Origin of the sequence: Erwinia sp. S43 (assembly GCF_016624745.1) — a bacterium.
Taxonomy (GTDB): domain Bacteria; phylum Pseudomonadota; class Gammaproteobacteria; order Enterobacterales; family Enterobacteriaceae; genus Erwinia; species Erwinia coffeiphila.
In genome coordinates this window covers 1-57,671 of the sequence record NZ_JACVTX010000011.1, presented here as the reverse complement: position 1 = coordinate 57,671, position 57,671 = coordinate 1, and the positions used below count along the sequence as shown (strand labels likewise).

The 57,671-nt window shown below is 54.6% G+C and carries 49 protein-coding genes and 1 riboswitch (1 of these 50 running past the window's edge); of the genes, 24 read left to right on the top strand and 25 right to left on the bottom strand.

Going from position 1 to position 57,671, the window contains the following annotated elements:
• The 6 genes in view from hisB to IBT47_RS14710 are tightly spaced (at most 59 nt apart) and all read left to right on the top strand, a layout consistent with a single transcriptional unit that may run on beyond the window.
• Nucleotides 1-907, top strand: partial view of a bifunctional histidinol-phosphatase/imidazoleglycerol-phosphate dehydratase HisB gene (gene hisB / locus IBT47_RS14735; RefSeq protein ID WP_105591427.1) — the 3' portion only. Its footprint begins 161 nt before the window's first position; 907 of the gene's 1,068 nt are visible here — the last part of the coding sequence; its start codon lies beyond the left edge, outside the window; its stop codon occupies nucleotides 905-907.
• Nucleotides 907-1,497 carry an imidazole glycerol phosphate synthase subunit HisH gene (gene hisH / locus IBT47_RS14730; RefSeq protein WP_105591426.1) on the top strand — a complete coding sequence of 197 codons (591 nt, stop codon included), beginning with the start codon at nucleotides 907-909 and terminating at the stop codon, nucleotides 1,495-1,497. Before hisB ends, hisH begins: the two co-directional genes overlap by 1 nt.
• A 5-nt stretch (nucleotides 1,498-1,502) precedes the next feature.
• Nucleotides 1,503-2,240 carry a 1-(5-phosphoribosyl)-5-[(5-phosphoribosylamino)methylideneamino]imidazole-4-carboxamide isomerase gene (gene hisA / locus IBT47_RS14725; protein WP_200561047.1) on the top strand — a complete coding sequence of 246 codons (738 nt, stop codon included), beginning with the start codon at nucleotides 1,503-1,505 and terminating at the stop codon, nucleotides 2,238-2,240.
• Entirely contained in the window at nucleotides 2,222-2,998 is a 777-nt protein-coding gene (hisF, locus tag IBT47_RS14720; RefSeq protein WP_123334916.1) for an imidazole glycerol phosphate synthase subunit HisF, read from the top strand. The genes hisA and hisF overlap by 19 nt, the downstream gene beginning before the upstream one ends.
• Complete coding sequence (hisIE, locus tag IBT47_RS14715) at nucleotides 2,992-3,603, top strand: bifunctional phosphoribosyl-AMP cyclohydrolase/phosphoribosyl-ATP diphosphatase HisIE (RefSeq protein ID WP_200561045.1); 612 nt, start codon at nucleotides 2,992-2,994, stop codon at nucleotides 3,601-3,603. Before hisF ends, hisIE begins: the two co-directional genes overlap by 7 nt.
• A gap of 59 nt (nucleotides 3,604-3,662) precedes the next feature.
• Nucleotides 3,663-4,148 (top strand): YbaK/prolyl-tRNA synthetase associated domain-containing protein, encoded by a 486-nt coding sequence (locus IBT47_RS14710; RefSeq protein ID WP_200561043.1) that lies wholly within the window; start codon nucleotides 3,663-3,665, stop codon nucleotides 4,146-4,148.
• 86 nt (nucleotides 4,149-4,234) lie between these two features.
• On the opposite strand, the gene wzzB is transcribed toward IBT47_RS14710, so the two are convergent.
• The 14 genes from wzzB to galF form a co-directional block, all read right to left on the bottom strand.
• On the bottom strand, nucleotides 4,235-5,251 hold the full coding sequence (wzzB, locus tag IBT47_RS14705; protein WP_200561040.1) for an LPS O-antigen chain length determinant protein WzzB: 1,017 nt from the start codon (nucleotides 5,249-5,251) through the stop codon (nucleotides 4,235-4,237).
• 163 nt (nucleotides 5,252-5,414) lie between these two features.
• Nucleotides 5,415-6,821 carry an NADP-dependent phosphogluconate dehydrogenase gene (gndA, locus tag IBT47_RS14700; protein ID WP_105591420.1) on the bottom strand — a complete coding sequence of 469 codons (1,407 nt, stop codon included), beginning with the start codon at nucleotides 6,819-6,821 and terminating at the stop codon, nucleotides 5,415-5,417.
• 191 nt (nucleotides 6,822-7,012) lie between these two features.
• A complete protein-coding gene (locus IBT47_RS14695) occupies nucleotides 7,013-8,104 on the bottom strand; it encodes a glycosyltransferase family 4 protein (protein ID WP_200561038.1) in 1,092 nt (363 codons plus the stop codon).
• A gap of 39 nt (nucleotides 8,105-8,143) precedes the next feature.
• Nucleotides 8,144-9,127 (bottom strand): EpsG family protein, encoded by a 984-nt coding sequence (locus tag IBT47_RS14690; protein WP_200561036.1) that lies wholly within the window; start codon nucleotides 9,125-9,127, stop codon nucleotides 8,144-8,146.
• 63 nt (nucleotides 9,128-9,190) lie between these two features.
• The gene (locus tag IBT47_RS14685; protein ID WP_200561034.1) at nucleotides 9,191-10,294 is read right to left on the bottom strand and encodes a glycosyltransferase family 4 protein; all 1,104 of its coding nucleotides are present in this window, start codon (nucleotides 10,292-10,294) and stop codon (nucleotides 9,191-9,193) included.
• Between the two features lie 24 nt (nucleotides 10,295-10,318).
• Nucleotides 10,319-11,206 carry a glycosyltransferase family 2 protein gene (locus IBT47_RS14680; RefSeq protein WP_200561032.1) on the bottom strand — a complete coding sequence of 296 codons (888 nt, stop codon included), beginning with the start codon at nucleotides 11,204-11,206 and terminating at the stop codon, nucleotides 10,319-10,321.
• A gap of 68 nt (nucleotides 11,207-11,274) precedes the next feature.
• Entirely contained in the window at nucleotides 11,275-12,519 is a 1,245-nt protein-coding gene (locus IBT47_RS14675; protein ID WP_200561030.1) for a flippase, read from the bottom strand.
• Between the two features lie 13 nt (nucleotides 12,520-12,532).
• Nucleotides 12,533-13,069, bottom strand: coding sequence for a dTDP-4-dehydrorhamnose 3,5-epimerase (gene rfbC, locus IBT47_RS14670; protein WP_200561028.1), 537 nt, complete (start codon nucleotides 13,067-13,069; stop codon nucleotides 12,533-12,535).
• Between the two features lies 1 nt (nucleotide 13,070).
• A complete protein-coding gene (gene rfbA / locus IBT47_RS14665; protein ID WP_200561026.1) occupies nucleotides 13,071-13,949 on the bottom strand; it encodes a glucose-1-phosphate thymidylyltransferase RfbA in 879 nt (292 codons plus the stop codon).
• A gap of 33 nt (nucleotides 13,950-13,982) precedes the next feature.
• Complete coding sequence (rfbD, locus tag IBT47_RS14660) at nucleotides 13,983-14,885, bottom strand: dTDP-4-dehydrorhamnose reductase (RefSeq protein WP_200561024.1); 903 nt, start codon at nucleotides 14,883-14,885, stop codon at nucleotides 13,983-13,985.
• The gene (gene rfbB / locus IBT47_RS14655) at nucleotides 14,882-15,973 is read right to left on the bottom strand and encodes a dTDP-glucose 4,6-dehydratase (RefSeq protein ID WP_200561022.1); all 1,092 of its coding nucleotides are present in this window, start codon (nucleotides 15,971-15,973) and stop codon (nucleotides 14,882-14,884) included. The genes rfbD and rfbB overlap by 4 nt, the downstream gene beginning before the upstream one ends.
• A 79-nt stretch (nucleotides 15,974-16,052) precedes the next feature.
• Nucleotides 16,053-17,099, bottom strand: coding sequence for a UDP-N-acetylglucosamine--undecaprenyl-phosphate N-acetylglucosaminephosphotransferase (gene wecA, locus IBT47_RS14650; protein WP_200545996.1), 1,047 nt, complete (start codon nucleotides 17,097-17,099; stop codon nucleotides 16,053-16,055).
• Between the two features lie 453 nt (nucleotides 17,100-17,552).
• Nucleotides 17,553-18,566, bottom strand: a complete 1,014-nt coding sequence (gene galE, locus IBT47_RS14645) for a UDP-glucose 4-epimerase GalE (protein WP_200561020.1) — start codon at nucleotides 18,564-18,566, stop codon at nucleotides 17,553-17,555.
• A gap of 46 nt (nucleotides 18,567-18,612) precedes the next feature.
• Complete coding sequence (gene galF / locus IBT47_RS14640; RefSeq protein ID WP_105591408.1) at nucleotides 18,613-19,509, bottom strand: UTP--glucose-1-phosphate uridylyltransferase GalF; 897 nt, start codon at nucleotides 19,507-19,509, stop codon at nucleotides 18,613-18,615.
• 356 nt (nucleotides 19,510-19,865) lie between these two features.
• Between galF and IBT47_RS14635 the strand changes: the two genes are divergently transcribed.
• On the top strand, nucleotides 19,866-21,434 hold the full coding sequence (locus IBT47_RS14635) for a TerC family protein (RefSeq protein ID WP_200561017.1): 1,569 nt from the start codon (nucleotides 19,866-19,868) through the stop codon (nucleotides 21,432-21,434).
• Between the two features lie 160 nt (nucleotides 21,435-21,594).
• Here IBT47_RS14635 and asmA read toward each other — a convergent pair whose 3' ends face one another.
• The 3 genes from asmA to udk form a co-directional block, all read right to left on the bottom strand.
• Nucleotides 21,595-23,439: an outer membrane assembly protein AsmA gene (asmA, locus tag IBT47_RS14630; RefSeq protein ID WP_200561015.1), complete on the bottom strand. Its 1,845-nt coding sequence runs from the start codon at nucleotides 23,437-23,439 to the stop codon at nucleotides 21,595-21,597.
• A gap of 13 nt (nucleotides 23,440-23,452) precedes the next feature.
• Nucleotides 23,453-24,034, bottom strand: coding sequence for a dCTP deaminase (dcd, locus tag IBT47_RS14625; protein WP_200545991.1), 582 nt, complete (start codon nucleotides 24,032-24,034; stop codon nucleotides 23,453-23,455).
• Nucleotides 24,035-24,141: 107 nt separating this feature from the next.
• The gene (udk, locus tag IBT47_RS14620; protein WP_123334955.1) at nucleotides 24,142-24,783 is read right to left on the bottom strand and encodes a uridine kinase; all 642 of its coding nucleotides are present in this window, start codon (nucleotides 24,781-24,783) and stop codon (nucleotides 24,142-24,144) included.
• Between the two features lie 219 nt (nucleotides 24,784-25,002).
• On the opposite strand from udk, the gene IBT47_RS14615 reads away from it, so the two are divergent.
• The 3 genes from IBT47_RS14615 (at nucleotide 25,003) to yegD (ending at nucleotide 29,779) form a co-directional block, all read left to right on the top strand.
• Entirely contained in the window at nucleotides 25,003-25,617 is a 615-nt protein-coding gene (locus IBT47_RS14615) for a phosphatase PAP2 family protein (protein WP_200561182.1), read from the top strand.
• A 129-nt stretch (nucleotides 25,618-25,746) separates the two neighbouring features.
• Nucleotides 25,747-28,344, top strand: a complete 2,598-nt coding sequence (locus IBT47_RS14610; RefSeq protein ID WP_200561013.1) for a diguanylate cyclase — start codon at nucleotides 25,747-25,749, stop codon at nucleotides 28,342-28,344.
• An 82-nt stretch (nucleotides 28,345-28,426) separates the two neighbouring features.
• Nucleotides 28,427-29,779, top strand: coding sequence for a molecular chaperone (gene yegD, locus IBT47_RS14605; RefSeq protein ID WP_200561180.1), 1,353 nt, complete (start codon nucleotides 28,427-28,429; stop codon nucleotides 29,777-29,779).
• 82 nt (nucleotides 29,780-29,861) lie between these two features.
• Here yegD and IBT47_RS14600 read toward each other — a convergent pair whose 3' ends face one another.
• From IBT47_RS14600 to IBT47_RS14595, 3 genes are all read right to left on the bottom strand, one after another.
• Nucleotides 29,862-30,119, bottom strand: coding sequence for a hypothetical protein (locus tag IBT47_RS14600; RefSeq protein ID WP_200561011.1), 258 nt, complete (start codon nucleotides 30,117-30,119; stop codon nucleotides 29,862-29,864).
• Between the two features lie 246 nt (nucleotides 30,120-30,365).
• Nucleotides 30,366-30,497: a hypothetical protein gene (locus IBT47_RS27255; protein ID WP_255569909.1), complete on the bottom strand. Its 132-nt coding sequence runs from the start codon at nucleotides 30,495-30,497 to the stop codon at nucleotides 30,366-30,368.
• 436 nt (nucleotides 30,498-30,933) lie between these two features.
• Entirely contained in the window at nucleotides 30,934-31,896 is a 963-nt protein-coding gene (locus IBT47_RS14595; RefSeq protein WP_200561009.1) for an aldo/keto reductase, read from the bottom strand.
• Nucleotides 31,897-32,127: 231 nt separating this feature from the next.
• Here IBT47_RS14595 and IBT47_RS14590 point away from each other — a divergent pair, with 231 nt between their 5' ends.
• From IBT47_RS14590 to IBT47_RS14525, 14 genes are all read left to right on the top strand, one after another.
• Entirely contained in the window at nucleotides 32,128-33,390 is a 1,263-nt protein-coding gene (locus IBT47_RS14590) for an MdtA/MuxA family multidrug efflux RND transporter periplasmic adaptor subunit (RefSeq protein ID WP_200561007.1), read from the top strand.
• Nucleotides 33,390-36,509 (top strand): MdtB/MuxB family multidrug efflux RND transporter permease subunit, encoded by a 3,120-nt coding sequence (locus tag IBT47_RS14585; protein ID WP_200561005.1) that lies wholly within the window; start codon nucleotides 33,390-33,392, stop codon nucleotides 36,507-36,509. Before IBT47_RS14590 ends, IBT47_RS14585 begins: the two co-directional genes overlap by 1 nt.
• The gene (gene mdtC, locus IBT47_RS14580) at nucleotides 36,506-39,580 is read left to right on the top strand and encodes a multidrug efflux RND transporter permease subunit MdtC (RefSeq protein ID WP_200561003.1); all 3,075 of its coding nucleotides are present in this window, start codon (nucleotides 36,506-36,508) and stop codon (nucleotides 39,578-39,580) included. The genes IBT47_RS14585 and mdtC overlap by 4 nt, the downstream gene beginning before the upstream one ends.
• Before the next feature lie 4 nt (nucleotides 39,581-39,584).
• A complete protein-coding gene (gene mdtD, locus IBT47_RS14575) occupies nucleotides 39,585-40,991 on the top strand; it encodes a multidrug transporter subunit MdtD (protein ID WP_200561178.1) in 1,407 nt (468 codons plus the stop codon).
• Complete coding sequence (gene baeS / locus IBT47_RS14570) at nucleotides 40,991-42,376, top strand: two-component system sensor histidine kinase BaeS (protein WP_200561176.1); 1,386 nt, start codon at nucleotides 40,991-40,993, stop codon at nucleotides 42,374-42,376. The genes mdtD and baeS overlap by 1 nt, the downstream gene beginning before the upstream one ends.
• A 23-nt stretch (nucleotides 42,377-42,399) precedes the next feature.
• A complete protein-coding gene (gene baeR / locus IBT47_RS14565; protein WP_105591395.1) occupies nucleotides 42,400-43,107 on the top strand; it encodes a two-component system response regulator BaeR in 708 nt (235 codons plus the stop codon).
• Nucleotides 43,108-43,227: 120 nt separating this feature from the next.
• Nucleotides 43,228-44,610: a tRNA 5-hydroxyuridine modification protein YegQ gene (yegQ, locus tag IBT47_RS14560; RefSeq protein WP_200561001.1), complete on the top strand. Its 1,383-nt coding sequence runs from the start codon at nucleotides 43,228-43,230 to the stop codon at nucleotides 44,608-44,610.
• Between the two features lie 282 nt (nucleotides 44,611-44,892).
• The gene (gene yegS, locus IBT47_RS14555) at nucleotides 44,893-45,792 is read left to right on the top strand and encodes a lipid kinase YegS (protein ID WP_200560999.1); all 900 of its coding nucleotides are present in this window, start codon (nucleotides 44,893-44,895) and stop codon (nucleotides 45,790-45,792) included.
• A gap of 674 nt (nucleotides 45,793-46,466) precedes the next feature.
• A complete protein-coding gene (gene manD, locus IBT47_RS14550) occupies nucleotides 46,467-47,681 on the top strand; it encodes a D-mannonate dehydratase ManD (RefSeq protein WP_105591391.1) in 1,215 nt (404 codons plus the stop codon).
• A 10-nt stretch (nucleotides 47,682-47,691) separates the two neighbouring features.
• Nucleotides 47,692-48,702 (top strand): Zn-dependent oxidoreductase, encoded by a 1,011-nt coding sequence (locus IBT47_RS14545; RefSeq protein ID WP_200561174.1) that lies wholly within the window; start codon nucleotides 47,692-47,694, stop codon nucleotides 48,700-48,702.
• 96 nt (nucleotides 48,703-48,798) lie between these two features.
• Entirely contained in the window at nucleotides 48,799-50,082 is a 1,284-nt protein-coding gene (locus IBT47_RS14540) for an MFS transporter (RefSeq protein ID WP_200561172.1), read from the top strand.
• 46 nt (nucleotides 50,083-50,128) lie between these two features.
• Nucleotides 50,129-51,595 (top strand): mannitol dehydrogenase family protein, encoded by a 1,467-nt coding sequence (locus tag IBT47_RS14535; RefSeq protein ID WP_200560997.1) that lies wholly within the window; start codon nucleotides 50,129-50,131, stop codon nucleotides 51,593-51,595.
• Between the two features lie 131 nt (nucleotides 51,596-51,726).
• Nucleotides 51,727-52,413 (top strand): GntR family transcriptional regulator, encoded by a 687-nt coding sequence (locus IBT47_RS14530; RefSeq protein ID WP_200560995.1) that lies wholly within the window; start codon nucleotides 51,727-51,729, stop codon nucleotides 52,411-52,413.
• 283 nt (nucleotides 52,414-52,696) lie between these two features.
• Nucleotides 52,697-53,320, top strand: coding sequence for a LuxR C-terminal-related transcriptional regulator (locus IBT47_RS14525; protein WP_200560993.1), 624 nt, complete (start codon nucleotides 52,697-52,699; stop codon nucleotides 53,318-53,320).
• 98 nt (nucleotides 53,321-53,418) lie between these two features.
• On the opposite strand, the gene fbaB is transcribed toward IBT47_RS14525, so the two are convergent.
• From fbaB to IBT47_RS27245, 5 genes are all read right to left on the bottom strand, one after another.
• Nucleotides 53,419-54,471: a class I fructose-bisphosphate aldolase gene (gene fbaB, locus IBT47_RS14520; RefSeq protein WP_105591385.1), complete on the bottom strand. Its 1,053-nt coding sequence runs from the start codon at nucleotides 54,469-54,471 to the stop codon at nucleotides 53,419-53,421.
• A 177-nt stretch (nucleotides 54,472-54,648) separates the two neighbouring features.
• On the bottom strand, nucleotides 54,649-55,449 hold the full coding sequence (gene thiD, locus IBT47_RS14515) for a bifunctional hydroxymethylpyrimidine kinase/phosphomethylpyrimidine kinase (protein WP_200560991.1): 801 nt from the start codon (nucleotides 55,447-55,449) through the stop codon (nucleotides 54,649-54,651).
• Nucleotides 55,446-56,237, bottom strand: a complete 792-nt coding sequence (gene thiM, locus IBT47_RS14510) for a hydroxyethylthiazole kinase (protein WP_200560989.1) — start codon at nucleotides 56,235-56,237, stop codon at nucleotides 55,446-55,448. The genes thiD and thiM overlap by 4 nt, the downstream gene beginning before the upstream one ends.
• Nucleotides 56,238-56,273: 36 nt before the next feature.
• Nucleotides 56,274-56,379: riboswitch (TPP riboswitch) on the bottom strand.
• 75 nt (nucleotides 56,380-56,454) lie between these two features.
• The gene (locus IBT47_RS27250; protein ID WP_255569908.1) at nucleotides 56,455-57,234 is read right to left on the bottom strand and encodes an acyltransferase; all 780 of its coding nucleotides are present in this window, start codon (nucleotides 57,232-57,234) and stop codon (nucleotides 56,455-56,457) included.
• On the bottom strand, nucleotides 57,234-57,500 hold the full coding sequence (locus IBT47_RS27245) for an acyltransferase (RefSeq protein ID WP_255569907.1): 267 nt from the start codon (nucleotides 57,498-57,500) through the stop codon (nucleotides 57,234-57,236). The genes IBT47_RS27250 and IBT47_RS27245 overlap by 1 nt, the downstream gene beginning before the upstream one ends.
• Nucleotides 57,501-57,671 lie beyond the last annotated feature (171 nt).

The window sequence follows — 57,671 nt, the reverse complement described above, 5'->3', positions numbered from 1 at the left end:
CAATCAGGACGGACTGGGCACCAGCAGCTTCCCGCAGGCGGACTTCGACGGCCCACACAATCTGATGATGCAGATCCTCACCTCTCAGGGCGTGAAGTTTGACGATATCCTGATCTGCCCGCACAAGCCGGAAGATAACTGCGACTGCCGCAAGCCGAAAACCAAAATGGTCACCCAGTGGCTGGCGGAAGGCGCGCTGGATACCGCCAACAGCTATGTGATCGGTGACCGCGCTACCGACGTTCAGCTGGCACAGAATATGGGCATCACCGGCCTGTTGTACGGCAAAAACGGCCTGAGCTGGTCACAGATTGAAGAACAGCTGACCAAACGCGATCGCTACGCGCTGGTCAACCGCAGCACCAAAGAGACGCAGATCAAGGTTGAAGTGTGGCTGGACCGCGAAGGCGACAGCAAAATCAGCACCGGCGTCGGCTTCTTCGACCATATGCTCGATCAGATCTCCACCCACGGCGGTTTCCGCATGAATATCGACGTGAAGGGCGATCTGTACATTGACGATCACCACACCGTGGAAGATACCGGCCTGGCGCTGGGTGAAGCGTTGCTGAAGGCGCTGGGCGATAAGCGCGGCATTGGTCGCTTTGGCTTCGTGCTGCCGATGGATGAATGCCTGGCACGCTGCGCGCTGGATATCTCCGGCCGCCCGCACCTGGAATACAAAGCCGAGTTCAGCTATCAGCGCGTGGGCGATCTGAGCACCGAGATGGTGGAACACTTCTTTCGCTCGCTCTCCTACACCATGGCCAGCACCCTGCACCTGCGCACCAAAGGCAAAAACGATCACCATCGCGTGGAAAGCCTGTTTAAAGTCTTCGGCCGCACCCTGCGCCAGGCGATCCGCGTAGAGGGCAACACGCTGCCAAGCTCGAAAGGAGTACTGTAATGGACGTGGTGATCCTGGATACCGGCTGCGCCAACCTCTCCTCGGTAAAGTGGGCCATACAGCGCCTGGGCTATAACCCGCAGGTCAGCCGTGAAGCCGATATCGTACTGAACGCCGACAAGCTGTTTCTGCCGGGCGTCGGCACCGCGCAGGCGGCGATGGACCAACTGCGCGAACGTGAACTGATCGAGCTGATCAAAGCCTGTACGCAGCCGGTGCTGGGCATCTGCCTGGGTATGCAGCTGCTCGGATCGCACAGCGATGAAAACGGCGGCATTCCGACGCTGGATGTGATCGAATATCCGGTTGAGCGGATGCAGGATGTTGGCCTGCCGCTGCCACATATGGGCTGGAACCAGATTACTTCGCAGGCCGGTAATCATCTGTTCCGCGGCATTGAAGACGGTTCGTACTTCTATTTCGTTCACGGCTACGCCATGCCAGTTAACCCGTACACCATTGCCCAGTGCAACTACGGGTCACCGTTTACCGCTGCGGTGCAGAAAGATAACTTCTACGGCGTGCAGTTCCACCCCGAGCGTTCCGGTGCCGCTGGCGCGCAGCTGCTGAAAAATTTCCTGGAGATGTAACCGGTATGATTATCCCGGCGTTAGATTTAATTGATGGCAAAGTGGTGCGCCTGCACCAGGGCGACTACGGCCAGCAGCGCGACTACGGCAGCGATCCTCTGCCGCGCCTGCAGGATTATCAGGCTCAGGGCGCGACCGTGCTGCATCTGGTCGATCTGACCGGCGCGAAAGATCCGGCGGCACGCCAGATCCCCCTGCTGACCAAACTGCTGGCGGGCGTCAGCGTGCCGGTGCAGGTTGGCGGCGGCATCCGCACCAAAGACGACGTTGAGGCGCTGCTGAGCGCTGGCGCAACTCGCGTGGTGGTCGGTTCTACGGCGATTAAGCAGCCGGAAGAGGTTCAGCAGTGGTTTAAGCAGTACGGCGCGGAAGCGATTGTACTGGCGCTGGACGTGCGCATTGATGCCAACAACCGTAAAGAAGTGGCGATCAGCGGCTGGCAGGAAGCCAGCGGGATCACGCTGGAAGAGGTCATCGACCAGTTCCTGCCGTTTGGCCTGAAGCACGTGCTTTGCACCGATATCTCCCGCGACGGCACGCTCAGTGGCTCAAACGTTGAGCTGTATCGCGAAGTCTCCGCGCGCTATCCGCAAATTGCCTTCCAGTCCTCCGGCGGCATCGGCTCGCTGGACGACATTGCCGCCCTGCGCGGCAGCGGTGCGCAGGGCGTGATCGTCGGTCGCGCGCTGTTGGAAGGTAAATTCAACGTATCGGAGGCAATTTCATGCTGGCAAAACGGATAATTCCCTGCCTCGACGTGCGCGACGGCCAGGTCGTCAAAGGCGTGCAGTTCCGTAACCACGAAATCATCGGCGACATCGTGCCGCTGGCGCAGCGCTATGCCCAGGAAGGTGCCGACGAGCTGGTGTTTTATGATATCACCGCATCAAGCGATGGCCGCGTGGTAGATAAAAGCTGGATCTCACGCGTGGCGGAAGTGATCGATATTCCCTTCTGCGTGGCGGGGGGCATTAAGTCTGTGGAAGACGCGGCGCTGCTGCTCTCCTTCGGTGCCGACAAGATTTCGATTAACTCCCCGGCGCTGGCCGATCCTGAGCTGATCACCCGCCTGGCCGATCGCTTCGGCGTGCAGTGCATCGTGGTCGGGATTGATACCTGGTACGACAGCGAAAGCGGCAAGTATCACGTTAATCAGTACACCGGCGACGAAAGCCGCACCCGCGTTACAAAGTGGGAAACCCTCGACTGGGTACAGGAAGTGCAGAAGCGCGGTGCCGGTGAAATCGTGCTGAATATGATGAACCAGGACGGCGTGCGCAACGGCTACGATCTGGTACAGCTGCAGAAAGTGCGTGAAGTGTGTAAGGTGCCGCTGATCGCCTCCGGCGGCGCGGGCACCATGGAACACTTCCATCAGGCATTCCGCGATGCCGACGTCGACGGTGCGCTGGCCGCGTCCGTCTTCCATAAGCAGATTATTAATATTGGGGAACTGAAAGCGTTCCTGGTAGAAAAAGGTGTGGAGATCCGCGCATGTTAACTGAACAACAGCTGGCTAAGCTGGACTGGGTAAAAACTGACGGGATGATGCCCGCCGTCGTGCAGCACGCCGTTTCCGGCGAAGTTCTGATGCACGGTTATATGAATCAGGAAGCCCTGGATAAAACCCTGGCCACAGGCAAGGTGACCTTCTGGTCGCGGACCAGGCAGCGCCTGTGGACCAAAGGGGAAACCTCCGAGCACTACCTTAACGTGGTCAGCATCACCCCGGACTGCGATAACGATACGCTGCTGGTGCTGGTCAATCCGGTTGGCCCAACCTGCCACCTTGGCACTTCCAGCTGCTTCTCTCCGGCCGCACCGGACTGGACCTTCCTCTATCAGCTGGAACAGCTGCTGGCCGAACGCAAGCATGCCGATCCGAAAAGCTCATACACCGCCAGCCTTTATGCCAGCGGCACCAAGCGCATCGCGCAGAAAGTGGGTGAAGAAGGCGTGGAAACCGCGCTGGCCGCAACGGTTAACGACCGCTTCGAACTGACCAACGAGGCCTCCGATCTGGTTTATCATCTGCTGGTGCTGTTACAGGATCAGGAGCTGAACCTGTCGGCGGTGATTGAAAATCTGCGCCAGCGGCACAAGTAATCGTTCACTATGCTAAAGGGGCCGGTTATCCGGCCCTTATTTTTTTACAGGGAGCAATCATGAGTACCTTTGATCAACTTACCGCCCTGCTCGACGGACAGCAGGCGCGTTATCGGGTGATGGAACACGCGGCGATGGGGAAATGTGAAGATGTGGCTGCACTGCGCGGCACCGCACTCGGCCAGGGAGCCAAAGCGCTGGTGTGCCACGTGAAGGGTAACGGTGTGAAGCAGCACGTGCTGGCGGTGCTGCCTGCCGACAAGCAGGCCGACCTCTCCAGACTGGCGTCGGCGCTGGGCGGCCTGCGCGCCTCACTGGCCAGTCCGGCGGAGGTGGATAAATTAACCGGATGCGTATTTGGCGCAATCCCACCTTTCAGCTTTCACCCGGATTTGTTGCTGGTTGCCGATCCCAGCCTGCTGACACGCTATGACGAGCTGGCGTTTAACGCCGGGCTGCTGGAGAAATCCATGGTGCTGAATACGGCAGACTATCAGCGCATTGCGGCACCGACCATTTTGAGTTTTTTGCGGGAAGAGGAATAAGCGCGGTGGCCTGGAGTGTAATATGATGGCAACAGGCTTCCGCCTGGTGCATAGCGGCCGGAGCGTGCCGGCCGCTGCGTTAACGTTTAAGACTGTTTGCGCTGGCGATACTGCTGACTGACCACACGACCAATTACGATGCCGGAGCCGATAATACCACCAAGGATAATCGACAGCAGGACCGTAAGTGCGCGCTTGGGACTGTCACGACGCACAGGCAGATCGCCCGGTGCGATATAGCGGAAGGATTGCAGGTTCTCCACCTGAATTTTCAGATGGGTCATCGCTAACAGTGAACGCTGCGTTTCATAATATCGCCCGTCAAATGCCAGAGGCTTAGTGGCTTCATTCGCGATCATCGCCTGCAGCGATACGGTCCCCAGCAGATAAAGCGTATCGTCAGAAAGTGATTCTGCCTGGTTGAGCTGTGAGTGAGTAATGTTCGAGGCTTCAGCGATTTTCAACGACTGCTTGATCACATCGATACGTTGTTGTTTACGATCCAGCAGCACCTGCTTTTGCGTATCAAGTGAATCGTTCAGTTCGCGGGTTTTGACACTGAGGCTACGGCGGATATCCGCACCATAATCATCAACCACCTCATCATTCACTTTCTGGATATAACGTCCCAATTCCTTTTGCGCTTCCTGTGCACTTTCAGCTGTAAAGGTGATGCGTAGCGGCTCCCGACTACCTTTAATCACTTGCTGTACTTTCAGTTCAAGAGGCTCTTCAAGATTATCTAATTCCGCAGATAGCGCACTGATCGAACCGCTGAAACGACTAAAGAGTTGCTGCTGAAGGTCGCCAATTGCAGGTTTATCCTGCGGGCTTTGTGCATAGAGGACGCTCAGCGCCGCGTTATAGTTCGCAACCTGTCCTGCAGCGGGCAGTGTCACAATCGCTTTGGAAGTCCACTTCTGTTTGGCAAACAATACATAGGCCAGTGCCAATAGCACGGTGATTGCCACGGCGATCATGATAGTTTTTTTCCCCTTCCATAACTGAACAATAATCTCTAATAAATCAAGTTCATTATCTCGGGAATAGAAACCGTTAGTTGAAGGATGCTGCTCAGAATTGGAATGGCTGTCGCGACTCATAATTTTCAATTTACTCAAACAAAGAAAGCTAACGCAAAGGAAGTCAGTATAGGTAAAAATAGTTGAAGAGTCAGCGAGGTGCGATGGGGAATTTCTTAAAATAGTCGAGAAAGACTATTTTGGATGAAACAACCTCCCGCTTAGCGGGAGGTTGCAGACTGAATTAATCCAGCCATTCGGTGTGGAACACACCGTCTTTATCAGTACGTTTGTAAGTATGCGCACCGAAGTAGTCACGCTGAGCCTGAATCAGGTTCGCCGGCAGTACCGCTGAACGGTAGCTGTCGTAGTAAGCGATCGCAGCAGAGAAGGTTGGCGTTGGGATACCGTTCTGCACGGCATAAGCCACAACGTCACGCAGCGCCTGTTGGTATTCGTCAGCGATGTTTTTGAAGTACGGAGCCAACAGCAGGTTAGCGATGTCAGCGTTATCGGCATAGGCATCGGTAATTTTCTGCAGGAACTGAGCGCGAATGATACAGCCAGCGCGGAAGATTTTCGCGATTTCGCCGTAGTGCAGATCCCAGTTGTTCTCGGTAGAAGCAGCCTTCAGCTGAGAGAAGCCCTGTGCATAGGAAACGATTTTGCCCAGGTACAGCGCGCGGCGTACTTTCTCAACGAACTCGGCTTTGTCGCCTGATACAGCCTGTACGGTTGGACCAGTCAGCACTTTAGATGCCGCTACGCGCTGAGTTTTCAGCGAGGAGAGGTAACGGGCAAACACGGATTCGGTGATCAGTGACAGCGGCTCGCCGAGATCCAGGGAGCTCTGGCTGGTCCACTTACCGGTACCTTTGTTCGCAGCTTCATCCAGAATCACATCAACCAGGTAGTTACCTTCTTCATCTTTCTTAGTGAAGATATCTTTGGTGATGTCGATCAGATAGCTGCTCAGCTCGCCTTCGTTCCACTCGCTGAAGGTTTTCGCCAGCTCGTCATTGCTCAGATTCAGCGCGCCTTTCAGCAGAGAGTAGGCTTCTGCGATCAGCTGCATGTCGCCGTATTCAATGCCGTTGTGCACCATTTTAACATAGTGACCCGCACCGTCCGGACCCATGTAAGCCACGCAGGCTTCGCCTTCTGCACGTGCTGCAATCTCAGCCAGGATAGGAGCAACCAGCTCGTAAGCTTCTTTCTGGCCGCCAGGCATGATAGATGGGCCTTTCAGTGCGCCCTCTTCGCCACCGGAAACACCGGTACCGATAAAGTTGAAGCCCTGCTCAGACAGTTCGCGGTTACGGCGAATGGTGTCTTTGTAGAAGGTGTTACCGCCATCGATAAGGATGTCGCCTTTATCCAGATGTGGAGTCAGGGATGCGATAGTTTTATCGGTCGCTTCACCGGCTTGCACCATCAGAAGGATACGACGAGGTTTTTCCAGTGAGTCAACAAACTCTTCGACGGTGTAGTGCGGAACCAGGTTTTTACCTGGGTTCTCTGCGACCACTTCATCGGTTTTCTCACGAGAGCGGTTGAAGATAGAAACTGAATAGCCGCGGCTCTCAATGTTGAGTGCCAGATTGCGGCCCATAACAGCCATACCCACAACGCCGATCTGTTGCTTGGACATACCTACTCCTGTCTACGTGATTTTTCCTGCAGCAATGTGACTGCGGTCAATGTTCCAGACATGTTAACTCAGGTTTAGGTGCGTAGGATAGTGATTGGTGCGATTGATCTTTTGCTAATTTCCGAAAAAAGCTCAAAACATTAACCCACTAAAAATTATGGTTTTAATGTAAAAAAACCGGAAAATAACGTTTATTCACCCGCACACACCTGCTCAATCGTTTGAAGATAGATGATCGATGCAGCTTCAAGAGAATATCTCTCGATGAAATTCTTGCGGCTGTTTTTCCCCATTTCAGCTCTGAGCGTCTCGTCAAGGAAAATTTGACGGATTCGACTGTACCAGTCGTCACTGTCTCGACAGGTGAAACCATTCACGCCGTTTGTGACGATTTGCACGTTAACCCCAACCGGTGAGGCTAAAATCGGTAACCCTACAGCCATATACTGGATGAGTTTAAACCCGCATTTCCCTTTTTCAAATGGACGATCGGGTAAGGGCATAATGCCGAGGTGAGCGGTGGCTAACTCACTCACTTCAGTATCAGCATTCCAACTGACTACCGTATGCCTGAAGGCCAAACGATGACTCATTTTTTCATCGAAACCGATCAGTCTGACATTAATATCAAACTCCTGAGTAATCCTGCTCAATGCATCGTTAAGTTCAACCAGATAGGGGCTGGTTGAAGGGGAACCTATCCAGACCAATGTAAACGGCTCACTCTTAGGCATATCCAGATAGGCAACGTGATATTTTTTTTGTGAAATGACTGTTGGAATAGTGACGACATGCCTGGCACCTGCCCGGTCAGCGTAATCACAGAGATAATCGTTCCCGCCAATGAAAAAATCTGAAGTACGAATAATTTTCTTTAATTTATTTCCCAGTAAAAACCGGACGAGCCCGCGCCTGTGGGAATCATAGTTGTGCCATATCGCATCATCGTAATCCAGAATGTACCTGGCCCCAACGGCCTTAATCAGGTATTCAAATTTCACAGGCAGATAGGGAAAAAGCTCTTTTTCGATGATAAAAACACGGCCTTTTCTGACATCGCAAACCAGGTTGAAAAAACGTTTCAAATAACAAGTCATGGCGACAAGTAAATGCTTACGGTTTTTCGAGTATTTAAGCTTGAGGTACTCATCGGAAAACAGATAGCGATGAACAACAGTAAACCCCTGCTGTTGCAGATAATCAAAATATTGAATGCTACGATATCGTGATGAAGCACCCTGCCCCTGGTGCTTGGTATAAATATAAACAGTATTTTTTAACATAGTGACCAAAAAAGTCTCTTAATAGGTTTATCAGCGGTATCATGCCAGATTGAATATCGGGGAAATGAAGACATTTCGCATAAACAAATAAACGCAAATGAACATGAAAAAAGCATAAGACAACATTCTGTAATTTCTAATTCCTGGCAGCCAGAAAAAGTACCCCACAAAGGAAAGCTCATAAAGACGACTGGCTAAAGTGGGAATAATGGCGGTGGCAGGCGTTAACAGCAAGCCAACAAATGATAATATGTAGCAGCGTTTTTCAAACGAACTAAAGTTCCGGTATGAAAGAAAACCAAAAACTAGTATAGGCAATACGGCAACGACTCTGACTGAAAAGAAATTAAATGACTCAACATCAGCCCGCTCAGCATACAATCTTAGCATAGGGATGATTTGAGCCAGGATGCTAACGGTGGTGCTCAATGCAAGTGATGCCAGCAAACCAAAAATGATCAGTCTCTTGTCTGAAAGAATCCCTTTTTCAATCCAGCGATCGGGAATAAAGAAAATGATTGCCAAAAAAAACATAGAGTAGTGAGACAAACAGGCGATAAAGAACAATACTGATGCGGAGGCGAACTGTTTTTTGGCACGTAAATATATAGCAGTAAATGCAAAAGCAATCGCCAGTGCTGCACGTATTTGTGTCATTTCGTGCAAAAGCGCCATGCTGAGCAAGTACATCAGAGCGATGAAATAAAAGTCTTTATTTTTGCGGAATAATTGAAATTTGATAAGCAAAGAAGAAAAGGCAATAAAAAAAAGAAATACTGTAAAACTGGAGTGAAAGATATACTTAAATAACTCCGCAAAGAGAACAAAAACAATTTCGAAACGACTCTCACTATCTGAAAATCCGGGAGCCATATTATCCCAAAAATACAAATAGTTCTGATAGTCATTATCCTGGCCGAAGATACGAATAGCGATCAGTGTTGAACAAATCAGGATAATAAAAAAAACCAGAAGATTATTCAGGATTTCATTAATCTTCTTCCTGATCAAATACTCATCCACAGAGAACCCTCGCAAATAAATTATTCATTATTGATTTCTCACCGTTAACGAACTCCAATAGCACTATATATTGTTTTTTATACAGGAGAGATACTCATCAAGTATATTTTTTTCATCACAAAATTCTTCAGCAAATTTTCGGGAATTATTCCCAAGCTCATCTCTCTCTTGCGGACTTAAGAATATATATTTTTCCAAAGCAGATTGTAATGAGGAAAGACTGTTGGGCTGGCAAATAAAACCGTTATATCCATCAATCACCACATCACGACATCCAACACTATCCGTAGTAATAATCGACAGGCCTGAAGCGGCACCCTCAAGCAGTGCTTTTGGTACCCCTTCTCTGTACCACGAAGGCAGAACGATGGCGTCATAGTCTCTGATAACTGATTCTACGCTATCGCTTTTACCCAGAAAATTAACGGTACCCTCATCAACATATTTTTTTATCAACTCAGGTGTAACCTCTTTTTCTTTAGGGTCAAACACCCCTAAAATTGAAAAGGTTAAGTTCGGATGCTGCGTTTTAAGTATTCTGGCTACATTAAGATAGTGTAGTGTACCCTTGGGCTTCAGGAGTCTTGCTACAAATATGAATTTTATTTGCGAATGAGTTTTAACCCCCGGATAAAAACGGGAGAGATCAACACCTGAACCAAAAATTCGCGAACTCATCTCTGGTTTTACACATCCCGCATCAATTAACAATTTTCTGTCGTCTTCATTTTGGAAAAAGACATGCACATTGGATGAGAAAGAAAGTTTATAAAGTTTCAACACCAACTGTGATATAAAACTCTTTTTGTTGAATACCCCACCCAACCCTGAAACATTGCTGATCACTTTTGTTCCTGACAGACGGGAAACCAGAGAGGCATAAATATTAGATTTTGGTGTAAAACTCAATATAACATCAGGTTTTATACGATTAATTGCTTTCCAGTAAGAAAAGATAGAGGTCATTTCTTTAACTATATTTTTTGATTTTTGTTCCATGAATATAGTTTCAAACTCAGCCCCAAGACTAATAATCTGTTTTTTATACAGATCATCAGCAGTTAGCACGACCACTTTAAATCCGGCATCAACCAAAGCAAAAATTGTACTTGCCCTGAAATTGAAAATATACCAGCTTGTATTAGCCGTAATGACGATTTTTTTCATTTAACTGCCTGAATATTTGATTAGCTATTTATATTCGCCAACGCGGCCAAGCAGGCCGTCCTTTATCCCTTTAAATATATATTTAATTCGTTCCCGCCGAGAGTTTGCCATGGAATAAATAATTATTCGGCAAGGCATAAACACCAGTTTTTTCAATTTGTATCGAAGCGGGAACGACGGTTCTCGCATAGCCAGTAACCAATTTCGATAGACATAATAAAGCCGAATTGGACTGGCGAGGGAGAGCGTTTTTCCCGGCAATTTGATGTCAGACTGGCCAAGGTTATGCTCGAGCCTGACATTCGTGCTAGTGAATATTTTCCAACCGAGATGGCGAGCACGATAGCACCACTCAATATCGATTAAATCGATAAACCACTCTGATTTATTCAAGCCTACATAGGTCAATGCTTCGATAGTGTAAACAGCACCAGAAGAGATAATACTTTCAACAGAGTATAATCCTTGCAGCGATTCCTGACCTGAATTGACTTCCCGATTATATGATTCATTATTTCTCGAATTAATAATCAGCGGACCTACCGCAGCAACGCGTTCTTCTTCGCTAGTGATTTTATCAAGCTCAACCAACATATTAGCGATATAGTTATCATCCACTGAACTATCTTGATCAAAAGTGAAGAAAACATTATTTCCGTCGGCAATGGATTTTACAAAACCAACATTTTGAGCAAACGCAATCCCTTTATTTTCACCCAGTGGAATATAGTTTACTTTTGGTTGATAGTGAAATCTCTCATCTAACTTTTCAATGCCAGGGGTATTATCTATCAGATAGATAGAATCACAATCATTAAGTCGTTTAATAAGTCTCAACACACTATCGGCATTTGAGTGATACAAAACGATAATCGCTGAAACTTTTTTTAATCGAATTCCTGAGGAAAGCATAAAAATCCCTTATCACTCCTGAATGGATATCATAAAACGAGCAGTTAAAGCATTCAGGCTCATACAAATCATTTGACCAGCTTATTATTAATCAGGATAAGAGCCAGACAATCAACACTTACTCGCAGGGTCCAGGCGCAGGCAACACCTATCACCCCCCACAAATTAATAAAATAATAGAGTATGGCGAGGTAAGGTAGCAATTCACAGAGGTGAATCATTGCGGTGACTTTAGAAAAACCAGCCCCCTGAATACTGGCAAATGGAATCTGTGCAACCGAACCCAATACAAAACCAACAAGCAGGATCTTAAATACCTCAGCAGGTAACCCCGCATAAGCCGGACCCAGCCACGTCGTTATAATGAATTCGGAGAAAATGATCCCCACAACCGCAACCGGAACAATGGTCAATAACATCAGACTATAAGCCAGGTTACGCTGTTTTTTCTTCTCATCAAGTCCGTACCGCCCGCTCAGTTTAGGGAAGACGGCTCTCGCCAGTGCGCCAGGTAAGATGGTGAGTCGCTGAACACCTTCAGCGGGTGCCGTGTAGAAGGCCACATGAGATGCCCCCATAACGTGCGAAACGATAAAACGGTCGAAGTAGGACATCAACGGGCTGATGATATTACTGACCGTAATCCAGCCACCGTATCGCATCAGACGTGCCATCGTAGCTGTCTCGATGGTAAACCGCCCAGAAACAATATGTTCTCGGCAGCGATAAAAAGTGATGAGTAATGAAAGCACTCGCGCTGCGAGAAGACCTAGCACAGCCCATGTCAGAGAAGAATGGATCATCGCCGCCAGCGCTGGCAGGCCGGCAATCAGTGAACTGTTAACAGACTTGATCAGATTAGATTTCTTAAATTCTTCCCTACCCTCTAAAATCGACAGCCATGCCTGATTAAGAAGAAAAAAAGGAAGAGAAAGCGATACAAGCGAGATTGCCTGCAAAGTTTCCGCGTAGTATCCGCTTTTTACATTCAGCACATTAACGATAGCCGGACCGGAGAAGTAAATAATTGCCCCCCCGGTTATCCCTAATACCGTGAGAATTAGCGACGAATTGGCAACAATTTTACCGCATTCAATATTATCATCTCTAAATAGCGAGATTTCGCGGACTATTGCCCGCGTTAATCCTGCATCAAAGATGCTGGCATAACCGATGATAGCCAGCGCAAGCGAAAATAAACCAAATCGTTCAGGCCCGAGGTCACGAGCCAGAAAGCCTAATGCGGGAATGGCTACCAGAGTGGGTACCGCATAGCCGCTAAGATTCCAAATAGTATTTTTGATTAAACTCACGGTAAATACGGCCTCACACCATTTCCAGTGACATTCCCTGCCTGTCTTTTTCAGACAGTGTCAGCTCACCGGCATCTGGCCAGGTAATATTTAACGTTTTGTCATCCCACATCAAACAGCGTTCGCTTGGTGGATGATAGAACTGCGTGGTTTTATATAAAAATTCAGCCGAGTCGCTCAACGTAACAAAGCCATGGGCGAACCCTTCAGGTATCCATAACTGGCGTTTATTTTCTGCCGAAAGCGTTACGCCAACCCACTGACCAAAGGTAGATGAGCCGTGGCGAATATCTACTGCCACATCGAACACCTCACCGGCAGTACAGCGTACCAGTTTGCCCTGGGCGTGTGGCCCAAGTTGGTAATGCAAACCACGAAGCACACCTTTGGTAGACTTTGAATGATTATCCTGCACAAAACTGACACTGTGGCCAACTGCGTTTTCAAAGCTACTTTGATTAAAGCTTTCAAAGAAAAAACCGCGCTCATCGCCAAAAACTTTAGGTTCAAAAATCAATACGTCCGGGATCGCCGTGTGAATTACCTTCATGTCAGAACTGACCTTTAATCATTTTTAATAAATATTTGCCGTAATCATTTTTCGCGAGCGGCTCCGCCAGCTTTTTCACCTGCGCCGCATCGATAAAGCCCTTACGGTAGGCAATCTCTTCCGGGCAGGAAACCTTCAGCCCCTGGCGGTCTTCAATGGTTTTAATAAAATTACTGGCTTCAATCAGGCTGTGGTGCGTACCGGTATCCAGCCACGCATAGCCCCGGCCCATCATCGCCACTTTCAGCGCGCCGCGCTCCATGTACAAACGGTTAATGTCGGTGATTTCCAGCTCGCCGCGCGGCGACGGCTTCAGGCTTTTGGCCATCTCAACAACGCTGTTATCGTAGAAATAAAGACCGGTTACCGCGTAGTTGCTTTTCGGCTCCAGCGGTTTTTCTTCCAGCGAAACGGCAATGCCCTGTTTATCGAACTCAACGACGCCGTAGCGCTCCGGATCGTTGACGTGATAGGCAAATACCGTTGCTCCGGAAGGCTGACTGACGGCTTCTTCCAGTTCTTTCGGCAAATCGTGGCCGTAGAAAATATTATCGCCAAGCACCAGCGCGCAGTTATCTTCACCGATAAACTCTTCACCGATGATAAAGGCCTGCGCCAGCCCGTCCGGACTGTCCTGCACTTTATACTGCAGATTCAATCCCCACTGACTCCCGTCGCCCAGCAGCTGCTCAAAGCGCGGCGTATCCTGTGGGGTACTGATAATCAGAATATCGCGTATCCCCGCCAGCATCAGCGTGCTGATAGGGTAGTAGATCATCGGTTTATCGTAGATTGGCAGCAGCTGTTTACTTACCGCCATAGTGACCGGATAGAGGCGGGTTCCGGAACCGCCAGCGAGAATAATGCCTTTACGCTTCATAGTTTTCTCTTTTTTTAATTCTATCGCAGAGATTTAACGCGGGATCTGCGAATCGTTGAGTTCCTGCAGCATCCGCCGCACGCCGACCTGCCACTCAGGCAGCGAAAGTCCAAATGTCGTGCAGAACTTATCGGTCGCCAGTCGGGAATTCAGCGGGCGGCGTGCTGGGGTCGGATAACTGCTTGTCGGCACCGCATGCAGATTTTTTAACGCAAGCTCGACACCATTTTTTCTAGCTTCGGCAAAAACGAATTGGGCATAGTCGAACCAGCTTGTCGTGCCGGATGCCACCAGATGATATAGCCCTGCCGCATCAGGTCTGTGCTGAACCGCGCGAATAGCGTGTGCGGTACAGTCCGCAATTAAATCAGCTCCCGTTGGTGCACCAAACTGATCGTTAATCACCGACAGCTCTTCACGCTCGGCAGCAAGACGCAGCATGGTTTTGGTAAAGTTATTTCCCCGGCTGGCATATACCCAACTGGTGCGGAAAATCAGGTGATTTTCACAGAAACGTTGGATTGCCCGCTCACCCGCCAGCTTGCTGGCACCGTAAACGTTTTGCGGACCTGTGGCATCACTCTCCTGCCACGGGCAATCGCCCTCCCCCGGGAAGACATAATCGGTGGAGTAATGTACCAGCAGCGCGCCCAGCTGATGGGCTTCCTTTGCCAGGACCTCAACGGTTGCGGCATTGACCTGATGCGCCTGCTCAGCTTCCGACTCGGCTTTGTCTACCGCTGTCCAGGCAGCAGCATTGACAATCGCATCGGGGCGCAGCTGACGAACGGTATTGGCGAGATCCTGCGGACGCGTGAAATCACCGCAATAGTCAGTTGAATCAGAGGCCAACGCGGTCAGTTGTCCAAGTGGAGCAAGCGCACGCTGTAGTTCCCAGCCCACCTGACCGTTTTTTCCCAACAGTAGAATTTTCACGGCAGACGCTCGCTGTAGTTTTGCGTAATCCACGTCTGATAAGCACCGCTTTTCACGTTGCTGACCCAGCTGGAGTTATCCAGATACCACTGTACGGTTTTACGAATGCCGCTTTCAAAGGTTTCCAGCGGCTGCCAACCCAACTCACGGCCGATCTTTCCGGCATCGATCGCATAGCGGCGATCGTGGCCCGGACGGTCAGCGACATAGCTGATTTGCTGGCGATAGCTCTGCCCTTTCGGCACCATCTCGTCCAGCAGATCGCAAATCGTTTCCACCACCTGCAAATTCTGTTTCTCGTTGTGGCCGCCGATATTATACGTTTCGCCCACGGTTCCATTGGTCACCACGGTGTACAGCGCCCGGGCGTGGTCTTCGACATACAGCCAGTCGCGGATCTGATCGCCTTTGCCGTAAATGGGCAAGTTTTTGCCTTCCAGCGCGTTAAGAATAACCAGCGGGATTAACTTTTCCGGGAAGTGATAAGGCCCATAATTGTTGGAGCAGTTGGTCACCACCGTTGGCAGACCGTAGGTACGCAGCCAGGCGCGAACCAGATGGTCGCTGGAGGCTTTAGAAGCCGAATAGGGGCTACTGGGCGCGTAGGAGGTGGTTTCGGTGAACAGCGGCAGGTTATTTTGCCCATCGCTAACTTCATCGGGGTGGGGAAGATCGCCATACACTTCATCGGTCGAAATATGATGGAAACGGAAAGCCTTCTTGCGCGAGGCATCCAGCTCGCTCCAGTACTGACGCGCCGCTTCCAGTAAGACGTAGGTTCCGACGATATTGGTCTCAATAAAATCAGCGGGTCCGCTGATCGAGCGATCGACGTGGCTCTCAGCCGCCAGATGCATAACCGCATCAGGCTGATGGCGAGCAAAGATAGCGGCCATCGCGCTTTTATCGCAGATATCTGCCTGTTCAAAGGCATAACGGGGATCTGAACTCACCGTTGCAACAGATTCAAGGTTACCTGCGTAGGTGAGTTTATCAACATTGACGACGCTGTCCGCGGTTTCACTGATGATATGGCGTACGACGGCAGAGCCGATAAATCCGGCTCCGCCGGTCACTAAAATTTTCACACGGTCTCTCTCTTATAATAATGCCTGGCAAATCGCGCCGGGACAGATAGGGCCCCGGCGCCTGCACTTTCCAGTTAGCCTATTTTACGGCCAGGAAGCGCCCAAAAGTCACTTTGAGTCTTTCCAACGATTTCATGGCATACAGCAGTGAAATAAAGCTGCCGACAAACAGGGCGAGCTGCCAGTTATCAGGCACGCGGCAGCCTTCAAGGATAATGCCGATCATGCCACTGAATACCTGCGCAGAAGTCATGATCACCAACGTCCAGCGCCCACTAAGACCCGCACGCATCAGGATATGGTGCATGTGCTCGCGGTCGGGGCGGAACGGGCTACTGCCACGGCGAATACGCGCAATCATCACACGCATCATGTCCATAAGCGGCACCGCAATCAGCCATAGCGCGGTTACCGGGCTCATAATCGCATCCTGCCCCTGAGAGGCGACAATCAGCAGCCAGATCACCGTAAAACCAATGAGCATGCTGCCCGCATCACCCATAAAGACCTTGAACTTTCTGCCCCATGGAATACCAAGGTTAAGCAAAATGTAAGGCAGGCAGGCCGCCATCAGGCACATGCACCACATGGCCATATCATCATTGCCGCCCATGATAAACACGATACCCAGCGAGCCAAAGGTGACGCAGGAGAGTGCGCCTAACAATCCGTCAATGCCGTCAACCATGTTGAAAGCGTTAATGGCTGCAATAACCGCGAACAGGGTAATCACATAACCAAAGGTTCCCAAAATCAGCTGGTAACCAAACAGGATATTACCCAGTGAGGATAAATAGAGCCCGTTGTACATCATAATGCCCGCTACCGCCGCCTGCAGACCCATACGCGGCATCACCGGCAGGTCAAACCTGTCATCAAGCACCCCCACCAGCAGCAACAGCGTGGCGCAAATCATATAAATATCGAAATCAGGCAGCCACGCAGGCTGCAGCGCATAAAGAATCCACAAGGAAAAGTAGACAGAAACGCCGCCGACCAAAGGGATATGCCCGCTATGGTGCTTACGCGCGTTTGGCTTGTCCACCAGCCCTACTTTGCGAGCTATTTTCCTCGCAATAAACAACAGCGCTAAAGCCCCCAGAAAGATGAGAACGATCTCTTGCATATGTGCACCAATGCTCACTTAGCTTTTTGCATTTCGCTCAATGAAACCACGCTACCGCCCCTGGCACAGCAATCCAGTCCACTAAACGCGATTTCCCCTACTCAAGCATAGTCAGACTATCCCGCCTGGCTAAATTTTTTCTTCAGATAACTCCTGGAAACAAAATCTCATCAAGGATTACCAAAAGAATCACTAATTCTCCCGCCTCGGCATGAGGCATACAAGTTTAATTTGAAAATTTTTATGAAGAGTAGGGATAATTGCTTTATGTGCGCAATTAAACAGCAGGCGAGCTGTTTTTTTTGGCCTGCTAACGTTAAAAATTCGTTATTGGGAATTTTCCCATATAATTCAGGATATATGAGCAATTCGCAAAATTTTTCATTTTACAGCGAGCAAAAAAAAAACTCCCACTGAGGGAGCTTTCGATGTAGTAACAAGTGAAATTGATTACTAACGATAACCATTTGGGTTATTTGACTGCCAGTTCCACGTATCGCGCATCATCTCATCAATGCCGCGTGAAACCCGCCAGTCGAGTTCGCTATCAGCCAGAGACGCATCAGCCCAGAAAGCGGCCAGGTCGCCATCACGACGCGGAGAAACCTGATAGGGTACCGGCCGACCGGAAACTTTCTCGAAAGCCTTAACCATTTCCAGTACCGAATATCCCTTACCCGCGCCCAGATTATAAGCTTTATAACCGCTAATCGCAGGCAGATGGTCCAGCGCTTTAAGATGCCCCTCCGCCAGATCCATCACGTGAATATAATCACGCACGCCGGTACCGTCTTTCGTTGGATAATCATCACCAAAGATGCCCAATTTTTCCAGGCGACCGATTGCCACTTGTGCAATATAAGGCAGCAGGTTATTAGGGATTCCGTTAGGATCTTCACCAATCAACCCGGATTCATGTGCACCGACCGGATTGAAATAGCGCAGAGCAATCGTTTTAAACTCGGGGTTGGCTTTGGCATAGTCGCGCAGGATCTGCTCAACCATCAGTTTAGACGTGCCGTAAGGACTGGTGGTGCCGCCAATCGGGGTTGTTTCCACATAGGGAACCGGCGCATCGGCACCGTAAACGGTGGCCGAAGAACTGAAGATAAACTGGTTAACGCCCGCACTGCGCATCTCTTCCAGCAGCACCAGCGTGCCGGTAACGTTGTTCTGATAGTACTCCAGCGGCTTACGCGTAGATTCCCCTACTGCTTTCAGCCCGGCAAAGTGGATCACCGCGCTGATATTGTGGCTGGCGAAAATATCCCGCAGACAGGCACGATCGAGAATATCGCCTTCGCGGAAGGTGGCGGTTTTACCCGTCAGCTTTTCAACACGATTCACCGATTCTTTCGAGGCGTTGCTCAAATTATCCAACACCACCACATCATCACCGCGGGTCAGCAGCGACAGTACAGTATGGGAACCGATATAGCCTGCTCCACCCGTTACTAAAATAGCCATTCAGACTCCTTCACGCAGCGGGCAGACCCGCGGCACCCTCAGATTGTTATTTTGCCAGAATTTTTTTCACTGCATCGCGGAAATCACGTCCCTGGGCGTTATTACGCAGCCCCCAGGTCACGAAAGCCTGCATGTAACCCAGCTTGCGTCCGCAGTCGAAGCTTTGCCCCGTCAGCAGATGCGCATCAACCGGACGTTTTTTACTCAAATTAGCGATGGCGTCGGTTAACTGATAACGTCCCCACGCGCCGGGTTCCAGATTTTCCAGTTCGGACCAGATATCGGCAGAAAGCACATAGCGACCAACGGCAGAGAGGTCAGAATCCAGCGCCTGCGGCTGCTCTGGTTTTTCAACATAATCGACAATCTGACTAACGCGGCCAGGAATGGTCAGCGGATCTTTGGTGGTGATAACCGAGTATTCAGAAAGGTCGGCATCCGGCATGCGGTTAACCAGCACCTGACTACGGCCGGTTTCTTCAAAACGGGCCACCATCGCGGCCAGGTTATAACGCAGCGGGTCCGCGGAAGCATCATCCAGCAGGACATCCGGCAGCAGCACAACAAAGGCTTCATCGTGGAGCATTGGACGTGCACACAGCAGGGAGTTCGCCAGTCCCAGAGGCTGCGGCTGACGCACGTTCATAATGGTTACGCCCGGCGGACATATGGACTGAACTTCGCTGAGCAGCTGGCGCTTAACGCGAGCCTCAAGCAGCGCTTCCAGTTCGTAAGAGGTATCAAAATGGTTTTCTACTGCATTTTTAGAAGCGTGGGTGACCAGTACAATTTCCTTAATGCCCGCTGCTACGCACTCGTCGACGATATACTGAATCATCGGCTTATCAACGATCGGCAACATCTCTTTAGGAATCGCTTTTGTAGCAGGGAGCATATGCATACCGAGACCCGCGACCGGGATAACTGCTTTAAGCTTGGTCATAATTTTTCCATATAAATGAAGTAATAAGCGTTCGCTGATTATGCATTATCGGTGCGATCCTTAAGTATAATCTTAATCTGAAAATTGTTCAGCGGTCAGTGCCAATTAAAACTCAAGAAACCGGCGAAATCGCTCTTTAATATGCAGTTAGTACGGCTCAATAATATGCTACGCCACCGGCAATAAAACCAGCTTAAACGGGATAATTTTAGGCTTTATGGTCAATAAATAGTTCATTCCGCATAAGTCAATAAATGATAATAAGCGGCAATGCTTTCAGTAGGGGGTTATCAGTTGAAATCACGGGGATTCACACTCATCATTACGCAACAACTTTTGGTTAACAGGTAAAAACAATGTTCGAATGGATCGCCGACCCGTCAATCTGGGCCGGACTGGTCACCCTGGTGGTGCTGGAATTAGTGCTGGGCATTGATAACCTGGTGTTTATCGCCATCCTGGCGGAGAAACTTCCCCCTGCCCTGCGCGACCGCGCTCGCGTTACCGGCTTGCTGCTGGCGCTGTTGATGCGCCTGATGCTGCTGGCCTCTATATCCTGGCTCTCTTCCCTCACGGCTCCGCTGTTTACGATTGCCGGGCATGCTTTTAGTGCGCGCGATGCGATTATGCTGACGGGGGGTGTCTTCCTGCTGTTTAAAGCCACCGTTGAGCTGAATGAACGGCTGGAAGGTAAAGATGAAGAGCAAAATCCGCAAAAACGCGGAGCGCGATTCTGGCCGGTAGTGGCACAAATCGTGGTACTGGATGCGGTATTTTCCCTCGATTCGGTGATCACCGCCGTGGGTATGGTGGACCACCTGGCGGTGATGATGGCTGCGGTGATCATCTCGATCATGCTAATGCTGCTGGCCAGTAAACCGCTGACCCGTTTCGTGAACGGCCACCCGACGATTATTATTCTCTGTCTGAGCTTCCTGCTGATGATCGGTTTCAGCCTGGTCGCCGACGGTTTTGGCTATCACATTCCTAAAGGCTACCTCTACGCCGCCATCGGATTCTCGGTGATGATCGAGGCGCTGAATCAGCTTTCCCAGTTCAACCGCCGTCGGTTCCTGTCAGCTAAAGCCCCGCTGCGCAAGCGTACCGCTGAAGCGGTTTTACGTCTGCTGCGCGGCAGCCATGAACCGGCTGAACTTGACGCGGAAACCGCCTCTCTGGTGGCCAGTAACGCCGCGCCAAAAGCGATTTTTAATAAGCAGGAGCGGATGATGATTGCGCGGGTGCTGGCAATGGGCCAACGCAGCGTCAGCAGCATCATGACCTCGCGCCATGATATCCAGCACATTGACCTTGCCGAATCGCCGGAAGAGATTATGTCCCGCCTGGACAATAATCAGCACACGCGCCTGATCATTACTGAAAATAGCGAAGAGCCGCTTGGCGTGGTTCATGTGATTGAACTGCTGAAACAGGCGCTACACGGCAACAGCCTCGATCTGCGGGCCTTAATCCGTCAGCCGCTGGTGTTCCCTGAACAGCTACCGCTGCTGCCCGCACTGGAGCAGTTCCGCAATGCACGCACCCACTTTGCCTTCGTGGTGGATGAGTTTGGTTCGGTGGAAGGTGTGGTCACGTTGAGTGACGTGATGGAAACGATTGCCGGTAATCTGCCAAACGAGGGTGAACGGCTGGACCCTCGTTACGATATTCAGCAAAACGCCGACGCCAGCTGGACGGTTAACGGACATATGCCGCTGGACGATTTGACGATGTACCTGCCGCTGCCGCTGGATGAAAAGCGTGAATACAATACGCTCGCGGGACTACTGATGGAACATTTACAGCACGTCCCTCAGCAAGGAGAAGTGGTACAGATCGGCGATTATCTGATCCGCACCCTGCAGGTAGAAAACCATCGGGTACAAAAAGTGCAGATCGTACCGCCACCGGCGGAAGAGGAATAGAAGTAAAGCATATTGCGCAGGCTCTGTATTTTTCGCCAGCCTGCGCAGGATAACGCCACGTTACTTCCCACCAGGGGTTGTAAGAAAACGCGGTGAAATGGCACAACGCGCGGCAGATGACATAAAACGTGACGGTATGAGATTAAGAGCTGCTACCGGCTTACATATCCTTCAGCAGCTTTTTCACATCGTTACGCTTTTCATTGTCCGGGTTGCGCCCCATCCACTCTTTCAAGCGCTGTTTCGCTTCATCACGCAACTGCTGGCGCAGCACCTGATCGACTTTCAGGCTGTAGTTAATCGTCGACCACGGGCCGTAAATCCGCAGCGGCACCGGTGTTTGCTGCAAACGCCTGACCAGCGTGTCATCGCCCCGCCAGCCGCGCATCACCGTTACGCCAAAGTTAATATCCAGCTCCCTTTTTGCCAGATCGACATTACCGCTGCCGGTATAGTTCAGAATGGTCGACTGCGCATTCAGCTCAGGGAAGGTAACCAGGCCGTTATTCAGCGTGGCGTGGCCGCTAATCTGCTGCAGGATCGGCTGGTCATTACGCTCGCCGCTCACTTTGTCGCTGTTCCCTTCCACAGCACGCTGAATCAGCTGCTGGAAGTTAAGCCCGGCAAACTGGGCGTTATCCAGCTTGAGATCCGCACTGCCCCGCCACTGATGATTAAATTCAGCCACGGCTAAGCCATTGCCGCTGAAATCACCGTCCAGCGACAGCTCACCGCTAATGGTATCCGGCAGGTTAAATGCTTTTAACAGGGGACCGATACCAACGCGCTGAAATGAAGGCTTAAGTGCGACACGGGTCTGTGAGCTACGGACGTCAATACTTCCCGGCAGGGAGAACGTACCGCCGTCAGCCTGGCCCTGCAGCCTGACCAGACTGAGCAAGCCCTGCTGATTCGTCGCCTCCAGATCCACCGCATCCATATCGATGCCGCGCCAGCGAAGTTTAGCCATTTTCAAACCGATTTTACCGTCGATGGCATTCAACGGTGAGTCCGCATTGTTGACAGGCGCTGATTCAGCGATCACCGGTGCACGCCCGGTACGCTGACTCTGCTGCGCCACATCGGCGTTAGTGGTTTCTGGAATACCCAACAGCGAATCCATATTCAGCGATGCCGAACTAAGATCCGCCACAACCTGCGGCCGGTTACCGAGACTGCCGGTAATTTTCCCGCTCAGTTGACTGTCATTGGCACTGAGCTGAATGTCGCTAAGGCTGAAGCGCTGATTAGCATTATCCCAACTGGCTGCCATAGCCGCCTGGCCTTTAATCCCGGTTTGCGGCAGATCGGCACCCTGCAGCTGATAGTCGAGCTGTTTAATGGCGGCGTTTATCTGGCGGGGATAGTGGGTGATATCAAGTTCGCTGCTGAACTGAAGGCGCAGATCGCGCTGATCGCGGCTAATTCGACTGCTGAACTCAAGATTAACCAATCGCGGCTGGGTCTGATCGAGCCGAAGATTAAAATCGCGAACGTTAAGCTGCTCGCCGTTATCCTGCTGCCAGACCAGCAAACTATCGACAATCCGCAGGTGAGAAATATCGAACCGCCAGCCGCGTGTCACATCTTCGATCACCGACGGCGGCGAACTGCCTTCAGGACCGATGGGGGCGTCGGCAGGCCGCTGGCGCTCACTTTCCGGGATCAGCCGCACAACGGCATTTTTAAGCATGACCTGTTTAACGGAAAGCTGGTGGGAGAGAAGAGGCAGAAGATTGACATCCAGACGCATGTTTTCCGCGCTGACCACGGGCTGAGAAGCCCCCTGAGCGGTCAGCGTGACCGGCCCGGAAAGAATACTCAGCTGCGGCCAGACGTGCCAGCGCAACTCGCCTTTCAACGCAAGCTGATAGCCGCTGCGCTGCTCAACCTGCTGGGCCATATAGGCGCGAAAATCATTGGGATTGACCAGCAGAACGAGTGCGGTCATTCCGGCCACCATCACCACCAGTAGAATGGCCAGTGTGGTTATCAATCTTTTCATGCCTTTGCCACCTTTAGTCTTTGTCGATTCGACTGGCAACCGCGCCCTGCTGACCTTTATATTTCGCATCCTGGCGGCTGTTGTACGGGCGTGCTGCCGGGCCCGATAGCGGTTCAAAGCTCAGTGCGCCGATCAGCATACCGGGGCGAAGAGCCAGCGGAAGTTTACCGGAATTGTAGAACTCCAGCACAATACGCCCCTGCCAGCCGGGATCGATACGATGCGCGGTCACATGTACCATCAAGCCCAGTCTGGCGAGCGATGAACGCCCGTCAAGCCAGCCGACCAGATCGTCAGGCAGCGTCACCGACTCAAAGGTTACCGCCAGCGCCAGCTCCCCCGGATGCAGAAAGAACGCTTCGCCTTCCGGCAGAACGATTTCATCGCTCATCACTCGATCCAGCGCAGCGCTGACTTCATGCTTTGGTCCGCTCAAATCAATAAACGGAGCCGTGTGGCCGCGAAACGTGCGGAACTGGTTGCCAAGGCGAACGTCAACCGTGGCACCACTGATGCGTTCCACCGGCGGGCGCGGGGTAATGCCCAGTTTGCCATTATCGAGCCAGGCTTCAATATCGCGGTCACATAATCTCATAACGGGAACTCCAACCTATTCAGAAATGCTTAAAAGCGGCGACGAGAACAACGGGAAAGCGCACCGTTCGACCTCCGTAGCCTGCCCGCCAGGCGGGCCTGCAAGGGTTACTCAAAGAACTGATTAATCTTCGCCTTGAGGATATCAATAGCGATGCGGTTTTTCCCGCCGCGCGGCACGATAATATCCGCATACTGCTTTGATGGTTCAATAAACTGCAGGAACATCGGGCGAACCGTCTTCTGATATTGAGCCATCACCGAATCCATTGAGCGGCCACGCTCATTTACATCACGTTTCATGCGGCGCATCAAACAGATATCGAGCGGAGTGTCGACGAAGATCGAGAAATTCATCTCCTGACGCAGGCGTGCGTCGGTCAGCAGCAGGATGCCTTCGAGGATAATGACCTTCTTCGGCTTCAGCGTGATGGTTTTTTTCTCACGCGTATGCTCAACATAGCTGTAGACCGGCAGTTCAATCGACTGCCCCGCTTTCAGCATTTGCAGATGCTGAAGCAGCAGCGTGTGATCCATGGCACTCGGGTGGTCGTAGTTAGTTTTAACCCGTTCTTCCATCGTTAAATGGCTTTGGTCTTTGTAATAGGCATCCTCCGGGATCACGCCAATATTTTCATCACCCACGCGATCGCGCACTTCACGATACAGCGTACTGGCGATAAGACTTTTCCCCGAGGCTGAAGCGCCTGCGATACCTACGATGACGCACTGATGCGACTTGTCAGCCATAAATTAACGACCTGATTCCGAGACAAAATGAAAGGATAAATAGCCAGCTTCCTGAAATATGAAGGGCATAGCGCGCGCAATTATAGGGAGTTCACCCATCTGATGCCAGAAAAAAGCATCCCCGGCCTTTTCAGATTATACCGTTAGATAATATGCTGGCGTGCGGTTAAAGTACGACAAGCAAAAAAGCCTTAAGGAAACAGCGTGCCAGATCACATAATGCATCTTTTGACCTATTTCGGTGACAGCATGCTGTTACTGCCGACGGCGGTCATCATCGCCTTCCTGTTGCGCTGGAAAAACGACGACAAACGTGCCGTCTGGTTCTGGCTGCTGGCGTTCGGCTGTGCGGGGCTGGTGGTCAGCCTGTCAAAAATCGCCTTCCTCGGCTTTGGGATTGGCAGCGTACGCTTTAACTTCACCGGCTTCAGCGGCCACAGTGCCATGTCCGCCACCCTGTGGCCAGTGATGTTCTGGCTGTTAAGCGGCCGTCTCTCCTCCCTGTGGCGGCGCGTTCTGCTGATCGCGGGTTATCTTATCCCGGTTATCGTTGGGATATCGCGCCTTGAACTTAACGCTCATTCAGTGAGCGAGGTGATTGCCGGCCTGGTTCTGGGCTTTACGCTTAGCACCGCCTTTTTGCTCAGCCAGCGTACCGTTCGGCCAAGGGGTTTTTCACTGGCGCAGCTGTGCATCGCGCTGCTGGTGCCCGTCCTTCTTTTCAGCAACGGACGTGTTGCCACTACTCAGCAGTTTCTGCAAAAGCTGTCTGCACAAATTGCCGGCATCGAACACCCGTGGACGCGCGCGGATCTTTTAAAAATCAAGCAATAAACTAGACTTAATCTGGGGCATTTCTCGCAGGTTTTTTGTGCCATCCACTTCAAGCTGGTTTTCTTGTGCTAGCATGGCTTTAGAGATAAAGATTGCGCCGCTGCCTGGCGCCGTGCTGGATAAGTGTGGATGGCCTCAGAAACGTTAGCCAATGTACAACATAGCCGGACGCAGTGGCTGAACAGCCTGCTGCTGGGTTTACTGAGCCTGGCATCCACCCTTTACTGCCTTGAGTTGATTAAAATCAGCGGCCAGATCTCACCGCTGTGGTTTTCCACCGCGCTGATGACCATCGTGGTATTTCGCAATCCTGTACGTCACCTGCCGCTGCTGTTAAGCGGCTGCATGATAGGGGTGATCTGCGCGAATGCCATTATCCTCGGTCCCGGCTTGTCCAACCTGAAATTTCCATTGATTAATCTGGCCCAGGCACTGATGGGGGGCGTAATGCTTCGGCTGCTGTTGGATCATCATGCTCCGCTGAATACGCTGTACAGCTGGGCCAGAATGATGCTGGCAGTTGGCCTGTTTACCCCGCTTCTGGGCGCGATGCTGGCCAGCGCGCTGCTGAATATCCCCGCCGCTTCACTGACGCAGTTTTTCTCAACATGGGTTGCTTCAGAGGTCATCGGTATGCTGGCACTCGGTCCGGTAGCACTGCTGTGGCAGCGCGATTCGCTGATGAAGCATCGGGTGCTGATCGAGACGGTACTCACCCTGCTGGTCACCCTTACTCTTAGCTGGCTGGCCCTGCGCTTTCTGCCGTGGTCGTTTGCCTTCGTGATTGTCATTCTGTTTTACAGCGCCGTGCGTTTGCCGCGGCTGGCCGCGTTTATCGTTTATCTTGTGACGGTATCGATGATCTCATTGATGCTGGCGCTGAGCCTTATCCCGCAGGACTTTATCAGCGCGCCGTTGCTGGTCTCGGTTCCCTGGCTACCCTTCCTGCTGGCGCTGGTGCCCAGCCATTTAATGACCCTGGTGATGCACTCATTCCGCGAAGAGCGTAAGCATATCTCGGAGAGTGAAACCCGCTTTCGCCATGCGATGGAATATTCGGCGATCGGCATGGCGCTGGTGGCACCCGGCGGTCAGTGGCTGCAGGTCAATAAATCGCTGTGCCGCCTGCTTGGCTATCGCCAGGATGAGCTTGAAGGAATGACCTTCCAGCAGCTTAGTCACCCCGACGATCTGAATGCCGATTTAATACAGATGAATGCCCTGCTGGCCGGAGATATCGCCAGCTACAGTATGGAAAAGCGCTATCTTCGCAGCGACGGCCAAACCGTCTGGGCGCTGCTGGCCGTTTCTCTGGTGCGCGATAGCGAACAGCAGCCACTCTATTTCATATCGCAAATAGAGGATATAACCGGGCTTAAGCAAACCGAGAAGGTCAATCAGCAGCTCATGGAGCGCATTACCCTGGCGAATGACGCTGCCGGAATCGGCGTATGGGAGTGGAATCCGATCACCGGAGAAATGACCTGGGACAGGCGCATGTTCCAGCTCTACCATCTGCCGGAAAACGCAATAATTACCCAGCAAAGCTGGATGAACTGTCTGCTGCCCGCCGATCGAAAAAAGGTGATGGCTTTACTTGATGACGCGGTGAAAAACACCTCGTCGGTTGACGTTGAGTACCGTATTGAAACCAGCTCGGGTATTCGCTACATCCGCTGCCAGGGAAATATGGTAGCGGACGAACCCGGCCAGTCTTCGCGTATGTTAGGGATCAATCAGGATGTCACCGCATTTCGCCAGCTGACCGATGCCCTCGATCAGGAAAGGGAGCGTATGCACATCACGCTGGATGCCATTGATGAAGCGGTGATCAGCACCGATGAAGAGATGCAGGTGATCTTTATGAATCCGGTGGCGGAAAAAATGACCGGCTGGCCTCAGCACCACGCGGTGGGCAAGCCTATCGCTGAAATCTTGCAGATCACCCACGGCGGGGAAGGGCCAGAACAGGAGATCGTCCTCAGCTGCGCCCTGCCGAAAAATACCAAACCCGCTGACTCCCCGGACCAGGATCTCGTCCTGCACAATCGCGCCGGCGAGGTGTTTGCCATCAACTACAGCCTTTCGCCGCTGAGCACCCAGGAAGGCGACAATATCGGTAGCGTCATGGTTATCCAGGACGTCAGCGAGTCGCGGGAAATATTTAAACGCCTGCGCTACAGCGCCTCTCACGATATGCTTACCCGCCTGCCGAACCGTGCCAGTTTTGAGCAGCGTTTGAAAGTGTTGCTGATGCCGCAGGAGAATCAGCGCATACATCACGTGCTGGCCTTCGTCGACCTGGACCGCTTTAAGGCGGTAAATGACAGCGCCGGCCACGCCGCCGGGGATGCACTGCTGCGTGAGCTGTCAACGCTGATGATGCGCCAGCTGCGCGGCAGCGACTTCCTCGCCCGTCTTGGCGGCGATGAATTTGGCATGCTGCTGCCGGAATGTTCGCTGGAGGACGCCAGCGAGATCGCCAGTCGCCTGGTCGCCACCATCAGTCAATACCAATTCCTTTGGAAAGGTCACGAGTTCTCTGTTGGAGCCAGCGCCGGGCTGACCATTTTTGATAGCAACAGTAACGCAATTGAAGTGATGGCACAGGCCGATATCGCCTGCTATCAGGCCAAAAACAGCGGTCGGGGCAAGATTGCGGTTTACGGCGAAGCAACGGATAACGACCTGCCTCCGGCACCTGGTATCTCCCCCCTCCCCCGTTAATAAAACCACTATACCCCCTTGCTCTGCCGACACGGCCAGGCTAAAGTCGCCCCCTTTTTTTCCCCACTCAGCGGAGAGAATGATGTTTATCGGTTTCGACTACGGTACGGCCAACTGCTCGGTCGCCATCATGGACCAGGGCCAGCCAAAAATGCTGCCACTAGAGCAGGGTTCCCCCTATTTACCCTCAATGCTGTGTGCGCCAACCCGTGAAGCCGTCAGTGAATGGCTGTTCCGCCATCATCAGGTCCCTACGCCGCACGCTGAGAGCCAGGCGCTGCTGCGCCGCTCCGTCGCTTTCAACCGCGAAGAAGATATTGAAGTCACACCAGCCAGTGTGAAGTTCGGTCTGGCCTCGCTGGCACAGTATATGGACGATCCGGAAGAGGTGTGGTTTGTAAAATCACCGAAATCGTTCCTTGGTGCCAGCGGCCTGAAGCCGCAGCAGGTCGCACTGTTTGAGGACCTGGTCTGCGCAATGATGCTGCATATTCGTCAGTCGGCGGAAAGCTCACTGAACGACAGCGTGACCCAGGCGGTGATTGGTCGCCCGGTCAACTTCCAGGGGCTGGGCGGCGAAGACGCCAACCAGCAGGCGGAAGGCATTCTGGCCCGCGCGGCCAGCCGTGCCGGTTTTAGCGATGTGATTTTCCAGTTCGAGCCGGTAGCTGCCGGTCTGGACTTTGAAGCCACGCTGAGCAAGGAAAGCCGCGTTCTGGTCGTAGACATCGGCGGCGGAACCACCGACTGCTCGATGCTGCTGATGGGACCGCAGTGGCACGATAAATCCGATCGCAGCGACAGCCTGCTGGGCCACAGCGGCTGCCGCGTGGGCGGTAACGATCTGGATATTATGCTGGCCTTTAAGGAGCTGATGCCGCTGCTGGGTCTGGGCGGTGAAACAGTGAAGGGAATGGGCCTGCCTGCCCTGCCGTGGTGGAATGCGGTGGCGATTAACGACGTTCCGGCACAGAGTGATTTTTATGCTGCGGCCAGCAACAAGCTCCTACAGGATCTGATTCGCGATGCGCGCGAGCCGGAGAAGGTGAAGCGCCTGCTGAAAGTCTGGCGTCAGCGCCTGAGCTATCGTCTGGTGCGTGCGGCGGAAGAGAGCAAGATTGCGCTTTCCGATCGGCCGCAGACGCTGGCGGGATTAGATTTTATCGACGACGGGCTGGCAACGGATATCAGCGTGGCGGCGCTCCAGGCTGCGATTAACCAGCCTCTTGAGCGGATTCAGGAGCAGGTTGCGCTGGCGCTGGAGACCAGCGGCACCAAGCCTGATGTGATTTATCTGACCGGCGGCAGCGCGAAGTCACCTGTTCTGCGCCAGACGTTGCAGCGTCAACTGCCGGATATCCCGCTGACCAGCGGCGATGATTTCGGTTCAGTTACGGCGGGGCTGGCGCGCTGGGCACAGGTGATGTTCCGCTAAGGCCTGCCCGATTTATTCACCCGGCTGTTCTCTTATCATGCCGGGTGATAGTGGCCCGGCATATCGTAGAAGCAGCGGAAGCTTATGCTTTCCGTCGATTAATGATTGCGCGGGCGCAGCGGCCAATCAGCGGAACGGCAATCATTGCCAAAATCACCGAGACGATCGCCAGGAAGAGCAGCACGGAGGCAATCGGGTTCAGTATTCCGCCAAGGCTGGTGATATGGCTGAACGAGGCAAAGCGCTCTGGCGGCATATCGCGCAGGATGGCTCCTGGCAGGATCATAAAGAACACCAGGCTGACCGGCAGGTAGACGATAAAGATCTTTTTCTTGTTCATACGGTTTGCCTCACGGCGGTGGGAACATGTACAGGGCGGTGATGATACCTCAAAGCCGCGAGTCCCATCAACGCGTTGCCGTGCGGGGCGCTGTGGTACCTTCAGTTACGCCATGAAACGCCGCTGCGGAACTGACGTACGAGGCCCAACCTCTGCTGCTGCTCCAGGGCGGTCCTCGCGCCGCGTTGCGGTGCCCTCGGTTACGCCATTGTGCCGACCGGACCGGCCAGGATTGAACGTCCCTGTTCAAACCCGGCCTGACGCCAGCGTCCCTGCTGTCGTCTCCTGGCGCAATGGCTTCACCTCAGCGCTGCGGATGCCCTTGCGCAGCAGCAGAGGCTGTCCCCTTTTCAGAATTTCATCGATTTTATATTTCAAACAATCACCGGGTTTGCAGATAAACCTGATGCTGCATGGGGTAATAGAATGGGCAAAACAACCAACTTGTTACCCACACGTAAAAGCCCCCTTCTGCATAAACTCACCGGTGCTCAACCCTTTATTTTCAGGCAACACGAAATTTTGATAGCAGGCTGGCTGTGCCCCCGAGAGGGCAATCCGCAGCGCTGAACGGAGAGAGGAAGCCAGGATTTGGCCGCATGGACGCGGCCAAAAGTCACAGCCGGGCCAGGACGGCCCGTCTGTGGCGGTCCGACCGGCTGACGAACGAAGTGAGGGGACCGCGCAGCGGCGCGAGGACCGCCCGAACGGGGGCACAACCCGCCAGCGCTAACTCCCGACTCTGCAACCAACACAGCAAGCGTCTGGCTGTTATGCCCTTTTACGGTCATCCAGCAACCGGCCTATCAGCAACTCAGTAACTACTGACCTCAGAAAGCAAACGCTTATCCGCATCAGTCAGCTTCAGCTGAGTCGCCTTCGCCAGCTCATCCACCTGCGCAAGCGACGTCGCACTCACGATCGGCGCGGTAATGCTCGGGCGCGCAATCTGCCAGGCCAGCGCCACCTGCGTTGGCGAAGCATGATGCGCCTCGGCCACCTCCACCAGCGCATGCACAATCTTCAAGCCGCGATCGTTCAGATACTTCTCCACCACGCCCTTCCCGCGCGCACTCTTCGCCGCATCTTCCGGCTTAAGGTACTTACCGCTGAGGAAACCGCTGGCCAGCGAATAATAGTTAATCACGCCCAGCCCATGCTCCTCTACCACCGCTTCCAGACCGCTTTCGTAGCCTTCGCGATCGTACAGGTTATATTCCGGCTGCAGCGTCTCATAGCGCGCCAGACCGGCATCCGCACTGATTTTCAGCGCTTCGCTCAAACGGTCGGCGGAGTAGTTTGAGGCACCGATAGCACGCACCTTGCCCTCTTTAATTAATGCATCAAAGGTAGCCAGCGTATCCTGTAATGGCGTATCTTCATCATCGCGGTGCGCCTGATACAGATCGATATAATCGGTTTGCAGACGTTTGAGGGAGGCTTCAACCGCCTGGCGAATGTATTTAGGTGCCAGACCGGTTTTACCGTCGCCCAAATCCATCCCCACCTTGGTGGCCAGAATGATTTTGTCGCGTTTACCGCTCTGCTTCAGCCAGTTACCGATGATGGTTTCTGATTCGCCGCCCTCGTTGCCGGGAACCCAGCGCGAATAAACATCGGCGGTATCAATAAAATTCAGGCCTTTCTCCACCAGTGCATCCAGCAGGGAAAAGGACGTTGATTGATCGGCCGTCCAGCCAAAAACGTTACCCCCAAAGGTCAGTAGCGGAACCTGAATGCCGGAACGACCAAGCTGGCGATGTTCTGAAGTACTCATTTCAATCTCCTGGTAGATGGGTTGCACGGCATCAATCTTAGCAGACTAACTATCTGTCGCTTCGACATTTTCTGTCTAATAATTTGCAGAATGTGAACAGAAGACAATGCAGAACTATACAGTTATCCTTATTTCCTTCATTTTTCGTAAGTTATAATTAGCTAAAATGAAGAGTGGACGCCTTTTCGTCCCATCTGGACATTTCCCCGCTACCGGAGAGCAAGAGAGTTAATGAAAGCACAGCGCCGTTTCCCCATTATCCCACTGGTTGTTATTCTTGCCGCACTGGTTGGTGGCGGCCTGTACTGGTGGCACAGCCATGCTGATGCTCCGGGAGCAAAACCTGACACAGCTGAAAAATCCGCGCATCCTCGTGGCCGTGGCGGGCGCGGCCCCGGTGGGCCAGGCGGTCCTGGCGGTATGGGCGCAGAATTAAGCCCGGTGCAGGCGGCCGTCGCGCAAAGCAAAAGCGTGCCGCAGTATCTCTCCGGCCTCGGAACCGTCACCGCCGCCAACACCGTCACCCTGCGCAGCCGCGTTGACGGCGATTTAGTTGCGCTGCACTTTACCGAAGGGCAGCAGGTGAAAGCCGGACAGCTGCTGGCCGAAATCGATCCCCGCCCGTGGCAGGTTGCGCTGATCCAGGCAGAAGGCCAGCTGGCGAAGGATCAGGCAACGCTGGCAAACGCCCGCCGCGACCTGGCGCGCTATGAAAAGCTGGCGAAAACCAGCCTGGTTTCGCAGCAGGACCTCGACACTCAGAAATCACTGGTTAGCGAAACGCTGGGCACGATTAAAGCCGATGAGGGCAGCGTTGCCAGCGCCAAACTCAACCTCACCTACAGCCGTATCACTTCACCGATCGATGGCCGCGTGGGCCTGAAACAGGTGGATATCGGCAACTACATCACCAGCGGCGATACCAATGGAATTGTGGTGATCACCCAGACGCACCCGATCGACCTGGTGTTCAGCCTGCCGGAAAATGATATCAGCGCCATTCTTAACGCACAGAAACAGGGCGCTGTTCCGGTCGAAGCCTGGGACCGCAGCAATAAAACGCTGCTGACGCAGGGTGCGCTGCTCAGCATGGATAACCAGATCGATACCACTACCGGCACCGTTAAACTGAAAGCCCGCTTCAGCAACGAGGATGACCGGCTGTTCCCTAATCAGTTTGTGAATGCTCGCCTGAAGGTCGCTACCCTACAGGATGCGATTGTGATCCCGGCAGCGGCGCTGCAAATGGGTAACGAGGGCCACTTTGTCTGGGTGGTCAACGCCGACAATAAAGTCAGCAAAAAATCCGTCACCGTGGGCATTCAGGACAGCGAAACCGTGGTGATTAACAGCGGCCTGCAGGCAGGTGAAAAAGTCGTCACCGACGGCATCGATCGCCTGACCGAGGGTGCAAAAGTCGAAATCGTCGCCCCGCAGTCCACACCGTTGACCTCTGGTAAAAGCGCACAGCCAGCCAAGGGAGCCAGCGACTGATGCAGGGAATGCCTTCCACAAGCGGCGGTGGACCATCGCGCCAGTTTATTCTGCGCCCGGTCGCCACCACGCTGCTGATGATTGCGATCCTGCTGGCCGGGATCATCGGTTATCGTTCTCTGCCCGTATCGGCACTGCCGGAAGTGGACTACCCCACGATTCAGGTGGTAACGCTCTACCCCGGTGCCAGCCCGGATGTGATGACCTCCGCCGTCACCGCTCCGCTGGAGCGCCAGTTTGGTCAGATGTCCGGCCTGAAACAGATGTCCTCGCAGAGCGCGGGCGGCGCCTCCGTGGTGACGTTGCAGTTCCAGCTGACGCTGCCGCTGGACGTGGCCGAGCAGGAGGTGCAGGCCGCGATTAACGCCGCCACCAACCTGCTACCCAGCGATCTCCCTAACCCACCGGTTTACAGTAAGGTTAACCCGGCAGATCCGCCAATTATGACCCTCGCCGTCACCACCACCAGCATGCCGATGACCCAGGTCGAGGACATGGTGGAAACCCGTGTGGCGCAGAAGATCTCGCAGGTTTCCGGCGTCGGGCTGGTCACGCTTTCCGGCGGGCAGCGCCCGGCGGTCAGAGTGAAGCTGAACGCACAGGCGCTGGCGTCGCTGGGCATTTCCACTGAAACAGTGCGTACCGCCATCAGCAATGCCAACGTAAACTCGGCGAAGGGCAGCCTGGACGGCCCGGAACGCGCCATTACGCTGTCCGCCAACGACCAGATCAAAACCGCCGAAGGCTATCGCCAGCTGATCGTCACTTACCTTAACGGCGCGCCGGTGCGGCTGGGCGATGTGGCCACCGTTGAACAGGGTGCGGAAAACAGCTGGCTGGGGGCTTGGGCCAACCGCCAGCAGGCGATCGTGCTCAACGTTCAGCGCCAGCCGGGTGCCAATATTATTGATACGGCCGACAACATCCGCCAGATGCTGCCCGCGCTGACCGCCTCACTGCCTAAATCGGTAGACGTCAAGCTGCTGACCGACCGCACGACCAATATCCGCGCGTCGGTTAACGACGTACAGTTTGAGCTGCTGCTGGCGATTGCGCTGGTGGTGATGATTATTTATCTGTTCCTGCGCAACGTTCCCGCCACCATTATTCCGGCCGTGGCGGTGCCGCTGTCGCTGGTCGGCACCTTTGCGGTGATGTATTTCTGCGGCTTTTCGATCAACAACCTGACGCTGATGGCGTTAACCATCGCCACCGGCTTCGTGGTGGATGATGCGATCGTGGTGATCGAGAATATCTCGCGCTACATCGAGAAAGGCGAAAAACCGTTAACCGCCGCGCTGAAAGGTGCCGGAGAAATCGGCTTCACCATCATCTCCCTGACCTTCTCGCTGATTGCGGTACTGATCCCGCTGCTGTTTATGGGCGATATCGTCGGCAGGCTGTTCCGCGAATTCGCCGTGACGCTGGCGGTGGCGATCCTGATATCCGCCGTTGTCTCACTCACCCTGACGCCGATGATGTGCGCGCGCATGCTGAGCGTGGAGTCGCTGCGTAAACAGAATCGCTTCTCGCGCGCCAGCGAGGCGATGTTTGATAAGGTCATTGCCCACTACGGCAGCCTGCTGAGTCGGGTGCTGAATCATCCGTGGATCACCCTCGGTGTCGCGCTAAGCACCCTGGCGATCACCGTGATGCTGTGGCTGGTGATCCCAAAAGGCTTCTTCCCGGTGCAGGATAACGGCATTATCTCCGGCACCGTGCAGGCCTCACAGTCCGTTTCCTACGCCAGCATGGCGCAGCGCCAGCAGGAAGTGGCCTCGGTGATTATGAAAGATCCGGCGGTGCAGAGCCTGACCTCGTTTGTCGGCGTTGACGGCACCAACTCGGCGCTGAACAGCGGCAGGCTGCAAATCAACCTCAAGCCGCTGGATGAGCGCGACGACCGCATCCCGGTGGTGATTGCCCGCCTGCAACAGCAGGTTGCGCAGATCCCCGGCATCAGCCTGTGGCTACAGCCGGTCCAGGATCTGACCATTGATACTCAGGTCAGCCGCACCCAGTATCAGTTCACACTGCAGGCCGGATCGCTCGACTCGCTCAGCCTGTGGGTGCCGAAGCTGCTGGCAAAACTGAACACTATGCCGGAGCTGAAGGACGTCAGCAACGACTGGCAGGACCAGGGGCTGGAAGCCTATATCCGCGTCGATCGCGATACCGCCAGCCGTCTGGGTATTACCATGGCCGACGTGGATAACGCGCTGTATAACGCTTTCGGTCAGCGCCTGATCTCCACCATCTACACTCAGGCAAATCAGTACCGCGTGGTGCTGGAGCACGACACCACCGCCACGCCGGGCCTGGCCGCGCTGCAAAGCGTGCGGCTGAAAAGCACCGACGGCGGCAGCGTGCCGCTGAGCGCCATTGCCAGCGTTGAACAGCGCCACGGCGCGCTGAGCATTAACCACCTTGACCAGTTCCCGTCGGCGACCTTCTCGTTTAACGTCAGCGACGGCTACTCGCTGGAGCAGGCGGTGAATGCCGTCACTCAGGCCGAGAAGTCGATGGAAATGCCGGCGGAAATCATGACCCAGTTCCAGGGCAGCACCCTCGCCTTCCAGGCGGCGCTTTCCAGTACCGTCTGGCTGATTGTGGCGGCGATTGTGGCGATGTACATCGTGCTGGGCATTCTTTATGAGAGCTTTATTCACCCAATTACCATTCTTTCCACGCTGCCCACCGCGGGCGTCGGTGCGCTGCTGGCGCTGTTGATTAGCGGCAGCGAGCTGGACGTGATCGCCATTATCGGCATCATCCTGCTGATTGGTATCGTGAAGAAGAACGCCATCATGATGATCGACTTTGCGCTGGCCGCCGAGCGCGAACAGGGCATGTCGCCGTACGATGCGATTTATCAGGCCTGCCTGCTGCGCTTCCGTCCGATCCTGATGACCACGCTGGCCGCCCTGCTCGGTGCGCTGCCGCTGATGCTGAGTACCGGCGTTGGCGCAGAGCTGCGCCGCCCGCTGGGTACGGCAATGGTCGGCGGGCTGATCGTCAGCCAGGTACTGACGCTGTTCACCACGCCGGTGATCTACCTGCTGTTTGACCGCCTCGCCCACGCTACTCGCCAGCGCTTCGCGCGCCGGGAGGCAGAGTGAAATTTTTCGCCCTGTTTATCCATCGCCCGGTCGCCACTATCCTGATGACCGTGGCGATCCTGCTGGCCGGTATTCTGGGCTTTCGCCTGCTGCCGGTGGCCCCGCTGCCGCAGGTGGATTTCCCGGTGATTATGATCAGCGCCTCGCTGCCGGGTGCCTCACCGGAAACCATGGCCTCGTCCGTGGCGACGCCGCTGGAGCGCGCGCTAGGGCGTATTGCCGGCGTTACCGAGATGTCCTCCAGCAGCTCGCTCGGTTCCACGCGCATTATTCTGGTGTTTGACTACGACCGCGATATTAACGGTGCAGCCCGCGACGTGCAGGGCGCGATCAACGCCGCACAAAGCCTGCTGCCGAGCGGTATGCCCTCTCGGCCAACCTACCGCAAGGCCAACCCGTCCGACGCGCCGATCCTGATCATGACCCTGACCTCGGATACCTATTCGCAGGGCCAGCTGTATGACTATGCCTCCACCCAGCTGGCACAGAAGCTGGCGCAGATTGAGGGCGTAGGCGATGTGTCGGTCGGCGGCAGCTCGCTGCCCGCGGTGCGCGTAGAGCTGAATCCGCAGGCGCTGTTTAACCAGGGGCTGTCTCTGGATGCGGTGCGGGAAACCATCGCCAACGCCAACGTGCGCAAGCCGCAGGGCGCGGTGGAAGATAATCACCACCGCTGGCAGCTGAAAACCAACGACGAGCTGAAAACCGCTGCGGAGTATCAACCGCTGATCGTGCACTACAGCAACGGCGCGGCGGTGCGGCTGAGCGACGTGGCCAACGTCACCGATTCGGTTGAGGACGTGCGCAATGCCGGGATGGCCAACGCCAAACCGGCGATCCTGCTGATGATCCGCAAGTCGCAGGAAGCCAATATTATTGACACCGTCGACCGCATTCGTGCCGAGGTGCCGGAGCTGCGTAAGATTATCCCGGCATCCATTGAGCTGAACGTGGCGCAGGACCGCTCGCCGACAATTCGCGCCTCGCTGCACGAGGTAGAGCAGTCGCTGGCGATTTCCGTCGGGCTGGTGATTCTGGTGGTGTTTGCCTTCCTGCGCTCCGGCCGCGCCACGCTGATCCCGGCGGTGGCGGTGCCGGTTTCGCTAATCGGCACCTTTGCCGCCATGTATCTGTGCGGCTTCAGCCTTAACAACCTGTCGCTGATGGCGCTGACGGTCGCCACCGGCTTTGTGGTCGACGATGCGATAGTGGTGCTGGAGAATATATCCCGCCATGTGGAAGCCGGGATGAAGCCGGTGCAGGCGGCGCTGCAGGGCGTGCGCGAAGTCGGCTTTACCGTGGTGTCGATGAGCATTTCGCTGGTGGCGGTGTTCCTGCCGCTGCTGATGCTCGGCGGGTTGATTGGCAGGCTGTTTACCGAATTTGCGGTGACGCTGTCGGTGGCAATCGGTATCTCGCTGCTGATCTCCATCACCCTGACGCCGATGATGTGCGGGCTGTTGCTGAAGCCGCAGCGCAAACATCAGCAGCCGCGCATTCGCGGCTTCGGCAAGGTGCTGCTGGCCGTGCAGCAGGGGTATGGCCGCTCGCTGCGGGTGGTGCTGAATCATGCCCGCTGGACGCTGCTGGTGTTCTTCGCCACCATCGGCCTGACCATGTACCTTTACGTGTCCATTCCAAAGACCTTTATGCCGGAACAGGATACCGGGCGGCTGATGGGCTTTATTCAGGCCGACCAGAGCATCTCCTTCCAGTCGATCCGCGACAAGCTGCAGGACTTTATGCGCATCGTGCATGACGACCCGGCGGTGGAGAGCGTGGTCGGCTTTACCGGCGGTTTCCGCACCAACAGCGGGTCGATGTTTATCTCGCTGAAACCGCTGTCGGAACGTACTGAGAACGCCCAGCAGGTGATTGCCCGCCTGCGTACCAAGCTGGCGAAAGAGCCGGGTGCCAACCTGTTCCTGATGGCGGTGCAGGATCTGCGCCTGGGCGGGCGCGAGTCCAACGCTGGCTATCAGTATTCCCTGCTGTCGGACAGCCTGGATGACCTGCGCGAGTGGGAGCCGAAAATCCGCCGCGCCTTTGCCGCGCTGCCGGAGCTGGCCGACGTCAACTCGGACCAGGAAGACAAAGGCGCAGAGATGGCGCTGACGTACGACCGCGCGGCGATGTCCAGCCTGGGTATTGACGTGTCCGACGTCAACAACCTGCTGAACAACGCCTTCGGCCAGCGGCAGATCTCCACAATTTACCAGCCGCTGAACCAGTACAAAGTGGTGATGGAGGTCGATCCGCGCTACACCCAGGACATCAGCGCGCTGAACCAGATGTACGTGATTAACAGCGAAGGGAAACCGATCCCGCTGTCTTACTTTGCCAGCTGGAAACCGGCGAACTCGCCGCTGTCGGTGAACCACGAGGGGCTGTCGGCGTCCTCGACCATCTCCTTTAACCTGCCGGAAGGCGTGTCACTCTCGCAGGCCTCGGCGGCGATCGACCGCAGCGTCACCGCGCTGGGCGTGCCGTCCAGCGTGCGCGGCAGCTTTGCCGGTACGGCGGCAGAGTTTGAGAAATCACAGAGCAGTCAGCTGTGGCTGATTATTGCAGCAATCGCCACCGTGTATATCGTGCTGGGCATTCTGTATGAAAGCTACGTTCATCCGCTGACCATTCTCTCCACCCTGCCCTCGGCGGGCGTCGGTGCGCTGCTGGCGCTGGAACTGTTCGGCGCGCCGTTCAGCCTGATCGCGCTGATCGGCATTATGCTGCTGATCGGCATCGTGAAGAAGAACGCCATTATGATGGTGGACTTCGCCATTGAAGCGCAGCGCAAGGGCGGGCTGACGGCGCGTGAAGCCATTGAGCAGGCCAGCCTGCTACGCTTCCGACCGATTATGATGACCACCCTGGCCGCCCTGCTCGGCGCACTGCCGCTGGTGCTGACCAGCGGTGACGGTGCCGAACTGCGCCAGCCGCTGGGGATCACTATCGTCGGCGGCCTGGTTATGAGCCAGCTGTTGACGCTGTACACCACGCCGGTGGTTTATCTGTATATGGATAAACTGCGCCGTAAACCGCGCCCGCAGCCTGTGGTTGAGGAAGCCTGATGTGATCGCCTCACCGCCCTCCTCCGTTCGCTGGCAGCTGTGGATCGTTGCCTTCGGGTTCTTTATGCAGACGCTGGACACCACCATCGTCAACACCGCGCTGCCGTCGATGGCTGCCAGCCTGCATGAAAGCCCGCTGCATATGCATTCGGTGATTGTCTCCTACGTGCTGACGGTGGCAATTATGCTGCCGGTCAGCGGCTGGCTGGCGGACAGGTTTGGCGTGCGCAACGTGTTTTTCAGCGCGATTATCCTGTTCAGCCTCGGTTCGCTGTGCTGTGCCCTTTCTGGCACGCTGGACCAGCTGATAATGGCGCGGGTGGTACAGGGTATCGGCGGGGCGATGATGGTGCCGGTGGGACGCCTGACGGTGATGAAGCTGGTGCCGCGCGACCAGTATATGGCGGCGATGACCTTCGTCACGATACCGGGGCAGATTGGCCCGCTGATGGGGCCCACGCTGGGCGGCGTGCTGGTTGAGTACGCCAGCTGGCACTGGATTTTCCTGATTAATATTCCGGTAGGCATCGTCGGTGCTATTGCTACCCTGCGACTGCTGCCCAACTTCACGCTGGTTACCCGCCGCTTCGACTTCACCGGCTATCTGCTGCTGGCGGTAGGGATGGCAACGCTGACCCTGGCGCTGGACGGCCAGCGCGGGCTGGGCATTTCCCCGCTGCTGCTGTGCCTGTTTATCCTTGCCGGGGTGTTTGCGATGCTGTTTTATCTGCTGCACGCCCGCCATAACGATCTCGCCTTGTTCAGCCTCAAACTGTTTGATAACCGCGTGTTCTCCATCGGGCTGCTCGGCAGCCTCACCGCCCGCATCGGCAGCGGAATGCTGCCGTTTATGACACCGCTGTTCCTGCAGATCGGCATGGGATACAGCCCGCTGCACGCGGGGCTGATGATGATCCCGATGGTACTGGGCAATATGGGCATGAAGCGCATCGTGGTACAGATCGTTAACCGTTTCGGCTATCGCCACGTGCTGGTGGGCTCCACCGTCGCGCTGGCGCTGGTAACGCTGCTTTTCCCGATGGTCGCCCTGCTGGGTTGGGATCTGCTGCTGCCGCTGGTGCTGTTTTTGCAGGGCATGGTCAACGCTATTCGCTTTTCGGCGATGAATACCCTGACGCTGAAAGAGCTGCCGGATGACCTCGCCAGCAGCGGCAACAGCCTGCTGTCGATGGTGCAGCAGCTGTCGATGAGTATCGGCGTGACCGTTGCCGGGCTGCTGCTGGGCACCTTCGGCCACCAGGCGGTGGCGGACAGCCCGCTGGTACATCAGGCATTTATCTGGACTTACCTTTGTATGGCGCTGGTGATCGCCCTGCCCGCGCTGGTGTTCTGGCGCGTACCGGCGGAAATCGCCCCGAATACGGTACTGGCCCGCAGGAGAAAAAAATGATCTTTGCCCGCCTCCGCATCGGCATCACCGCTAAGCTGTTTGCCGCGATCCTGTCAACCTGCATGTTGGTGCTGATCACCATGCACTGGGGCGTGCGCCTGAGCTTCGAACACGGCTTTATCGACTACATTAAGCGCGGCAACGAACAGCGGATCACCATGCTCAGCGACGCGCTGGCCGATCAGTACGAACAGCACGGCAGCTGGACCTTCCTGCGCAATAACAACCGGCTGGTCTTTAATATTCTGCGCTCGCTGGATCAGAACCCGGAATCCAGCAACCAGCTGCCGCCGCACGGCTGGCGTACCCAGTTCTGGGTTATCGATCAGAACTATCGCGTGATGATCGGTCCGCGCGGGCCGGTGCCGCTGGAAGGCACGCGCCGGGCGATTACCACCAGCGATAATAAAGTGGTCGGCTGGGTGGTCGGCTCCCCTTCTGAGCGCCTGACCCGCGTAGCGGATATTAACTTCGATCGGCAGCAAAACCGCACCAGCTGGATGATCGTCGGCCTGACCATGCTGCTGGCCGCGCTGGTGACCTGGCTGATGTCGCGCGGGCTGCTCGCCCCGGTTAAGCGCCTGGTTGAGGGCACGCATCATCTGGCCGCCGGTGATTTTACCAGCCGGGTGGAATCCACCAGCCGCGACGAGCTTGGCCGCCTGGCGCAGGATTTTAACCGCCTGGCCAGCACGCTGGAAAAGAACGAAAGCATGCGGCGTGCGTTTATGGCCGATATTTCCCACGAGCTGCGCACCCCGCTGGCGATCCTGCGCGGTGAGCTGGAGGCGATTCAGGATGGCGTGCGCAAACTGACACCGGAGTCGATTATTTCGCTACAGGGTGAGGTCGCCACCCTGACCAAGCTGGTCGATGATGTCCACCAGCTGTCGCTGTCCGACGAGGGTGCGCTGGCCTATCGCAAGCGCGACACCGATCTGGTGCCGCTGCTGGAAATGGTCGCCGCTAACTTCCGCCATCGCTATGAGCAACAGGGCCTGCGGCTTAACCTGTCGCTGCCGGAGGCCGCGCCGCAGTTTGGCGATCCGGATCGGCTGGGGCAGCTGTTCACCAACCTGATGGAAAACAGCCTGCGCTATACCGACGCCGGCGGCAGCCTGAGCATTTATCTGGAATCCGGCCCCGCCGGAAACCTGCTGCGTTTTGAAGACAGCGCGCCGGGGGTGAATGACGATCAGCTCAAACAGATTTTTGACCGTTTCTATCGCGCCGAGGGGTCACGCAACCGCGCCAGCGGTGGCTCGGGGCTGGGGCTGGCGATCTGCCAGAATATTGTTGCGGCCCACGACGGCACGCTCAGCGCCGCGCATTCTTCCGCCGGGGGGCTGAAAATTACGGTAAGCTTACCCAATAAACCGCACTGATTTATCCGTACTGAGGAAGTGATATGGAGCAGGAAAAACCGGCACCGTTAATTTTAATCGTCGAAGATGAACCCAAGCTTGGCCAGCTGCTGGTGGACTATCTGCAGGCCGCCAACTATCGCACGCACCACCTGCTGCGTGGCGACGAGGCGCTGGAGTGGGCGAAGCAGAATTCACCCGACCTGATGCTGCTGGACCTGATGCTGCCGGGGCTGGATGGCCTGTCGGTATGCCGCGAGCTGCGCCGCTTCTCCGAGCTGCCGGTCATTATGGTCACCGCCAAAACCGAAGAGATCGATCGCCTGCTGGGGCTGGAGATTGGCGCGGACGACTATATCTGCAAGCCGTTCAGCCCGCGGGAAGTGGTGGCACGGGTGAAAACCATTCTGAAGCGCTGCCTGCGGCCAAAAGAAGAGGCGGTGCAAACCTCGCTGCTGTGCATGGATGAAAACCGCTTCCAGGCCAGCTGGGATGATAAACCGCTGGATCTGACCCCCGCCGAGTTCCGCCTGTTGAAAACCCTCGCTCACGAGCCGGGCAAGGTATTTTCCCGCGAACAGCTGCTGAACCAGCTGTACGACGATTATCGCGTGGTGACCGACCGCACCATCGACAGCCATATTAAAAATCTGCGCCGCAAGCTGGAATCGCTGGATGCCAGCCAGCCGTTTATCCGCGCAGTCTACGGCATGGGCTATCGCTGGGAAGCCGATATCTGCCGATTGATTTAGATCAACTAATCTCCCGCTTCCCTGCCTTACAATCCCGCACCGAAATCTGCCCTTAGCGACGCCACGCCGCAAAGGGCAGCCATCCTGGCAATATCTGACCTGACATCAGACTGAGAAAACATGTTAAAACCGGAACTGCTCTCCCCGGCCGGCACGCTGAAAAATATGCGTTACGCCTTCGCGTATGGCGCAGACGCCGTTTACGCCGGTCAGCCGCGCTACAGCCTGCGCGTGCGCAACAACGAATTCAACCACCAGAACCTGGCGATCGGCATCAACGAAGCCCACGCCCAGGGCAAAAAATTTTACGTGGTAGTCAACATCGCACCGCATAACGCCAAGCTGAAAACCTTTATTCGTGATCTTCAGCCGGTGATCGATATGGGGCCAGACGCGCTGATTATGTCCGATCCCGGGCTGATTATGCTGGTGCGCGAGGCCTTCCCGCAGATGGATATTCATCTGTCGGTGCAGGCCAACGCGGTGAACTGGGCGACGGTGAAGTTCTGGCAGCAAATGGGCCTGACGCGGGTGATCCTGTCGCGCGAGCTGTCGCTGGAAGAAATCAGCGAAATACGTGAGAAAGTGCCGGAAATTGAACTGGAAATCTTCGTCCACGGCGCGCTGTGCATGGCCTATTCAGGGCGCTGCCTGCTTTCCGGCTATATCAACAAGCGCGACCCGAACCAGGGAACCTGCACCAACGCCTGCCGCTGGGAATACAACGTGGAAGAAGGCAAAGAGGATGCGATTGGTAACATCGTCCATCGCCAGCAGCCGATCGCAGTACAGAACGTTGAACCGACGCTGGGCGTGGGCCAGCCGACCGACAAGGTGTTTATGATCGAAGAGGCGATGCGCCCCGGCGAATATATGACCGCCTTTGAGGACGAGCACGGCACCTACATTATGAATTCGAAAGATTTGCGTGCGGTGGCGCACGTGGAGCGGCTGACGCAGATGGGCGTGCATTCGCTGAAAATTGAAGGCCGCACCAAGTCGTTTTACTACTGCGCGCGTACGGCACAGGTTTACCGCCGTGCCATCGACGATGCCGCCGCCGGTAAGCCGTTCGACCCCGCCCTGCTGGAGACGCTTGAAGGGCTGGCGCACCGCGGCTATACCGAAGGCTTCCTGCGCCGCCACACGCATGACAGCTATCAGAGCTACGACGCGGGCTATTCGGTTTCCGACCGTCAGCAGTTTGTCGGTGAGTTTACCGGTGAACGTCGTGGCGCGCTGGCGCAGGTGGATGTGAAGAACAAATTCAGCGTTGGCGACAGTCTGGAGCTGATGACCCCCGCGGGCAATATCAACTTCACGCTGACGCAGATGGAGAACGGCAAGGCACAGGCGATTGAGGTGGCACCTGGCAATGGCCATCTGGTGTGGCTGCCGCTGCCTGAGGAGATGGACCTGCAGTATGCGCTGCTGATGCGTAACCTGGCGGGAACCACCACGCGCAATCCGCATGCGGTGGAACTGGCAAAAGAAGTTTCATAAGGTTATCGATCTTAGAATCCGATCACAGTACCGGGGGAGGTTCCCCGTTATTATGCGCTGGCTCCTAACGACAACATTAAACAGCATTCTCTGCACGTCCGGATATCAAGCTGAGTTCCGGGCGGAATGAACCACCTCATTGGCCCGGTCGGCTCCCCCGTCCGGGCTTTTTCTTGTCCTTTTTTCCGAAAATATTCCCTTCTGGTACCCCACAGTTCACCGTCTGTAACAGGATATGCTATATCTTGAAACCATCCGCCATCCACTTCAGGAAAATAAAAAATGGTAAACGATTCAATCACGCTGGCGATTTTGAACGGTAAAAGCGCGGGCAATGAGGATCTGCGCCAGGCGATTGCCACTCTGCGCGAGGAAGGCTACCGCCTGGAGGTACGTGTGACCTGGGAACACGGCGACGGCGAGCGCTACGTGCGTGAAGCGGTGGATCGGAATGCAACCACGGTGATTGCCGCTGGCGGCGACGGCACGATTAATGAGATTGCCACCGCGCTGGCCGGTCTGCCACCTGAACGACGGCCGGTGCTGGGGATTGTGCCGCTGGGTACTGCTAATGATTTCGCCACCAGCGCGGGCATTCCGCTGGAGATGGAGAATGCGCTACGGCTGGCAATTATCGGCAAGGCGACGGCCATTGATTTAGCGCGGGTAAACGGCGATCGCTATTTTATCAATATGGCGACCGGCGGGTTTGGTACGCGCATTACGACGGAAACGCCGGAGAAGCTGAAGTCGGCGCTGGGCGGCGTCTCCTATTTTATTCACGGTTTGATGCGAATGGATACGCTGAAGGCGGACAGTTGCCATCTTCGCGGGCCGGATTTCGACTGGCAGGGTGATGCGCTGGTGATAGGGATTGGTAACGGTCGGCAGGCGGGCGGCGGTCAGCGTCTTTGCCCTCAGGCGCTGATTAATGACGGTAAGCTGGAGTTGACGATTGCCACGTCACAGGAGCTGTTGCCGACGCTGTTGCATACGTTGACCAGTGATGATGAGAATCCGAATTTGATTACGGCGTCGCTGCCGTGGCTGACGATTGATGCGCCGAATGAGATGACGTTTAATCTGGATGGCGAGCCGTTGACGGGGACGAAGTTTAAGATTGAGGTGATGCCGGATGCGTTGGAGTGTCGGTTGCCGCCGTCGTGTGAGCTGCTGGCGTAGTTTTAGATTCGGTGTTTGCAGGGGGCACCGTTCACCAGTGTTGTTTGCAGAATTAGCCACCGTTAGTGAACTGTGCTGTGTTGTTTGCAGAGTCGTCAGTTAGCGCTGGCTGGTTGTGCCCCCGTTCGGCCGTCCTCGCGCCGCTTCGCGGTTCCCTCACTTCGTTCGTCAGCCCGTCGGACCGCCACAGACGAGCTGTCCTGGCCCGACCGTGACTTTCGTCCGCGCCCATGCGGCCGAATCCTGGCTTCCTCTCTGCGTTCAGCGCTGCGGATTGCCCGCCCGGGTTCACAGCCAGCCTGCTTTTTAACTTTCGCGTTGCCTGAAAATACAAAAGTGAGGACCCGCCAGGAATCAGTAGCAGAGGCGGAACCCTAAACACTCATCTCACAGCACCTTATTATTTAAGGCATCCCGATTATCGGCCCCTCAGGATATCCATACTTTGAATTGATTTATGCAGCATCATTCTTAGCAGGCCGACAAGCCTGTTCATCGAAACTAAACGCGATGAAATTGTTGGAGCAGCAGCAGAGGCTGAACCCCAAACACCCATTTCACAGCGCCCTCCCCCCGATCTGTGATCCCCCTCGAAAATCCAATCAATCCAACTTGTATGGTAGTACGTCATTAGCGTAATTTTGCGCCATAGCGAGTCAACAAGGCGAATTGAAATGAAAATTGTTAAAGCGGAAGTGTTTGTCACCTGCCCCGGCAGAAACTTTGTCACGCTGAAGATCACCACCGATCAGGGACTCACCGGCATCGGTGATGCCACGCTCAACGGCCGCGAACTGCCCGTCGCGTCCTACCTGAAAGATCACGTCTGCCCGCAGCTGATCGGCCGCGATGCCCACCAGATCGAAGACATCTGGCAGTTCTTCTACAAAGGGGCCTACTGGCGTCGCGGGCCGGTCACCATGTCCGCGATCTCCGCCGTTGACCAGGCGTTGTGGGATATCAAAGCCAAAGCCGCCAATATGCCGCTTTACCAGCTGCTCGGCGGCGCATCGCGTACCGGAGTGATGGTCTATTGCCATACCACCGGTCACAGCATCGATGAAGTAATGGACGACTACGCCAAACATAAAGAACTGGGTTTCAAAGCCATTCGCGCCCAGTGCGGCGTGCCGGGAATGAAAACCACCTACGGCATGGCCAAGGGCAAAGGCGAAGCCTACGAGCCGGCAACGAAAGGCGCGCGGCCGGAAGAGCAGCTGTGGTCGACCGAAAAATACCTCGACTTCACACCAAAACTGTTCGATGCCATCCGCAACAAATTCGGCTTTGACGAACACCTGCTGCACGACATGCACCACCGCCTGACGCCGATCGAAGCCGCGCGCTTCGGCAAAAGCGTAGAGGACTATCGCCTGTTCTGGATGGAAGACCCGACCCCGGCCGAAAACCAGGAGAGCTTCCGCCTGATCCGCCAGCACACCGTCACGCCGATTGCGGTGGGCGAAGTGTTTAACAGCATCTGGGACTGCAAGCAGCTGATTGAAGAACAGCTGATCGACTATATCCGCACCACCATCACCCATGCGGGCGGCATTACCGGCATGCGCCGCATCGCCGACTTCGCCTCGCTGTATCAGGTGCGTACCGGATCTCACGGACCGAGCGACCTGTCGCCAATCTGCATGGCCGCCGCCCTGCACTTCGATCTGTGGGTGCCAAACTTCGGCGTGCAGGAGTACATGGGCTACTCCGAGCAGATGCTGGAAGTGTTCCCGCATAGCTGGACGTTTGATAACGGCTATATGCATCCGGGCGAAAAACCGGGCCTCGGCATTGAGTTCGACGAAAAGCTGGCGGCGAAATATCCCTATGAACCGGCGTATCTGCCCGTTGCCCGTCTGGAAGACGGCACGCTGTGGAACTGGTAAGGAGAGCATGATGAAAAGCGTGGTCATTGAACGTCCCGGCGATCTTCAGATTCAGGAACGTCCGCTGCCGCTGCCGGAAGCGGGCGAAGTCAGGGTGAAAGTGCAGTACGCCAGCATCTGCGGGTCCGATGTGCATATCTGGCACGGGCATAATCCCTTTGCCCGCTATCCGCGCACCATCGGCCACGAGTTTTTTGGCCTGATTGATGCGGTGGGCGACGGCGTGGAAGGTGCGCGCATTGGCGAGCGCGTAGCGGTCGATCCGGTGGTCAGCTGCGGTCACTGCTATCCCTGCTCCATCGGTCGCCCCAACGTCTGCAAAGAGCTGCAGGTGATCGGCGTGCATCGCGACGGCGGCTTCAGCGAATACGCGCTGGCACCCGCCGCGAATGCCTGGCGGCTGCCGGAAAGCATTCCCGATACGCTGGCGAGCCTGGTCGAGCCGTTTACCATCGCCGCCAACATCACCGCGTTTTTACAGCCGCAGCCCGACGACGTAGCGCTGATCTACGGTGCCGGCCCGATGGGGCTGACCGCGATTCAGGTGCTAAAAGGCGTTTATGGCGTGAAAACGGTGATCGTCGCCGACCGGATAACCGAACGGCTGACTCTGGCGCTGAACAACGGCGCGGATCGCGCGCTGAACAACAGCGAAATCCCGCTGGCAGAACAGCTCGATGGCGTGCAGCCAACGCTGATTATTGATGCCGCCTGCCACCCGTCGATTCTTGCCGAAGCGGCCGCACTGGCCTCACCTGCCGGGCGCATCGGCCTGCTCGGTTTCTCCGGCGAGCCCTGCGCTATCACCCAGCAAAGCCTGACCAGCAAAGAGCTGTCGCTGTTTACCTCCCGACTAAACAGCAACCGCTTCCCGCAGGTGATTGCCTGGATCGAACAGGGGCTGATCGAACCGGAAAAGCTGGTCACCCATACCCTGCCGCTCAGCCAGATCGAACAGGCGATGACCCTGTTTGAGAAGGACCCGCGCAGCTGCTGCAAAGTGATTTTAAAAGTCAGCTAGCAAAACACCGGGGGGTTTGACCCAGCCCTCCGGCCACAATACCTCTACCTACAGCCCCCAACCGCCAGCAGGCCGGGAAGAGGGGAAGGAGTCATGATGATTAAAAACCTGCGCTGGACCATCGTACTGCTGCTGTTCCTGGTTTATATGATCAACTACCTCGATCGCGTGGCGCTGTCGCTGACCGTGCCGATGATCGAGAAAGACCTGATGCTGAATGCCGAAGAGTTTGGCCTGATTTTCGGCAGCTTCTTCTTCGGCTATGCCATTTTTAACTTCGTTGGCGGCCTGGCAACGGACCGCTTCGGGCCAACCATTACCCTCGGCGTGGCGGTCGGCATGTGGTCGCTGTTCTGCGGATTTACCGCACTGGCGACCGGCTTCTGGTCGATGCTAATCCTGCGTATTCTGTTCGGCATGGCGGAGGGCCCGATCTGCGCCTCGGCCAACAAGGCGATTAACGGCTGGTTCCCGAAAAAACAGGCGGCCACCGCGATGGGGCTGCTCAGCGCCGGTTCACCGCTCGGCGGCGCGATTGCCGGCCCGATTATTGGCTATCTGTCCCTGGCTTTCGGCTGGCGCCCGGCGTTCGCCATTATCTGCTCAATCGGCATTGTCTGGATGGTGGTGTGGTTCTTTATTGCCGCCGATAACCCGCTGAAGAGCAAGCTGATTAGCGAACGCGAGCGCGCCCTGATCGCCCAGATGAAAGACGAGCAGCTGAGCGCCGAGGAAGAACTGTCCCAGTCGCAGCACGGCCTGGGCCACTATCTGCGCCAGCCGATTATTCTGGTCACCGCCTTCGCCTTCTTCTGCTACAACTATATTCTGTTCTTCTTCCTCAGCTGGTTCCCGGCCTATCTGGTGCAGTCGCACGGGCTGGATATCAAGGCGATGAGCATCACCACCATGATCCCGTGGATTGTGGGCTTCGTGGGGCTGGCGCTGGGCGGGATTATCTCCGACAAGATTTTCCGCATGACCGGCAAACTGCTGCTGTCGCGAAAAATTGTGCTGGTGGTGTGCCTGTTCGCCGCCGCAATCTGCGTGGCCTTCGCGGGAACGGTGAAAGACGTGGTGCCTGCGGTTGGACTGATGTCGGTGTCTATCTTCTTCCTGTATATCACCGGGGCGATCTACTGGGCGATTATTCAGGACGTGGTGCATAAAAGCCGCGTCGGCAGCATCAGTGGCTTTATCCACCTGATCGGCAGCATCTCCGGGATTATCGGGCCGATTGCGACCGGCTACATCGTGCAGCATACCGGTAAGTTCGACAGCGCTTTTATCCTCGCCGGTGGCATCGCCGCGCTGGGTGCCCTGCTGGTGCTGGTGGTGGTGCGTCCGCCGAAAAAATACAGTAAGACTGTTTCAGTTTAAATGGTTGTGCGGGGCGCTCCCCCGCACCTTCAATTAAGGATAATTTATGTTGTCTGTGGAGAACCTTCCAGCAAGCGTGCAGAAACCCGCTTACGACCGTAGTGCATTACGAACGCGAATGGTGCATATCGGCTTCGGTGCCTTCCACCGTGCACATCAGGCGGTGTGCAGCGACAGGCTGGCTGCCGAGCAGTGCAGCGACTGGGGTTACTGCGAAATCAATCTGAACAACGGCGAGGCGATTCATGCGCTGCGCCAGCAGCAGCTGTGCTACAGCGTGGCGGAAATGGCCGATGACCGCCTGGATTTGCGGATTATTGGCGTGGTCACCCAGGCTCTGCACGGGCAGTCGGACGGCGTGGAGGCGTTGATTGACGCGCTAAGCCAGCCGGAGGTGGCGATTGTATCGATGACAGTAACCGAAAAAGGTTACTGCCACCATCCGGCCAGCGGCGAGCTGAATCTGCAACACCCGGCGATCGTTCACGACCTCGCGAATCCCGATGTTCCGCAGTCGCTGCCGGGGATTATTCTGGCCGCCATCCGCCGCCGCCGCGAACGGGGTCTGCCACCGTTTAGCGTGATGTCCTGCGACAATATGCCGGAGAATGGCCACGTCACTCGCCGGGTGATTAGCCAGCTGGCGCGTCAGCAGGAGCCGGAACTGGCGGAGTGGATCGCCGATAGCCTCACCTTCCCTTCTACCATGGTGGACCGCATTGTTCCGGCAATGACCGATGAAACGCACCGTGCCCTACGCGAACAGCTGGGCTGCGACGATCCGGCGGGCGTGGTGTGTGAGCCGTTTTTCCAGTGGGTGATCGAGGATAATTTCGTCAGCGGACGCCCGCGCTGGGAGCTGGCGGGGGCCGAACTGGTGGAAGACGTACTGCCGTTCGAAGAGATGAAACTGCGCATGCTTAACGGCAGCCACTCGTTCCTCGCCTATCTGGGTAATCTGGCAGGCTACGAGCATATCAGCGACTGCATGGATGATGAGCTGTTTCTGCTGGCCGCACGCCGCCTGATGCTGTCTGAGCAGGCGGTAACCCTGCGCACCCGCGGCGTGGACCTGGAAGCCTACGCAGACTCGCTGATTGCCCGCTATCGCAACCGCGCCATCAAACATCGCACCGCGCAGATTGCCAATGACGGCACGCAAAAGCTGCCGCAGCGCTGGCTGGACAGCATTCGCTGGCATTTACAGCACGGTAGTGATTTCGATTTGCTTGCGCTGGGCGTGGCGGGCTGGATGCGCTACGTTGGCGGCGTCAGCGAGCAGGGGGAAGCGATTAGCATCAACGATCCGCTGCGCGTTGAGCTGGCCCAACGCGTGGCCGGGAGCCGGGAAGGCAGCGAACGCGTCGCCGCGCTGCTGGCGCTGAGCAGCGTATTCGGCCACGATCTGCCCGCCAGCACCGCGTTTGTCGCCAGGGTGAATCATTTCTACTGCCTGCTGCTGGATCAGGGGGCAAAAAAGACCGTTCATCAGCTGGTCAAGCCGGACTACTGACCGCATTTGCACCGCCCGCATGCCGGGGCCGATAAAGCCCTGGCGCTCCGCCATCTTGCTGATTAGACTGAACGCTTTGCTACCATGCGCAGACGGGTTGAGATGACCTGCCGCTAAAGGGACGTTGCCGAATGTCGACTGTATATACCATTACCGCCAGCGAACCGGTAAATCAGCAGATTTACCGCTATCTGCGCCATGAAATTGTCACCTGTGCCATTCCTCCCGGCTGCCTGTTGTCCGAAAAAGACGTCTCCAGCCGCTTTAACGTCTCTCGCCAGCCGGTGCGGGAAGCCTTTATCAAACTGGCCGAAGCCGGGCTGGTACAGGTACTGCCGCAGCGCGGCACCTTCGTGCGCAAGATCTCCGCGCAGCGGGTGGCAGACGGGCGCTTTATCCGCGAAGCCGTGGAAGTGGCCGTGGTGCGCAGAGCGGCGCAGGAAGCCAGTGCAACCGGGCTTGCCGCGCTGGAGCATAACCTGCAGCTGCAAAAGCTGGCGGCGGAGCGCCACGACAGCCAGGCCTTTCTGGTACTGGATGATGAGTTCCACCGCCTGATTGCCGAAAGCATTGACTGCAGGCTGGCGTGGGAAACGGTAGAAAACATCAAGGCCACCATGGATCGGGTGCGTTTTCTGACCCTCAGCAAGGTCTCGCCGCCGGAGAGTTTGATAGAGCAGCACTGGAAAATCTATCAGGCGCTGGTGGCGAAAGACGCTAATGCTGCAGAAAGCGCCATGCGCACTCATCTGCAGGAGATGATCTTCTCTATAACTCCGATAGCAGAACAGAATAGCGAATGGTTCGAAGCTGTATAAAACAGCGCTTCGGGGCGAAAAATGCGCCCCGCCCCTCTTTTTTCGCTATTCATGAGGCGTACAGACAAGAATTGACGGTGTAAGACATTTGCGGCTGTACACTGAGCCTTTATAGTAGATCTACATCACAAGATCGGCGTAATTAGCGACCCCTGATATTTCATTAATATCAGCACCTGCTGATTTTCTTCCAACGTCATCACTATTCGTTATCGATATTTAGTGTTTCATAATAAATAACAGCAATCATTGCAGTTAACCAACTTAAATAAGGCTGTACTTTATGAGTTATATCATATTAAATAAATGTGATTATTTCAGCCATGGATTAAAAAGCGTTATCAATGAAGCAGGCGGTAAAAAAAAGGATATTCATCTGCTGGATAATCTTCCTAACTGCGCACGACTATTACAGCAAGGCTCCACGCAAATAGCGTTTATTTGCGAATCCGTTTACAACACGGAAAACGACAGGGAAGAGATAAAAAAACTGATTGCAATGAATCCGGAAACCCTGTTTATTATCTTTATGCGGGTGGTTCATTCATCATTTGAAGATTACATTTACATCAAGCCGAACGTGGTGATTATGGCGCAGAATGTGTCAATCAGCACCGTAAAAAACCTGGTTTCAAACAACAGGTTAAAGCAGGCCGCTCAACCTGTCGGACTCTACCCGGCTGATGAAACACCGCTGTCGTTCAGCAAGCGCGAGTCTGAAATACTTAATCTCTGGATGAAAGAAAGAAGCTCGGTAGAGATTTCTGAACATATTAACATCAAGCTGAAGACCGTACTTTCTCATAAAAACAATCTGAAGAAGAAAAGTAAATCAAAGCGGACTAAAGTGCTGTTCCAGATAATCAATCTGGCCAAAAGCCTGACTCACGTACCGCATTTGAGTTAGTTGTTTGTTGGTGGGAAAATTGCGCCAACACCAGGGTGTTTTATATAGCAAGTGGCAGGATATGACAGGCGGATATTTTATGTCCACCTGTCATATTATTAAGCTATGGTGACTTTTTTATCGAGATATACATCCTGAACGGAATTAATAAGCGCCACGCCGTCTTTCATTGATTTCTTGAATGCTTTACGGCCAAGAATCAACCCCATTCCTCCGGCACGCTTATTAATCACGGCAGTACGTACGGATTCCGCAATATCGGTATCCCCCGCTGCTGCACCGCCGGAGTTAATCAATCCTGCTCGTCCCATATAGCAGTTAGCCAGCTGATAACGCACCAGATCGATGGGGTTATCGGTGGTCAGCTTGCTGTAAACCCGCTCATCGGTATGACCGAAGTTCACCGCTTTGTAGCCGCCGTTATTTTCCGCCATTTTCTGCTTAACGATATCGGCACCGATGGTCGCCGCCAGATGGTTTGCCTGACCGGTGAGATCCGCACTGGCATGATAATCCACACCGTCTTTTTTGAAATCGTTGTTGCGCAGATAGGCCCACAGCACCGTGACCAGCCCCAGTTCATGCGCGCGCTCAAACGCTACCGAGATCTCTTCGATCTGACGGCGCGACTGCTCGGAACCGAAATAGATGGTTGCCCCCACGGCAACGGCCCCCAGGTTAAAAGCCTGCTCAACGCTGGCATACAGGGTTTGATCGTACTGGGTAGGATAACTGAGGGTTTCGTTATGGTTCAGCTTGACCATAAACGGAATGCGGTGCGCATAGCGGCGGGAAACGGAAGCCAGCACGCCATAGGTGGAGGCGACACAGTTACAGCCCGCTTCAATCGCCAGCTCGACGATATTCTTCGGGTCGAAGTACAGCGGGTTTGCGGCAAAAGAGGCGCCGGCGGAGTGCTCAACGCCCTGGTCAACCGGCAGGATAGAGAGGTAACCTGTCCCGGCTAAACGACCGGTGTTATACAGGGTTTGCATATTGCGTAAGACCGCCGGGGGACGGTTATTATCAACCATCACCCGGTCTACGTAATCCGATCCCGGAAGATAGAGGCTGTCTGCTGGAATAGTCATGCAGCGATGTTGCAAAAGAGAATCTGCTTCTTTGCCCAATAACTGTACGATGTCCGTCATGATAACTCCTGTCAAAGGTAGGGAGGGCCACGACCCGCCAACGGTCAAATGGCCCGCTGTTCAGAAATGCGACTGATTTCTGACCTCAACAGGGTGAACCTAAACCTTTAACCAGGCAAATTGCTGACTGGATTTTTCAGACTAATGCGCACAAAAGCGCGTTTGCCCCTGCATTCATTACCACCATTGGTGGAAGTGATGCACCGGACCAATCCCCTGCCCGACTTCCAGCGAATCCGCCTGCTCCAGCGCACCCTGCAGCCAGGTCTTCGCCGCCTGCACGGTTGCTACCCAGTTATCGTGGCGCGGGCGCAGCGCGGCCAGTGCCGCAGAGAGCGTGCAGCCGGTGCCGTGGGTGTGGCGGGTATTCACGCGCGGCGCGGTAAAACGCTGCTCCAGCTCGCGGGTGAACAACCAGTCCGGGCTTTCCGACTCGCTGAGGTGGCCACCCTTCATCAGCACCGCCTGGCAGCCCATCGCCAGCAGTTCCCTGCCCTGCTCGCGCATCTCCTGTTCGTTGCTCGCCATCGGGCAGTCCAACAACGCGGCGGCCTCCGGCAGATTCGGCGTGATAATCGACACCTGAGGCAGCAGGCGTTCGCGTAGCGTAGCAACCGCCCGTTGAGAGAGCAGCGGATCGCCGCTTTTTGCCAGCATCACCGTATCCAGCACAACCCACGGAGTGGTGGCTGCCGGCAAACGCTCGGCCACCACTTCCACAATGTCGGATTCCGCCAGCATACCGATTTTGATCGCATCGATGCGTACATCCGACAGCACTGAATCCAGCTGCGCGCCAACAAAATCTGGCTCAATACGATAAACCGACTGCACGCCCCGGGTATTCTGCGCAACCAGCGCGGTGATCACGCTGGTGCCGTAAGCGCCCAGCGCCGAGAACGCTTTCAGATCCGCCTGGATACCCGCTCCGCCGCTGGGATCGGTACCGGCAATCGTCAGTGCATTAATCCGCTTCATGCCAGTTCCTCCGGGGTCAACAGATAGAGCGCATCAAGGAAGGCAGGGATAAAACTCCCCGGTCCTGATGCGATCGCGGCGGCACGCTCGCCGGCCAGTGATACCACGCGGCAGGCGCTGGCTACGTGGATCAGGCGATCGCCGGGCAGCGAGGCAAAACCCGCCACCACCGCCGACAGCGCACAGCCTGTACCGACCACGCGCGTCATTAACGGTGAACCGCCGCTGACACTGAGAGTGCGCTGACCGTCAGTAACAAAGTCCACTTCTCCGGTGACCGCTACAACCGCCCCGCTTTGCAAAGCGAGCTTCTGTGCGGCCTGGATCGCGGCATCGGACTGATGCCGGGAGTCGACGCCGCGCCCTGAAACGGCTTCCTGCGCCAGCGCCATAATCTCTGAGGCATTACCGCGGATGGCGGCAGGTTGATGATTCAGCAGCTGATGGCAGAATTCGGTACGGAAGGCTAACGCCCCGACCGCCACCGGGTCCAGTGACCAGCTGCGCCCTGCACGGTTTGCTGACTCCACCGCCGCCATCATTGCCGCACTGCGCGAGCGGGTGAGCGTGCCGACATTGACCAGCAGCGCGCTGGCTACCGCACTAAACTGCGCAGCCTCTTCGGCATCAATCACCATCGCCGGGGATGCACCCAGCGCCAGCAGAACGTTGGCCGTAAAGGTCTGTACTACATCATTGGTCATGCAGTGAATAAGGGGGGATTGCTGGCGGAACAGCGCCAGAGAGTGCGCCACATCGTGGTGGCTGAGGGGAATGGGTTGGCTCATCTATACTCCCAACCGGCGATCAAGAAGGCGATGCCGGTTGGAGGCATCTGACTTCCCTCCGCTGGCATTATCCAGTTCAGGTTATGCGGGTTTTTCTCAGCCTTGTCCTGGGAAAACAGGATGGGCACCCCGAGTCATTTACAAATTATAATAACCAGAAGTTATTAACATCAACAGTAAAGTATCATTAATAATCTATCAATTTTGATTTGTAATTTTAGTTTGAATTAGTAGCGATTGAAATGTTATTTTTTTTGGCTGTAGAAAATTTGGTTCGTTGAAGGAATCTCTTCTCAAGAAGATTCCACGAAATGTATGATGCAATTAGAGTCAAGATAATTGTGAGTAACAAACCTAAAAAAGCATTAAAAGTATATACACCGAGAAAAATTAGGAGTTGAATTATCGGCCAATGGTACAAATAAATCCCATATGAAATGTCACCGATAAACTTAACGCTAACCTCTTTCATAAAGCTTGTGCAAAGAAACAACACGAAAGAGGAATAAGCGATTGGCTCGATTAAAAACAGAATATCACCCTTTAGTTTAAAATAAAAAAAGACGACTAAAGAGAAAAGTGAAATTATTTTAATTTTATCGAAAGCTTTTTTATAAACAACCAGAAAAGTACCAAAAAAGAAATATGACGACAATGAGACGAACTGCTTCGCTAAAGTCTCGGCCTTTGGGCCGTTATAAATACTTGTAAAATAAAAAAACCAAAAGCATGAAATAGAATAAATGAGAAAATAAGCCAATATTGGCTTTCTAGTCATTAAGGGTATGACACAAGGCAACAAAATATATAACATTACCTCAGCTTTTATAGTCCACAATGAACCATCCATAGGCTGAATAGGATTCAAAGTAAAAACACCAGGAAGAGATGGTTGCAAAAAATTTAAAAACGTTAAGTTTGCGACGAGATACTTGAATGTGGTTGTATGAAAAACAAACTCTGTGAATTTTAAATTTGTAGTCAAAACACCTAACATTAAACAGAAAAAATAACAAAAATATATGCTGGAAGAATTCTACTGGCGCGTTTCGATACATAATCTTTTAACGATTTACTACGAATGTAACTTTTTGTAATCAAAAAACCACTTATCGCAAAGAAACCTTTGACTGCAAAATCACTACTTAAATAATGAGAAAGAAATCGCAGGCTTTCATTTCTTGTAACCTCAGATGAATGGACCAAAAGCACTATAAAGGCTAATGCAAGCCTAATTATGTCGAAGTTATTTTTTTTGCTCATGTTTAGTCTTAGTAATTGAGTGTATTAAACTGCTGCACATCAGTCAAACTTCTTAAAATGAAGAGAAACATTACATACAACACCTCCAAATTCATGGTTTAACCCACTAACAAGATTGATTTAGTTAGTTAGTTAGTTAGTTAGTTAGTTAGTTAGTTAGTTAGTTAGTTA

Excerpts from the sequence above, each read along its gene's own strand:
- hisH (WP_105591426.1), top strand. The coding sequence starts at position 907 with ATGGACGTGGTGATCCTGGATACCGGCTGCGCCAACCTCTCCTCGGTA.
- hisA (WP_200561047.1), top strand. The coding sequence starts at position 1,503 with ATGATTATCCCGGCGTTAGATTTAATTGATGGCAAAGTGGTGCGCCTG.
- hisF (WP_123334916.1), top strand. The coding sequence starts at position 2,222 with ATGCTGGCAAAACGGATAATTCCCTGCCTCGACGTGCGCGACGGCCAG.
- hisIE (WP_200561045.1), top strand. The coding sequence starts at position 2,992 with ATGTTAACTGAACAACAGCTGGCTAAGCTGGACTGGGTAAAAACTGAC.
- IBT47_RS14710 (WP_200561043.1), top strand. The coding sequence starts at position 3,663 with ATGAGTACCTTTGATCAACTTACCGCCCTGCTCGACGGACAGCAGGCG.
- wzzB (WP_200561040.1), bottom strand. The coding sequence starts at position 5,251 with ATGAGTCGCGACAGCCATTCCAATTCTGAGCAGCATCCTTCAACTAAC.
- gndA (WP_105591420.1), bottom strand. The coding sequence starts at position 6,821 with ATGTCCAAGCAACAGATCGGCGTTGTGGGTATGGCTGTTATGGGCCGC.
- IBT47_RS14695 (WP_200561038.1), bottom strand. The coding sequence starts at position 8,104 with ATGTTAAAAAATACTGTTTATATTTATACCAAGCACCAGGGGCAGGGT.
- IBT47_RS14685 (WP_200561034.1), bottom strand. The coding sequence starts at position 10,294 with ATGAAAAAAATCGTCATTACGGCTAATACAAGCTGGTATATTTTCAAT.
- IBT47_RS14680 (WP_200561032.1), bottom strand. The coding sequence starts at position 11,206 with ATGCTTTCCTCAGGAATTCGATTAAAAAAAGTTTCAGCGATTATCGTT.
- rfbC (WP_200561028.1), bottom strand. The coding sequence starts at position 13,069 with ATGAAGGTAATTCACACGGCGATCCCGGACGTATTGATTTTTGAACCT.
- rfbA (WP_200561026.1), bottom strand. The coding sequence starts at position 13,949 with ATGAAGCGTAAAGGCATTATTCTCGCTGGCGGTTCCGGAACCCGCCTC.
- wecA (WP_200545996.1), bottom strand. The coding sequence starts at position 17,099 with ATGCAAGAGATCGTTCTCATCTTTCTGGGGGCTTTAGCGCTGTTGTTT.
- galE (WP_200561020.1), bottom strand. The coding sequence starts at position 18,566 with ATGGCTATTTTAGTAACGGGTGGAGCAGGCTATATCGGTTCCCATACT.
- galF (WP_105591408.1), bottom strand. The coding sequence starts at position 19,509 with ATGACCAAGCTTAAAGCAGTTATCCCGGTCGCGGGTCTCGGTATGCAT.
- IBT47_RS14635 (WP_200561017.1), top strand. The coding sequence starts at position 19,866 with ATGTTCGAATGGATCGCCGACCCGTCAATCTGGGCCGGACTGGTCACC.
- asmA (WP_200561015.1), bottom strand. The coding sequence starts at position 23,439 with ATGAAAAGATTGATAACCACACTGGCCATTCTACTGGTGGTGATGGTG.
- dcd (WP_200545991.1), bottom strand. The coding sequence starts at position 24,034 with ATGAGATTATGTGACCGCGATATTGAAGCCTGGCTCGATAATGGCAAA.
- udk (WP_123334955.1), bottom strand. The coding sequence starts at position 24,783 with ATGGCTGACAAGTCGCATCAGTGCGTCATCGTAGGTATCGCAGGCGCT.
- IBT47_RS14615 (WP_200561182.1), top strand. The coding sequence starts at position 25,003 with ATGCATCTTTTGACCTATTTCGGTGACAGCATGCTGTTACTGCCGACG.
- IBT47_RS14610 (WP_200561013.1), top strand. The coding sequence starts at position 25,747 with ATGGCCTCAGAAACGTTAGCCAATGTACAACATAGCCGGACGCAGTGG.
- yegD (WP_200561180.1), top strand. The coding sequence starts at position 28,427 with ATGTTTATCGGTTTCGACTACGGTACGGCCAACTGCTCGGTCGCCATC.
- IBT47_RS14600 (WP_200561011.1), bottom strand. The coding sequence starts at position 30,119 with ATGAACAAGAAAAAGATCTTTATCGTCTACCTGCCGGTCAGCCTGGTG.
- IBT47_RS14595 (WP_200561009.1), bottom strand. The coding sequence starts at position 31,896 with ATGAGTACTTCAGAACATCGCCAGCTTGGTCGTTCCGGCATTCAGGTT.
- IBT47_RS14590 (WP_200561007.1), top strand. The coding sequence starts at position 32,128 with ATGAAAGCACAGCGCCGTTTCCCCATTATCCCACTGGTTGTTATTCTT.
- IBT47_RS14585 (WP_200561005.1), top strand. The coding sequence starts at position 33,390 with ATGCAGGGAATGCCTTCCACAAGCGGCGGTGGACCATCGCGCCAGTTT.
- baeR (WP_105591395.1), top strand. The coding sequence starts at position 42,400 with ATGGAGCAGGAAAAACCGGCACCGTTAATTTTAATCGTCGAAGATGAA.
- yegQ (WP_200561001.1), top strand. The coding sequence starts at position 43,228 with ATGTTAAAACCGGAACTGCTCTCCCCGGCCGGCACGCTGAAAAATATG.
- yegS (WP_200560999.1), top strand. The coding sequence starts at position 44,893 with ATGGTAAACGATTCAATCACGCTGGCGATTTTGAACGGTAAAAGCGCG.
- manD (WP_105591391.1), top strand. The coding sequence starts at position 46,467 with ATGAAAATTGTTAAAGCGGAAGTGTTTGTCACCTGCCCCGGCAGAAAC.
- IBT47_RS14545 (WP_200561174.1), top strand. The coding sequence starts at position 47,692 with ATGAAAAGCGTGGTCATTGAACGTCCCGGCGATCTTCAGATTCAGGAA.
- IBT47_RS14540 (WP_200561172.1), top strand. The coding sequence starts at position 48,799 with ATGATTAAAAACCTGCGCTGGACCATCGTACTGCTGCTGTTCCTGGTT.
- IBT47_RS14535 (WP_200560997.1), top strand. The coding sequence starts at position 50,129 with ATGTTGTCTGTGGAGAACCTTCCAGCAAGCGTGCAGAAACCCGCTTAC.
- IBT47_RS14530 (WP_200560995.1), top strand. The coding sequence starts at position 51,727 with ATGTCGACTGTATATACCATTACCGCCAGCGAACCGGTAAATCAGCAG.
- IBT47_RS14525 (WP_200560993.1), top strand. The coding sequence starts at position 52,697 with ATGAGTTATATCATATTAAATAAATGTGATTATTTCAGCCATGGATTA.
- fbaB (WP_105591385.1), bottom strand. The coding sequence starts at position 54,471 with ATGACGGACATCGTACAGTTATTGGGCAAAGAAGCAGATTCTCTTTTG.
- thiD (WP_200560991.1), bottom strand. The coding sequence starts at position 55,449 with ATGAAGCGGATTAATGCACTGACGATTGCCGGTACCGATCCCAGCGGC.
- thiM (WP_200560989.1), bottom strand. The coding sequence starts at position 56,237 with ATGAGCCAACCCATTCCCCTCAGCCACCACGATGTGGCGCACTCTCTG.
- IBT47_RS27250 (WP_255569908.1), bottom strand. The coding sequence starts at position 57,234 with ATGTTAGGTGTTTTGACTACAAATTTAAAATTCACAGAGTTTGTTTTT.
- IBT47_RS27245 (WP_255569907.1), bottom strand. The coding sequence starts at position 57,500 with ATGAGCAAAAAAAATAACTTCGACATAATTAGGCTTGCATTAGCCTTT.